The sequence below is a fragment of the Rhodanobacter sp. FW106-HT46G03 genome (genome assembly GCF_058789895.1).
On the sequence record NZ_JBYTCC010000001.1, the window covers coordinates 2,512,099 to 2,566,747 of the forward strand.

Sequence of the window (54,649 nt, forward strand, 5' to 3'; positions counted from 1 at the left end):
CGGCCACTTCGAACGAGTCGCTCGACTTCATGGTCTGCTCGGTGGTGCGCCCGGTCTTCAGGTTGCGGATGAAGATGCGGGTGAACGCCTGCCCTTTGCCGGGCTTGATGAACTCGGCCTCGGAAATGACCCACGGGTCGTTGTTGTGAAGGATCTTCATGCCCTTCTTGACGTCATTGAGACCAGCGGTGGCCATGCGGTGTGCTCCAGAATGTCGATGGGATAAGCCTGCGCCGCGACGACCCGAGTGTCGTGGCGCACCGATAAAATTGAATGGTTCACAGGGTCCGGCACGACCCGGACAGGGTCACACATGATAACTGCAAGCCCCGACGCACGCATTACGCCTGCCGCCAACCCCGTCGCCGACTGGCGCGCCTTGTGGCGCAACGCCGTCACCGACGGTCACGAACTGCTCGACCTGGTCGGGCTCTCCCACCTTGCCGACCGCCTGCCGGCCGACGACGCCGGCTTCCAGTTGCGCGTGCCGCGCGGCTTCGTGGCGCGCATGTGCCAGGGCGATCCGAATGATCCGCTGCTGCTGCAGGTGCTGCCGCAGATGGCTGAGCTGGACGACGTGCCCGGCTACACGCTCGATGCCGTGGGCGACATGGAGGTGATCGAGGCCAAGGGCGTGTTGCACAAGTACGAGCGCCGCGCGCTGCTGATCGCCAGCGGCAGCTGCGCGGTCAACTGCCGCTACTGCTTCCGCCGGCACTTTCCGTATGCCGAGGAAATGGCGGCTTCCGCCCACTGGCGCGAGGCGCTGGATTACCTGCGCAAGGACACCTCGATCAACGAGCTGATCCTTTCCGGCGGCGATCCGCTGTCGCTCACCACCAAAAAGCTCGCCGAGCTGACCGACCAGCTGCCCAACCTGCCGCACATCATCCGCCTGCGCATCCACAGCCGGCTGCCGATCGTGCTGCCCGAGCGCATCGACGCCGAGTTCATCGACTGGCTGGCCGCGCTGCCGCTGCAAAAAGTGGTGGTGATCCACGCCAACCACGCCAACGAGTTCGACGCCAGCGTGGACGATGCCTGCGCGCGCATGCAGGCGGCTGGCGCCACGTTGCTCAACCAGTCGGTGATGCTGCGCGGGGTCAACGACAGCGCCGACGCCATCGCCAACCTGTCCGAGCGCATGTTCGCCGCCGGGGTGCTGCCGTACTACCTGCACCAGCTCGACAAGGTCAAAGGCACCGCGCATTTCGAGGTGCCCGACACCCGTGCACTGGCCATCATGGAAGAGGTTCGCGGGCGGCTGTCCGGTTACCTCGTGCCCAGGCTGGTGCGCGAGATCAGCGGCGAAGCATCCAAGACGCCGGTTGTGGAATAGATGGCCGAAGCCGGGCGCATGGTAGGGCAACGTACCGCCGGCGTCGCCCGCGCCGGCGCGAACCGACTCGGGAGCATGATGCATCACCCGGGCTTCACCACCTGCGGCTGGCGGTTCGCCGGCCAATCCGTTACAACCGGTGTTCTGCCAGCGCCCATCAGGATCGATCGGTTCGCTTCACGGCACCACGTCACTTTGCGATCCCATGAAAAAAGACTTCGTCATCCGCATCCTCTTCGTCGAACACCTTGTCGATGAAGCCGAGCAGATCATCAGCTTGTTGCGCAATACCGGCATCGCGGTACGGCCGGCACGGGCCGTCGACAACGCGCAGGTGCAGGCGGCGCTGGTCGAGCTCGAACCCGATCTGGTGCTGTTCGACCCGGCCAACGGCTCCATTGCGCTGCCGGACGTGGTCAAGCTGTTGGACGCGACCGGCCGCGACTACGCGCTGCTCGGTCTCGTCGGCACGCTCGACAACCGAACCGGAGCCGAGCTCTTCGAGCAGGGCGTGCACGGCATCGGCGCGCGCAGCTTGCCGGGACAGCTCCTGTCCGTGATCAAACGCGAGTTCGACGCCCTGCAGACGCGCCGGCAGGTACGCCGGCTGGAGGCCATGCAGCACGAGCTGGAACGCCGCTGTGAGGCCCTGCTCGACTCGTCGCGCGACGCCATCGCCTACGTGCACGAAGGCGTGCATGTGCGCGCCAACCAGGCTTACCTCGACACCTTCGGCTACACGGAGTTCGACGATCTGCTCGGCCTGACGATCCTCGACATGATCGATCCGGCCGACGTCGACAGCTTCAAGGCCCTGCTGCGCGGCCAGGACAAGCAGGAGAAGCCGCCCGGCCCGGTGAGCCTGCGTGCCCGGCGCGCCGACGGCGGCACGTTTGCCGCCATGGTGGACTTCGCCTCCGCCACGTTTGAAGGCGAACCTTGCCTGCAACTCGTGTTCCGCGAGCAGGCGGTCGCCCCAGCCGTGCTCGAGCAACTGAAGCGTGACCAGGTGACCGGCCTGTACACCCGCGCGCACTTGCTTGAACGCATCGAAGACGCCGTACATGCGGCTGCAGCAGGCGCCAAGGGGCACTCCCTGCTGCTGATCGTGCCGGACAACTGGCCGGCCATCGCGGCCACCGTCGGGCTGGGCAAAGCCGACGAGCTGGTCGCCGGCCTGGCCGGTCGCGTCCGTTCCCTGCTCGGCGAACAGGACGATGCCGGCGTGCTCGCCGAACACACTTTCGGCATCCTCCTGTCGCCGCGTTCGGACGATGCCATCCGCGACTGGATGAACCAGCTGCACACCGCCGTGAACGGCGCCATCTTCGATGCCGGCAACCGCTCGATCAGCATCACCGTGAGCATCGGCGGTTGCCTGATGGGTGAAAAAAACGCCAACACCGACCTGCTGCTCGATCAAGCCAGCCACGCCTTGCGCGCCGCCGTCGACCAGGGCGGCAACACGACAGAACTGCACGACCCGTCGGCGCGCGAAAAAGCGGATGCCAAGCGCGAACTGGCGTGGCTGGAGCTGGTCAAACGGTCACTGGCCGACAACAGCCTGCTGCTCTATCACCAGCAGACCGTAAGCCTGCAGGATGCCGACGGCGACTACTCGGAAATCCTGTTGCGCATGAACGGTCCACAGGGCGAAGTGATGCCGGGCGTGTTTCTGCCGATCGCCGACAAGCACGGCCTGAGCACCGCGATCGACCGCTGGGTGCTGGGCCACGCATTCGACGCCCTGCGGCGGCGCGAACGGCAGGGCGCCCACACCACCTACTTCGTCAAGCTCACCACTGCCTCGCTGCAGGATTCAAGCCTGGTGCCGTGGCTCGCCGAACAGATCAGACAAACCGGCATGAAGCGCGGTCGGCTGGTGTTGGAGGCGACCGAAAGCAAGGTGATGACGCTGCTGCGCCCAGCCCAGGAATTCGTCACCCAGTGGAAGCGCCTGGGTGGCCTGTTTGCGCTCGAACAATTCGGCTCCGGACTCAACTCGTTCCAGCTGCTGGCCCACGTCGATGCGGATTTCCTCAAACTCGACCGCAGCTACATGGCGGATCTGCCGCACCACCCGGAAAACCAGAAAAAGATCGCCGAGTTGTGCGCCCAGGCCCACGAACTCAAGAAGCAGGTGATTACCGAGTGGGTGGAAGACGCCACCAGCACTTCGCTGCTGTTCGCCGCCGGAGTCGATTTCGTGCAAGGCCACTTCCTGCAGGTGCCGCAGCGCCTCGACTGACCTGCGTGCCTGCACCACGCGACAACAAAAAACCCGCGGAGCGATCCGCGGGTTTTCGTTGCATCCGGGATGCGCCGATTACTCGGCAGCCGCCTGCGCCGCCTTGTGGGCGGCCTTCGCCGCTGCCGCACCGGCGATGTCTTCCTTGATGCGCGCGGCCTTGCCTTCCAAGCCACGCAGGTAATACAGCTTGGCGGCGCGCACCTTGCCCTTGCGCTTCACCTGGATCGAATCGATCGCCGGGCTGTGCGCCTGGAACACGCGCTCCACACCGGTGCCGTGCGACATCTTGCGCACGGTGAAGGCCGAATGCAGCCCGCGGTTGCGCTTGGCGATGACGATGCCCTCGAACGCCTGTACGCGCTCGCGGGTGCCTTCCTTCACCTTGACGTTCACCACCACGGTGTCGCCAGCGCCGAACTCCGGCAAGGGGCGGGTGATCTGCTCGGCTTCGAACTGTTCGATGATCTTGTTCATGGCGACCTCAATGGTTTGCGGCCTTCCCTGCCGACGGGGTTCTCACGGGCGACGATCCGTCGTCGCATCAAGTCCACCCGCCGCGAGGTATTCGCGGCGGAATTCTTCCAGCAGCGCGCGGGATTCCGCATCCAACGCACGCTGCGCCAACAGATCCGGACGCCGCAGCCAGGTCCGTCCCAGCGCCTGCTTCAGGCGCCAGCGGCGGATCGCCGCGTGGTCGCCGGCCAGCAGTACCGGCGGTACCTCGCCATACGCGTCGCTCACCGGCTTCGCGTAATGCGGGCAGTCGAGCAGGCCGGTGGAAAACGAATCCTGCTCCGCGGACTGCGCGTCGTTCAACGCGCCATCCTGCAACCTGCCCACGGCGTCGATCACCACCGCGGCACCCAGCTCGCCCCCGGACAACACGTAGTCGCCGATGGAAAGCTCCTCGTCGACCTCATGCGCCAGGAAACGCGCATCCACTCCCTCGTAACGCCCGCACAGGAGGGCGATGCGCGGCCGTTTCGCCAGCGCTTCCACCCTGTCTTGCGTGAGCCGCGCTCCCTGCGGGCTCAGGTAAACCACATGCGCCGGCTCCGGTGCCGCCGCGCGCATCGCCTTGAACGCGGCGCGCAAGGGCTCGATCAGCATGACCATTCCCGGCCCGCCGCCGCAGGTGCGGCCATCGACGGTACGGTAGTGGTCAGTGGCGTAGTCGCGCGGGTTCCAGGTTTCCACCTGCAGCAGCTTGCGCCGCTGCGCGCGGCCCACCACGCCGACCTCGGCGCATGCGCGCACAAAGTCGGGAAACAGCGTGACGACATCGATCCGCACGACCCTAGAACTCCGGGTCCCAATCCACCACCATGCGCCCGGCATCGAGATCCACCGACCGCACGACACTGCCCTGGATGAACGGAATCAGCCGCTCGCGCGTGCCGTCCCGCACCACCACCACGTCGTTGGCGCCGGTCGCGAACAGGTGGCTGACCCGTCCCAGCGCAACGCCCTGCGTGGTGACGACCTCGAGTCCTTCGAGGTCGACCCAGTAAAACTCGTCCTTGCCCGCGACCGGCAACTGCTCGCGCGCGATGAAGATATCGCTGCCGACCAGCAATGCCGCCGCATCGCGATCATCCACGCCGGGCAAATGGGCCACCAGGCCCTTGCCTTGCGGATGGCCGCTTGCGCCATCGATTTCCGTCACCGCGTCCGGCGCTTTGCCAAGCAGCCAGGGGCGGTAACCAAAAATCTGCGTGCGCGGCTCGGTCCAGGACTCCAGCTTGACCCAGCCCTGCACGCCGTGCAGCCCGACGATGCGCCCCAGCGGGACGCGCCGACCGGCTGCCGCCACGATCAGGCCGCCTGCTGCTTGCCGGCTTCCTTCACCAAAGCGGCAACCTTGTCACTAAGCTGGGCGCCTTTGCCCACCCACTCCTTGACCCGCTCGACGTTCAGCTCAAGGCGCTTGTCCTTGCCGAGCGCCACCGGGTTGTAATACCCCAGGCTCTCGATATTGCGGCCATCGCGCTTGTTGCGCTGGTCGGTGACCACGACGTGGTAGAACGGGCGGCCCTTGGCGCCACCGCGCGAAAGACGAATCTTGACCATGATGATTGCTCCAGAGATGCCGGCGGTGCCGGCCACGCGCACGAGGGCATGCGCGGTAAACGCGGCATTTTAAGGGTGGAAGCAGGAAAATGGAATAGGGTCGCCCGGTGGTCGACCTTACCGCGGCGGCAGGCCACGCACGGCTCCCATGCCGCGCAGCGCCCCGCTCATCTGGCGCAACAATCCCTTGCCGCCGCCGCGCGACAGCTTGGACATCATCTTTTCCATCTGCATGTACTGCTTGAGCACGCGATTCACGTCGGCCGGCTGGGTGCCCGAACCGCGCGCAACACGGGCCCGCCGCGAGCCGTTCAGCAGATCGGGGTGACGGCGCTCCTTGGCGGTCATCGACTGGATGATCGCCACCATGTGCTTGATTTCACCGTCGTTGACCTTGGATTTGACGCTGTCGGGCAGCGCGGAAACACCGGGCAGCTTGTCCATCAGCCCGGCGAGGCCGCCCATGTTGTTCATCTGTTCGAGCTGGTCGCGCATGTCGTTCAGGTCGAAGCGCTTGCCCTTCATCACCTTCTGGGCGAGCTTTTGCGCCTTTTCCTGATCGACCTTGCGCTCGACCTCCTCGACCAGCGAGAGCACGTCGCCCATGCCGAGGATGCGCTGCGCCACACGATCGGGGTGGAACGGTTCGAGCGCGTCGGTCTTTTCGCCCGCACCGAGGAACTTGATCGGCCGCCCGGTAACGTAGCGCACCGAGAGTGCCGCGCCGCCGCGGGCATCGCCGTCGGTTTTGGTCAGTACCACGCCGGTGAGCGGCAGCGCGTCGGCAAACGCCTTGGCGGTAGTGGCCGCATCCTGGCCGGTCATCGAGTCGACCACGAACAGGGTCTCGACCGGGGTGATCGCCGCGTGCAAGGCCTTGATCTCGGCCATCATGGCCGCGTCCACGTGCAGGCGGCCGGCGGTATCGACCAGCAGCACGTCGACCACTTCCCGCCGTGCGGCAGCCAGCGCGTCCTTGGCGATGGCGACGGGATCCTGCCCGGCTTCCGACGGGAAGAACTTCACCCCGACCTGCCCGGCCAGGGTGCGCAACTGCTCGATGGCGGCCGGACGGTAGACGTCGCAGCTCACCACCATCACCTTTTTCTTGCGCCGCTCGGTGAGCAGACGCGCGAGCTTGGCCACGGTGGTGGTCTTGCCGGCGCCCTGCAGGCCCGCCATCAGCACCACCGCGGGCGGCGTCGCGGCGAGATTCAATTCGCTGTTGGCCGTGCCCATCACGGTGGTTAGCTCGTCGCTGACCACTTTCACCAGCGCCTGGCCGGGCGACAGGCTCTTCATCACGTCCTGGCCGACGGCACGCACCTTCACGCGCTGGATCAGCGCCTGCACCACCGGCAGCGCCACGTCGGCCTCGAGCAGCGCGATGCGCACCTCGCGCAGCGCTTCGCGGATGTTTTCCTCGGTCAGCCGGCCGCGACCGCGCAGGCGGTTGACGGTGGCGGACAGGCGTTGGCTGAGCGATTCGAACATGGCAGCGGCATCGATCGTGCGGAACGCACAAGTATAGCGGAGGCGCCACGCGCGGCCGCGCCGCATGCAGGCAAGGCAAGTGCTGTGCGAAACTCTCCCACCATGTCGCTTGCCTTGCCTGCCATCCTCGCCATCGTGCTCTACCTCGGCAGCGCCGGGGGGCTGGCGATCCGCCCGCCACACGCCACGCCGGGCCTGCGTCACCTCGCGTTGGCGGTAGCAACACTGGCCGTGGTGCTGCACGCCGGCGTGCTGTTCGGCGCCCATAGCGGCCGGCTCGACCTGCATTTCTTTGCTGCGCTGTCGTTGGTGGGCTGCGTGGTCGCGGCGCTGACCTTACTGGTCAACGTGTCGCGCCCGGTCGCCGCACTGGGCGTGATCGTGTTCCCGATTGCCGCCTTGCTGCTGGCGTTGGATGCGTTTCTCGCACCGCCGACGACGCCGCTCCCGCTGGATTGGCAGATCAGCCTGCACGTCGCCATCGCCCTGCTTGGCTACAGCGTGCTGTCGATCGCCGCCGTGATCGCCGTGTTGCTGGCGGTGCAGGAGCGTGCCCTGCGCACCCACCAGCCAACCCGGCCCCTGCTGGCACTGCCACCGCTGGTGCAGACCGAATCGCTGCTGTTCCGCCTGATCGGGGCGGGTTTCCTGCTGCTCACACTTACCCTGCTGAGCGGCGCGCTGTTCATCCAGAACATCCGCGCCCAGCACCTGATCCACACCACCGTGCTGAGCGTGGTCGCCTGGCTGATCTTCGGCACCCTGCTGTGGGGCCGCTGGAAACACGGCTGGCGTGGCCGCAGTGCCGTCAACCTGTGCCTCGCCGGCATGGCCGTGCTGCTGCTGGCGTTCTTCGGCAGCAAGGCGGTGCTGGAGCTGGTGCTGCACCGCGTGGTGTGAGTACCCGGGATTCGGGATATGGGATTCGGGATTCGTTAGAGCAAAAGCACGGCACGGGCTTGCAGTTCCCCCGTGGGTTGGGCTTCAGCCTGACGGCTTCACCAGCGCATGACCGATGTGCTTACGGGTTGCCGGAGGCCGGCGGCTCGGCGGCGGCTTCGCGCTGTTCCTCAAAGAAGCGCTGCACGGCCTGGCAGACGGTGAGTGTGTTGTCGCGGGCGAGGGCGGAAACCAGGAACCATGGGGCTTGCCAGTCGAGCCGGCGGACGATGTCCTCGGCAACCTTGGAGCGCTCGTCTTCCGGCAGGGCATCAGCCTTGTTCAGCACCAGCCAGCGCGGGCGTTCGAGCAGTTCGGGGTTGAACTTCGCGAGTTCCTCCTCGATCGCGCGCACCTGCGCCACCGGGTCGGTGTCGTCCACCGGGGCGATGTCGACCAGGTGCAGCAGCAGGCTGGTGCGCGAGACGTGGCGCAGGAACTGGATGCCGAGCCCGGCGCCGTCGGCCGCGCCTTCGATCAGGCCGGGAATGTCGGCAATCACGAAGCTCTGGTCGGCGCCGAGGCGCACCACGCCCAAGCTCGGGTGCAGCGTGGTGAACGGGTAATCCGCCACCCGCGGCGTCGCCGCCGACACCGCGCGGATGAACGTGCTCTTGCCGGCGTTGGGAAACCCGAGCAGGCCAACGTCCGCGAGCAGGCGCAGCTCCAGCTTCAGGTCGCGCTCCTCACCCGGCGTACCGTTGGTGAACTGGCGCGGCGCGCGGTTCACCGAACTCTTGAAATGAATATTGCCGAGACCGCCCTTGCCCCCCTGCGCCACCAGCAGGCGCTGGCCGTGCGCGGTGAGGTCGCCGATCACCTCGTCGGTATCCACGTTGGTGATGACGGTGCCGACCGGCACCCGGATCACGGTGTCCTCGCCACCCTTGCCGTACATCTGGCTGCCCATCCCGCCCTGGCCACGCTGCGCCTTGAAATGCCGTTGGTGACGGAAATCCACCAGCGTGTTCAAGCCCTCGTCCGCGGCCATCCACACCGAGCCGCCATTGCCGCCGTCGCCGCCATCCGGCCCGCCGAACGGAATGAACTTCTCGCGCCGGAAACTCGCGCAGCCATTGCCGCCGGCCCCGGCCTGCACGTGGATGATCGCTTCGTCGACGAATTTCATGGTGGAGAACCGGGATTCGGGAGGGGGATTCGAGATTCGGAAAAGCACTTTGGCGCGAACGCACGCAACACGGCAACCGGGTTGCCGGGATCCCGTCTTGGCGAATCCCGAATCCCATATCCCGAATCCCGGCAACACAAACAAAAAGCCCCGCCGAAGCGGGGCCTTTTTTGTCGGGTCCAGCCGCTTAGCCCTTGACCACGCTGACGAATCGTCGTCCGTGTTCGCCACGGATCTTGAACTCGACCTTGCCGTCGGTCAGCGCGAACAACGTGTGGTCGCGGCCGAGGCCGACGCCGTGGCCCGGGTGGAACTGGGTGCCGCGCTGGCGCACGATGATGTTGCCGCCGCTGACGGCCTGGCCGCCGTAGACCTTGACGCCGAGATATTTCGGGTTCGAATCGCGACCGTTGCGGCTGGAACCTACGCCCTTTTTATGTGCCATGACTTGTGCTCCAGTTGCTCAGGCGTTGATGCCCGTGATCTCGACTTCGGTGAAATGCTGCCGGTGACCCTGCTGCTTCTTGTGGTGCTTGCGGCGGCGGAACTTGATGATGCGCACCTTGTCGGCGCGACCGTGCTTGCGCACCGTGGCCGACACCGTCGCACCTTCGACGATCGGCGCACCGACCGTGACCGACTCGCCTTCGCCAACCAGCAACACCTGGTTGAAGGTGACCGTGGCGCCTTCTTCGGCGGGCAACAGCTCGACGCGCAGGACGTCGCCCTGCTGCACACGGAACTGCCGACCGCCAGTCTTGATGACTGCGTAACTCATGGGATGGCCCTTCTGTCGTTATTCTCTTGGGTTCCGTCACGGCCGTATCGGGTCGGACGAACGGCGAAGGATAGCGGAGCCTCCGTGTGCTGGTCAAATCATGACCACCGCCGCCGCTGCCACTCCTCAAGACAATAAGTGACCTGCGCAGTTTGGTACAGTGGTTCTTTCGCTTTGTCGTTTCACGCATGGACACCATCCGCATCCGCGGCGCGCGCACCCACAACCTCAAGAACATCGACGTCGACCTGCCGCGCAACCAGTTGATCGTCATCACCGGACTGTCCGGTTCGGGCAAGAGTTCGCTCGCGTTCGACACCATCTACGCCGAGGGCCAGCGCCGCTACGTGGAGTCGCTGTCGGCCTACGCGCGGCAGTTCCTGTCGATGATGGAAAAGCCCGACATCGACAGCATCGAGGGGCTCTCCCCCGCGATCTCGATCGAGCAGAAGTCCACCTCGCACAACCCACGCTCCACGGTGGGCACGATCACCGAGATCTACGACTACCTGCGCCTGCTCTACGCGCGCGTCGGCACCCCGCGCTGTCCGGACCACGGCATTCCGCTCCAAGCACAGACGGTGAGCCAGATGGTGGATGCGACCCTCGCGCAGGACGCGGCGAAGCGCTACATGCTGCTGGCGCCGGTGATCCGCGAGCGCAAGGGCGAGCACGTGCAGGTGTTCGAACAGTTGCGCGCGCAGGGTTTCGTGCGTGCCCGTGTCGACGGCGCGGTGTACGAGCTGGATGCGGTGCCGCCGCTCGGGCTGCGCATCAAGCACACGATCGAGGCGGTGATCGACCGCTTCCGCCCGCGCGAGGACATCAAGCAGCGGCTGGCCGAATCGTTCGAGACCGCGCTGCGCCTCGGCGACGGGCTGGCGATCGTGGCCGACATCGACGATCCGAAGGCGAAGGAGCAGCTCTACTCCTCGCGCTACGCCTGCCCGGTGTGCGACTACTCGCTGCCCGAGCTCGAACCGCGGCTGTTTTCGTTCAACTCGCCGATCGGCGCCTGCCCCACCTGCGACGGCCTCGGCGTGACCCAGGTGTTCGATCCGGCGCGCGTCGTCGCGCACCCCGAGCTGGCGCTTTCCGCCGGCGCGGTGCGTGGCTGGGATCGGCGCAACCCGCATTATTTCCAGCTCATCCTGTCGCTCGCCGCGCATTACGGTTTCGACGTGGACACGCCGTGGCGCGAGCTGCCCAAGGCCACGCGCGAGGCGATCCTGTACGGCAGCGGCAAGGAGAAGATCGCGTTCCGCTATCTCACCGAGCGCGGGGGCAAGGTCACCCGCGAGCATGCCTTTGAAGGCGTGTTGCCGAACCTCGAACGCCGCTACAAGGAGACCGATTCGCCCGCGGTGCGCGACGAGCTGGCGAAGTACATCAGCGACACGCCGTGCCGCGAGTGCGGCGGCCAGCGACTGAACCGCGCCGCGCGCAACGTGTTCGTGGCCGACACCGCGCTGCCGGCGCTGACCAACCGTTCGATCGACGACGCGCTGGCATTCTTCGCGACCCTCGCGTTGACCGGTTGGCGCGGCGAGATCGCGGCGAAGATCGTCAAGGAGATCCGCGAGCGACTCACCTTCCTGCGCGACGTGGGGCTGAACTACCTCACGCTCGACCGCCAGGCCGATTCGCTCTCCGGCGGCGAAGCGCAGCGCATCCGCCTCGCCAGCCAGATCGGCGCCGGCCTGGTCGGCGTGATGTACGTGCTCGACGAGCCTTCCATCGGCCTCCACCAGCGCGACAACGAACGCCTGCTCGGTACCCTCACCCGCCTGCGCGACCTCGGCAACACGGTGATCGTGGTGGAGCACGACGAGGATGCGATCCGCACCGCCGACTACGTGCTGGACATCGGCCCCGGCGCCGGCACCCACGGCGGCGAAGTGGTGGCACAAGGCGCGGTGAAAGACCTGGTTGCCGTGCCGCGTTCGATCACCGGCCAGTTCCTCTCCGGCGAGCGCGTGATCGAGGTGCCGAAACAGCGGCGCGCACCGGTCGCCGATGGCTGGCTGCGGATCAAGGGCGCGCACGGCAACAATCTCAAGCACGTGGACCTGGCGATCCCCGCCGGGCTCTTCACCTGCATCACCGGCGTCTCCGGCTCGGGCAAATCCACCCTGATCAACGACACGCTCTACCAGCTCGCGGCGCAGGAACTCAACGGTGCGAGTGGGCAGCCGGCGCCGTTCGAAGCGGCCGAAGGCATGGGCCTGTTCGACAAGGTGGTGGCGATCGACCAGTCGCCGATCGGGCGCACGCCGCGTTCGAACCCGGCTACGTATACCGGGCTGTTCACGCCGCTGCGCGAGCTGTTTGCGCAGGTGCCGGAGGCGCGCGCGCGCGGCTACGAGGCCGGCCGCTTCAGTTTCAACGTGCGCGGCGGCCGCTGCGAGGCGTGCGAGGGCGACGGCCTGATCAAGGTGGAGATGCACTTTCTGCCGGACGTCTACGTGCCGTGCGATTCCTGCCACGGCAAGCGCTACAACCGCGAAACGCTGGAGGTGCTGTACAAGGGCCACACCATCGCCGACGTGCTCGCGATGACGGTGGAGGAAGCCCTGACGCTGTTCGAGAACGTGCCGACGATCGCGCGCAAGCTCGACACCCTGCACGCGGTCGGGCTCGACTACATCAAGCTCGGCCAGAGCGCGACCACACTCTCCGGCGGCGAGGCGCAGCGCGTGAAGCTGTCCAAGGAGCTGTCGCGGCGCGACACCGGGCACACCCTGTACATCCTCGACGAGCCCACCACCGGGCTGCATTTCCACGACATCGACCAGTTGCTCGACGTGCTGCACCAGCTGGTTGAACAGGGCAACACGGTGGTGGTGATCGAACACAACCTCGACGTCATAAAGACCGCTGACTGGATTGTCGACCTCGGCCCGGAAGGCGGCGACGGCGGCGGTCGCATCATCGCGCAGGGCACGCCGGAAACCGTCGCCGCCACCCCTGGCTCCTACACCGGCCAGTTCCTCGCCCCACTGCTCGCCAAGGCGCACCCGGCACGCAAGCCGAAAAAGACCCGTACCACGCTGAAGCACATCGCTTCGCTCGACAAGTACAAGCCACTGCGCGCGCGCAACAAGATCCCATGACCACCGACACCACTACCCCCGACGCGAAGCCGTCAGCCCGCCGCGGCAAACGCGCCAAACCCATGCCCGAACCGCCTCCGGTCGCGCCCACCAGCCTGTTTACCGCCAGCCTCACGGTGCGCTGGCGCGACCTTGACGCGTTCAACCACGTCAACAATGCCAACTACCTCACCTTTCTTGAGGAAGCGCGCCTGCAGTGGTTGCAGCAGGTTCGCGGCGAGTGGTTCGGCGAGGGTTCGATGCCGGTGCTGGCCAGCAGCGAGGTGAACTACCGCCGGCCGATCGCGTGGCCGGCGCAACTCGCCATCGAACTGGCGTGCGAACGGCTGGGCAACAGCTCGCTCACGCTCGCGCACCGCATCGCCGACGCCGGCGATCCGGATTGCCTGTACAGCGACGGCCGCGTCGTGCTGGTGTGGATGAACCCGGCCACCGGCAAACCCGTACCCTTGCCGCAGGCCATTCGCGACGCCATCGGCTGAACCCGCCGCGCAACCTGCAGTCGGCAGTTGCACGGCGACCGACACCGCGCAAGGCTGTGTGCCTGCGCATTGCCATCATTTGGGGAAATCTCCATGCTCGACATCCTTCCGCAGGGCGACATCACCGAACTGCGCCTTGCGCGCGCGCCGGTCAACGCGCTGAACCTCGAACTGCTGCAGACGCTGCACGCCGCGTTCGACCATGCCGTTGCCGGCGGCACGCGCGGCATCGTGCTGTCGGGCCAGCCTGGCATGTTCTCGGCCGGCGTCGACGTGCCGACCCTGCTCACGCTCGACCACGCCGGCGCGCGCGCCTACTGGCACGAATTCTTCGCCACCACTGCAGCGCTGGCCTGCTCACCAGTGCCGCTGGCCGCCGCCGTTACCGGCCACAGCCCGGCGGGCGGCGCGGTGCTGGCACTGATGTGCGACCACCGCGTGATGGCCGACGGAGCCTGGAAAATCGGCCTGAACGAGGTGCAGGTCGGCCTCACGGTGCCCGGTTGCATCCAGCTCGCGCTGCGCCGCGTGATCGGTGCCCGCCGCGCCGAACGCCTGCTGATTGCCGGCACCATGCTCGACGCCCAGCAAGCCTTGGCGTGCGGCTACGTCGACGCGCTGGCCGCGCCGGAAGCCGTCGTGCCGCAGGCACTGCAATGGATGACCGACCTGCTCGCCCTGCCGCCGCGCGCGATGCTCGCCACCCGTCGCCTCGCCCGCGCCGACCTCACAGCCACCTTTGCCGACGTCGACGCCCTGCCGCTGGACGACTTCCTCGCCGACTACTTCGCAGCGGAAACCCAAGCCACGTTGCAGGCACTGGTGGCCCGGCTCAAGAGCAAGTCCACCCACTGACCCCGATCACGCCGCGCCGGTTGCCACCGGGCGCGTGCGGTCGCTGCACCAACCGCTCCACGAGGGCGCGTACAGGCGCGAGCCCGCGAGCCCGGCGTATTCCATCGCCAACAGGTTGTGGCAGGCGGTGACGCCGGAGCCACACATGTGCACCACCTCGTTGACGGGCCGGTTGCCGATCAGCGCGAGGAAATCGCGCCGCAACTCGGCAGCCGGCTTGAAGCGGCCGTCGGCCGCGAGGTTGTCCGCAAACGGGCGGTTCAACGCGCCGGGCACATGCCCGCCCACCGGGTCGAGCGGCTCGCTGTCGCCGCGGTAGCGCGGTGCCGCGCGGGCATCGACCAGCAATGGCGCGGGTGTGGCCAGCACCGCGGCGTGGTCAAGCACGACTTGCGCAGCGTCGAACTGGACGCTCACGGGGTTAGGTGTACGCCGCAGCGCGGCGGTTTCCCGCCCTTGCCCTGCCGCAAGCCAGGCGGCGTAGCCGCCATCGAGCACGGCCACCGCCGGCTGGCCGGCGTAGCGCAATAGCCACCACAGGCGCGCGGCCGCCATCGCGCCATTGCCGGCGTCATAGGCGACCACCTGCAAGCCGGGTTGCCAGCCCCAACGCGCAAGCGTCTGCGAAAAGGCGGCCGCCGACGGCAGCGGATGGCGGCCCAGGCCGAGCCCCGTTTTCGACAGGTCGGACAGCTCGCTGTCGAGATCGGCATACACGGCACCGGGGATGTGGCCAAGCGTGTAGTCGTGGCGCCCCTTGGCGGGGTCGGCGAGTTCCTTGCGGCAATCGACGATGAGTACCGCAGCGGCCGACATGGACGCGAGTTCGGCAACGCTGACGAGCGTGGTTTTCATGCGTGCCCCGTGCGCTTCAAGAAATTGAGCAGGATCGCCGCGGTGGCGCCCCAGATGCGGTGTCCACCGTGCACGAATTCAAGCATCTCGCGCTGATAGCCGTGGTAATCCATGGTGTAGCGATGCTGGTTGGCCGGGTCGAGGAAAAATGCCATGGGCACCTCGAACACCTCGGCCACTTCGGCCGGCGCCGCCTGCAACCGTGCGCTGGCAGCCACCGTGGCCACCACCGGCGTCACGCAGTAGCCGCTCACGGTTTCCAGGCAATCGAGATACCCCAGCGGCGTCACCAGCGCCGGATCAAGGCCGACTTCCTCGTGGCTTTCGCGCAATGCCGTGACCAGCGCGCCGCCGTCGTCCGGCTCACTGCGCCCACCGGGAAACGCCACCTGGCCAGCGTGCGCATGCAGGTGCCCGTTGCGTACCGTGAGAATCAACCGCGGATCGCCCTCATCGCGAATGCCGAGCAGTACCGCTGCCGGGCGCCGCTTGACGGTGCCCAGTACGCCGGTGATCTCCGCATGGTTCCAGGCCGGTGCCGCCGGCGGTTGCGAGAGCGGCAGCAAGGCCTTGGCAAAGCCGTCCATCACCGCGGCCGCTGCGGCAACACATGGCGCATGATGCGCAGGCGTTTGGACTCGTCGAGATCGCGCCAGCGGGCAATTTCATCGCCGCTGCGGCGACAACCCATGCACCAGCCGTCGGCATCCAACCAGCACACGCCGATGCATGGCGTGCTGGGTACCACGGGTGGGGAAATCGTTGCGAAATACATGTCCGACAAGTCTAGCTCTAGCAGCGCGCGCTGAGCCGGCTCACGGCGTCGCCGCTTCCGTCGTTGGCGGCTTGATCGCGAGCAGTTCGATCTCGAACACCAGGGCCTCGTTCGGCCCGATGCGCGGCAACGCGCCCTCCTTGCCGTAGGCGAGCTGCGGCGGAATCACCACTTTCCAGCGATCCCCCACGTGCATGTGCGGGATCACATCGCGCCAACCGGGGATTACCCGGTCGATGGTGAAACTCACCGGCGCACCGTGCGCCCAGGTGCTGTCGAACTCGGTACCGTCGATCAACATGCCGCGGTAGTTGACCACCACCGTGCTGGTCACGAGCGGGCTGGCCTTGCCATCGCCGCGCTTGAGCACCGAATACTGGATGCCGGACGGCAGCTGGATCACCCCCGGCTGCTTCGCATTGCGCGCCATGAACGCTGCGCTCTTGCGCGCATTGGTTGCGGCAAGCTGGTCGAACTGGTTTTGCGCATCGCTGCGCAATTGCTGGTTGAAAGCCTGCAATTGTTGCTGCATGGCCCGCATGGATACGCTAGGCGCCCGTTTGTTGTAGGCATCCAGCATGGCCCGCTGCAGGGTGGCGATGTCGATATCCGGGATGCCTGCCTGCCCCTGGCGATCGACGAACTGGCTGCCGATCTGGTAACCGATGGCGTAGGAAAGCTTGGCCTTGTCGAGCTTTGCCGGCGCGGCCGTCTTGGGCGCCTCCTGCGCAGCCAGCGGCCCCGCAAGCAGGCCGCAAACCAGCACTGCGCACCATCGTGTCAAGCCATTCGTCATCGCAACCCGCATCTCGTGCTGTCCACGCTACCGGGTTGAGAGCATATCCGGCCGCAAAGGTTCCCGCTGGTACCATGCCGTACATGACTTCGCACGAGGCTTCCCATGGCTTATCGCAATCTTGAAATCGGCAATCGCGGCGGCGTGCGCACGATCACGGTCAATCGCCCGGACAAGCTCAACGCACTGAACCGCGACACCTTGAACGAGCTGACGATTGCCTTCACGCAAGCCGCGCAGGATGACGCCGTGCGTGCCGTGGTACTGGCCGGCGCCGGCGAAAAAGCGTTCGTGGCCGGTGCCGACATTGCCGAAATGCATGGTTACACCTCGATCCAGGCACAGGGCTTCTCACGTGCCGGCCAGCATCTGATGACCACGATCGAACGGCTCGACAAGCCAGTCGTTGCGCGCATCCAGGGCTATGCGCTGGGCGGTGGGCTGGAGCTGGCCATGGCCTGCCACCTGCGCGTAGCCAGCGACAAGGCCAAGTTCGGCCAGCCGGAAATCAACCTGGGGTTGATTCCCGGCTTCGGCGGCACCCAACGGCTGCTGCGCCTCGTCGGCCGCAGCGCCACACTGGAGCTGTGCCTCACCGGCACCCCGATCAACGCCGCCCGCGCACACGCGCTGGGGCTGGTGAACCAGGTGGTCGCGCCCGATGCACTGGATGCCACCGTGAATGCGCTGGCCGACCAGCTTGCGGCCGCCGCCCCGCTGGCCGCCGCCGGCATCCTTGATGCCGTGCTGCAAGGCGGCGAGGCCGGGCTCGATCAAGGCCTAGAATTCGAGACTCAGGGCTTTGCGCTGATGTTTGCCACGCAGGACATGCGCGAGGGCACCAGCGCGTTTCTGGAGAAGCGCAAGGCGGCGTTCAAGGGGCAATGAGCCGAAAGGCCAACGCCCGCGCCTGATTTGGATCGCCGCGGGACGCAACGGCCGTCAATGCCCGCCGCGGTATTTCTTTTCGCCCGCGGTCACCGCGAGATCGAGGCGGTTCTCCGGCGGCGCCAGCGGGCAGGTGGCGAAGGGCGTGAACGCACACGGCGGGTTGTATGCGCGGTTGAAGTCGAGCACCACTTTGCCGGGGTGGTCGAGTCCGCCCGCCGGCAGCGCCGCGTACAGGAATCGCGCCGCGCCGTAGGTCTCCTTGCCCGAGGTGCGATCGGCCAGCACGAAGAACAGCTCGCCACCGGGCTCTTCCTGATACGGCAACAGCTCGAAGCGGCGCCCGTCGCGCGTAAACACCGCCTTGCCCGGCACCGTCACCTTGTCGATGGTGCCGATGGCGGTACCCATTTCGAGCGCGTGCGCCGGCGTAAACGGCACCCAGTCGGCCTCAATGCGCCAGGTTGGGTCGATCGGGAAATAGTCGATGCCGGCGAAGTGTTTGCGTGCCTGCGCGTTCGCATCCTTGACCCGCAACGCCTTGCGGCCGTCACGGTCGATCACGAAAAAGCTGGCGTCGCCAAACCGCACGGTGGTTGGCGTGGCGCCCGGAGCAGCGTGCGTGTCGTCGACCAGCGCCGCTTCGCGCACCGACTTGCCATCGACCGTCGCAGCGCTGTCCAGCGCCAGCACAATGCGCGTCGCACCACCGGCGTCAAGCGTGACCGTGCCGAGATGCGCCGGACCGGTGGTGAGCACGATGTCGTTGCCGGCCGCGCTGCCGACGCGGTTCTCGCCGGCACGCAGCCAATCCAGGCCAACCAGGCTGATCCAGCCATCCGGTGCCGTCAGCCGCGCAACCCGCGCGGCGCGCCACGCCTCGATCTCATGGGTGTAGGCGGTGGGTGTTTCAGCAGCAGACACGGTAGCGACTCCGGCAAGCAAGGCAAACAGACGGGGAACGAGGCGCAGCATGGGCATCACCGATCGCAGGGCACATGGCAGTATGGACGTCCAAACACCGAGGCGACAAGCCGGCTCAGCGCCCGCGCATGAACAGCCGGTCGAGTTCGCCCATCGACAACTGGGTCCAGGTCGGGCGGCCGTGGTTGCACTGGCCGGAGCGCTCGGTGGCTTCCATGTCGCGCAGCAAGGCGTTCATTTCCGGCAGCGTCAACCGGCGTCCCGCACGCACCGAACCATGGCAGGCCATGGTCGAGAGCAGCTCGTTTTCCAGCTCCTGCAGGCGGCGCGAGCTGCCGTGCTGGGCCAGCTCGGCAAGCACGTCGCGGGTGAGCTGCGCGGCATCGGCACCTTCGAGCAGGGCCGGGATGCGCCGCACCACCACGTTCGACGGGCCGCTGCGCGACAGCTCCAAGCCCCACGTCGCGAGGGCTTCGGCGTGTTCTTCGGCAGCCGCGGCTTCCTGCGCGCTGACGGCCAGCGCGAGTGGCACCAGCAGCAGTTGTGAGCGCAGGTTGCTGGCGGCGCGCCCGGCCTTGAAGCGTTCGTAGGTGATGCGCTCGTGCGCGGCGTGCATGTCGACCAGCACCAGTCCCTGCGCATTTTCCGCCAGGATGTAGATGCTCTTGAGCTGGGCGATGGCATAGCCGAGCGGCGGCGCTGCACCCGGCTCGTCCGCCGGCAACGGCTGCGGCGTCGCGCGCGGCGGCAGTGCCGCCCCCAGTAGCGCGGCGTATTCGGCCAACGGCGCGTCACGCACACCGAGTGCGAGGCGGCTCTGGCTGACATGGCTTGGCCATGACGCGCCATGGGCGGCGGCCGGCAACCCCGGCGGCGTGGCCACGTTGCCGGCGCCCATGCGCAACCGATCGTCGGCGACCTGCGCCTGCGACGACACCTCGCCGGCACTGGTGTGCGCCAGCGCTTCGCTCAGCGTGCGAAACAGGAAATCGTGCACCAGCCGCTGCTCGCGGAAGCGCACTTCGTGCTTGGCCGGGTGCACGTTGACGTCGACCCCTGCGGGGTCCAGTTCGAGGTACAGCACAAAGGTGGGCTGGCGGCCGTGGAACAGCACGTCGGCATAGGCCTGACGCACCGCGTGCGCCACGATGCGGTCGCGCACGAGGCGGCCATTCACGTAGAAAAACTGCTGGTCGGCCTGCGCCCGCGACGCCGTGGGCAGCCCGACCCAGCCGGCGAGATGCAGGCCGGCGGCGGTGTGATCCACGTGCAGGCACTGCGCGGGAAATTCGGCGCCGAGCACCTCGGCCACCCGGGTCAGGCGGGTCTGCTCGTCGCGCGCCGGCTTCCACACCCGTACCGGCTTGCCGTTGTGGCTGAGCCGGAATTCGACGCTGCCGCGCGCCAGGGCCAGCGACTTCAGCAGGTCGTCGATGTGCGCGAATTCGGTGCGTTCGGCGCGCAGGAACTTCTTGCGTGCCGGCACGTTGTAGAACAGGTCCCGTACTTCAACGCTGGTGCCGGGCGGATGCTGTGCCGGGCGCGCCGCACGCATCGCGCCGCCGTCGACCTCGATCCGAAACGCGCGCTCGCTGTCGCGCAGCCGCGAGGTCAGCGCAAAGCGCGACACCGACGCCATCGACGCCAGCGCCTCGCCGCGAAAACCCATGCTGGCGACGTGTTCGAGATCGTCGAAGCTGGCGATCTTGCTGGTGGCGTGTGCGGCCACCGCAAGCGGCAGTTCATCGGCAGCGATGCCACCGCCATCGTCGCGCACGCGGATCAACCGGCTGCCGCCCTGCTCGATCTCGACCTCGATCCGGCCGGCACCGGCGTCGAGACTGTTTTCAACCAGCTCCTTGACCACCGACGACGGGCGGTCAATGACTTCCCCGGCGGCAATCTGGTTGATGAGATCCAGCGGCAAGGCACGAATGACGGACATTCGCGCACTTTAACAGCACGTCGCGATCAGCTCGCGGGGATGGTGAGCACGGTGCCGGCGTGCACCGTGTTGCTGCTCAGCCGGTTGGCGTTTTTGAGCGCACCGACACTGATGCCGTAGCGGTGCGCGATGCTGCGCAAGTTTTCCCCACTGCCGACGCGATGCCGGTCATGGGCGCTGCTGACCCATGTCCCACGTGCGGCTGCGCGGCGCGCGGCAGCGCCTTCGCCTGTCGTGGCAACAGGACCAGTGCCGTGCCGCGCCGCTTGCGCCGCAAACCAGGTGCCCGGCGGCGGCGCGGACTCGAAGTAGCGTTGCACGCCGGTCATCACCGCGTTGGCCAGCGTCTTCTGGTGCCCGGGGTCCCGCAGCTTGCGCTCCTCCGCCGGATTGCTGATGAACGCCGTCTCGACCAGGATCGACGGCACGTCGGGCGAACGCAGCACCACGAAGTTCGCCCGTTCGACGTAACCGCGGTGGGTCGGGCCGATTTGCGCCAGCGCGCGCAGCACGTTGGTGGCCACCATGTCGCTGGCCTGCACCGCCCAGCCCTGCTGCATATCGAGCAGCACCTTGGCCAGGCCGTTGCTCTGGTCGCTGAGCGATACGCCGCCGATCAGGTCGGCGCTGTTTTCGCGGTCGGCGAGCATGCGCGCCGCTACCGAACTCTTGCCGCGCGAGGACAACACCCACACCGAGGAGCCGCGCGCGTCACCCGAGGCGTAGGAATCGGCATGGATTGAAATGAACAGGTCGGCATCATGCTGGCGCGCGATCTGGTAGCGCTGCGCAAGCGGAATGAAAGTGTCGCCCGTGCGCGTGAGGACCGCCTTCATGCCTGGCTGCTGGTTGATTTCTGCAGCCAGGTCATGCGCCACCGCCAGGGTGACGTTTTTCTCCATCGTGCCCCCCGGCCCGATCGCGCCCGAGTCCTTGCCGCCATGCCCGGCGTCGATCGCAATCACCACTTTGCGGGAGCCGTTGAGCAGCGCCGCAGCCTGCTGGTTCATGCGCCGGCTGTTGCCGACGGCAGCGGCGCGGCGTGGCGCAGCGCTGGCCACCTCCGTCGGCTGGCTGGGCGCTGCCGCCGGCGCGTCCGGCGTGGTGCTGGCCACCGCCACGGCAGGGTTGGCATGGTCGTCGCCGGCGGCCGACGACGGCTTCGCATCGGCCCCATGCCCCGGCAACAGGTCGACCACAAGCCGGTAATGATCGCCGCCACCATCCGGTGCCAGCACGAAGCTGCGCACGCTGCTGCCGGGCGTCATGCGGGCGGTGAGCTGCAGGCGCTCGCCGTCGCGGTCTTGCTGCATGCCGCGAAACAGGCCTTGCGCCGCCGGGTCGGCAAAACCCTTGGCGGTCTGGCCGCGCGCCAGGTCGATGACCACCTGGTCGGTGCCACGATCGAGCCGGTAATCGGGCTTGCCATCCAGGTCGAGCACCAGACGGGTATGCGTGGCATCGGCCCACACGCGCACACCGGTCACATCGGCGGCATGCGCACCCCACGCACAGCCACTCACCACCAACGCGGCGACGAATTCTTTGGCCAAGTTGTGCAGGCGGGCGTGCATGGGGCGCATTGAATCGCAGGCATCCTGCGATTGCAAGATGTTTTCCTTTGAATATCCGCAACCTGCACGTGGTTCGTCAGCTCGTGTCTAGCTGTAGCGTTGCAGCAGGTTATGTTTTCCTTGCCATCGCAAGCTGTTGATTTGTCGCGCGCGTGCCCGTTTTCAGCGCAATTCCGCCACGAGTTCGCCACCGCGCGGGGTATGTGCTTCGAGCCGCGCGCTGCGGCCATCGCCAGCATAAGCGAGGTGCAAAGTGACATCGGCCGCCGGCAACGCACCGCGGCCGCGCTCGGGCCATTCCACCAGCACCACGGCCGCAGGATCGGACAGCGCATCCAGTCCCAGCCATTCCAGCTCGCCGGGGTCCGCAATGCGGTACAGGTCGAGGTGCCACGCCGGACGCCCCTGCGCGTCGTAGCCCTCGATCAAGGTGTAGGTCGGGCTCTTGACCCGCTCGCGTACCTCCATGGCGCCAAGCAGCGCGCGCGCAAACGTGGTCTTGCCGGCACCCAGCTCGCCGTGCAGGTAGATCACCAGGCCGTTGTGACCCAGCGCGCGGGCAAAACGGGCGCCAAATGCCAGGGTGGCGGCCTCATCGGCCAGTTGCCAGGAACGCTCATTCATCATCGTCGAGTCCATTGCCCAGGGCGCGCAGCGGCGCCAGCAGATCAGAGGCCAGCAGGCCACGCTCGCCGTGGCGTGCGGCGCAATCACCGGCCCGCGCATGCAGGCCCACGCCGAGGCACGCGGCGCGCCACGCATCGCAACCTTGCGCCATCAGTGCAGCGATCACGCCGGTCAGGAGGTCGCCCATGCCGCCCGTGGCCATGCCCGGATTGCCCCACGGGCAAACAGCTACCTTGCCGTCCGGCGCGGCAATCAGGCTGCCAGCCCCTTTCAGCACCACCACGGCGCGATAACGGCGCGCCAGCGCGCGCACCGTTGCAAAACGGTCGGCTTCCACCGCGGCCGCCGTGGTGGCGAGCAGCCGTGCGGCTTCCCCGGGATGCGGTGTCAGCACGCCGGGCTGGGCAAGCGGCGCCGGGGCGCGCGCCAAGAGGTTCAAGCCATCGGCGTCGAGCACCAGCGGCTTGCCGCTGGCCAGCGCCGCCCGCCACAGCGCGCGGCTCCAATCGCCCTGCCCCAGCCCCGGTCCAAGCGCCAGCACGCTCGCCCGCGCCAGGAGTGGCGCGAGTGCGTCGCCATCGGCCACGCCATGCGCCATCAGTTCCGGCCGCGCGGCGTTCAACGCCAACAGGTGGTCGGCGCGGGTCGCCACGCTGACCAGCCCGGCGCCGGCGCGCAACGCGGCTTCCCCGCACAGGCGAATCGCTCCGGCCAGGCCATGGTCGCCGCCGATCGCCAGCACATGGCCGTTCGCGCCCTTGTGTGCGGCGCGCGGTCGTCGCGGCAGGCACTCCGGCGAGAGCAGTACGGCGTCCGGTGGCACGCCTTGCCACAGCGATTCGGGCAGATCGAGCGGCGCCAGTTCGAGCCTGCCGACCACCTCCGCGGCACGACCGGTATACAGGCCACGTTTCGCGGCAATGAAGCTGATGGTGACGTCCGCGGGCAACACGGCGCCCGGCACGTCGCCCGTGTCAGCAGCCAGCCCGGAGGGCACATCGAGCGCCAGCACCGGCTGGCCGCTGGCGGCAATCGCCGCGATCAACGCCGCCACCTCGGGTGCGGGCGGCCGATGCAAGCCGGTGCCATAGAGCGCATCGACCTGCACGTCGGCAGCGGGAAGCGCGGTGCCGGATTGCCAGAGGCGTACCGCGCCGCCGGCATCGCGCCACGCCTGCCGCGCCAGCGCGGCATCGCCAGTGGACACCGCGGTCAGTGCAATCACCTCCGCCTGCAAGCCCTGTTTGCGCGCCAGCGCCGCGAGCAAGAAACCGTCGCCGCCGTTGTTGCCGGGACCGCAGTACACAGCGAGCCGCCGCGCTTGCGGCCAATGCCGGCGCAAACTGGCAAACGCTGCCGCCGCGGCGCGCTGCATCAGCTCGATGCCGGGTATGCCGAGCCCGTCGATCGCGCGCCGGTCGAATGCACGCACCTGCGCAACGGTGTAGAGCTCATGGCGATGCGGCAACGCGGGCATGCGCCGGATTATAGGCGCGCACCGGCGTGGGTTCAGCGCGGCGGAATCTCGAAGACCTGGCGCAAATAGGCGAGGTAGGCCGGGTCGTCGCACATGTCCTTGCCCGGCGAGTCGCTGAGCTTGGCCACCGGCTGGCCGTTGCAGCGAACCATCTTGATGACGATGTTGAGCGGCTCGGGCCCGGTGTCGTTGGTGAGGTTGGTGCCGACGCCAAACGCGAGCTGGCAGCGCCCACGAAAATGTTCGTAAAGCTGCATCACCCGCGGAATGTCGAGTCCATCGCTGAACACCAGCACCTTGCTGCGCGGGTCGACACGATTGGCGCGGTAATGTGCCAGCAGGCGCTCGCCCCAGTCGAACGGATCGCCCGAATCATGCCGCGCACCGTCGAACAGCTTGCAGAAATACAGGTCGAAATCGCGCAGGAACGCGTCCAGGCCGTAGACATCGGAAAGCGCAATGCCGAGGTCACCGCGATACTCCCTGGCCCACGTCTCCAGCGCCGCCACCTGCGAATCGCGCAGGCGCGGGCCGAGCGCCTGATGCGCCTGCAGGTATTCGTGCGCCAGCGTGCCCAGCGGCGTCAGCCCGAGTTTCCATGCGTAATACACGTTGCTGGTGCCGGCCAGCTGCGCGCCCAGCCCGGCGTGCAGCGTCGCCAGCACTTCCCCATGCCAGATGCGCGAAAACCGCCGGCGCGAGCCGTAATCGGCGATCCGGCAATCGGCGTAGCCCGCGGTATCGCGCAGCAGCGCGATCTTCGCCTGCAACCGGCGCCGCCCCTCGGCAAGGTCGGGTCGCGGGCACGCCCGACGGAAATACACCTCGTTGATGATCGCCAGCAGCGGTACCTCGAACAAAATCGTGTGCAGCCACGGCCCCTTGATGCGCACCTCGATTTCGCCGTTGCCGGAGGCTGCCGGCACCAACGTCACGTACTTCGCGTTGAGCTGAAACAAGCCCAGAAAGTCCACGAAATCGCTCTTGATGAAGCGCATCGAGCGCAGGTAGTCGAGCTCTTCCGTGCGAAAACGCAGACTGCACAGGGCATCCAGCTCGGTGCGGATCTCGTCGATGCACGGCACGAGATCGATGCCCGGCGTGCGGCACTTGAAGCGATACTCCACCTGCGCCGCCGGGTAGTGATGCAGCACCACCTGCATCATCGAGAACTTGTAGAGATCGGTATCCAGCAGCGATTCGATGATCATGCCGCGCCTGCTTGCCTGCACAAACCAATGATTATCCACATCGCGCGTCGACCAGCACTGATCGTCGGCAACAAAAAAACCCCGGCTGCCAGGGGAGTAGCGGCCGGGGTTCGTCAGGTCGGTGCGTCATAAGGGGAGAGTGGGACCGACCCCTCGACGGTGCGTTGCATTGCTCCGTCTCTTTTCGCCTCACGGCGATACGGATGCTTAGTGTAGGCGGTGCGGCTGAAGTTCAAGAAAACCATACTCATTGGTTCAGTTTTCGGTCAGCCACTTGGCGTGTAGCCGCCAGCAACGCCTGCAAGCGTGCATCGCGTTGCTCTTGCGGCTCACGCGCCAGTCTGCGCACGCGCTGGTAGAACGCCGGCCACCGCTGGCCAGCCTGGGCAAACAGTGCGGCAAACGCCGGCTCCCACTGGTCATACAGGCCGAACGGCAGCAACCGGGCGTTGTTGATCGGTTTGGCCACCCAGGCGTCGTAGCGGGTGTCGCCGTGCCAGTGGCTGTCGCGCCAGTGTGCGTAGCGTACGCGGAACGCGGCGATCTCACCCTGCTTGCCGGTTTCCATCGCTTCCTCATCCACGCCGCTGGCGTACAGCACCTTGAGCCGTGCGCGCAGATCCAGCACGAGCCGCGTAAAGCCCGCCGTCATGGCTTGCGTGTCCGCGGGGGACGGCGACAGGCCGCGGTGTGCACGCCACTGGCGCAACCCCTCGCGCTGCACGAAGGTGGCAAAGGATTCATTGAACGCGGTATCGCCTTTCACGTAGAGCAGTTGGTGCGCGAGTTCGTGGAAAATCGTGCCGGCGAGCTCGTCGTCGTCCCACCGCAGCATGCTGGACAGGATCGGATCGGCAAACCAGCCCAGCGTGGAATACGCCGGGACGCCGCCAACCCACACGTCATCGCCGCGCCGACGCAACCGCGCGGCGTCGGCCTCGGCGGACGCCTCGTGAAACCACCCGCGGTACGCGACGCAACCGGCCACCGGGAAGCAATGCCGGACGGGCGCCACCGAAAAGCGCGGCGTCGCGAACACGTTCCACACCACATACGGGCGGTGCAGATCGACGTAGCGGGTATAGCTGCGGTTGTTTGGCAGATCGAGGGCATCACTGGCGAATTGCCGCGCCTGCAATGCCAGCGACAACCGCACGGCAAGCGTGGGGTCGGTCGTCGGCTCGCGCAGCAGCCTGGCCACCGGCTGGCGATGAACGACCAGCGACGCCTGTCCGCGCACAGCCTGGGTGTAGTAGCGCACGCTGGTGCAGCCGCCAAGTGCAAACACGCCGCACAACACGAGCGCGCCGCGCAACGCAATGGCGAGCCACGCGCCGCTCAGTGGTCCTGGTCCTGCCTGTCGTCGCGACGTCCGTGCCAGCGGCCACCGTCGTCCCCATGTCCATGGCCGTGCCCGTTGCCACGCCACCCGTTGCCGCGCGCACGGCCACGGTAGTCGTCGCGGTCGTAGCGATGGCCGCCGTAGCCGCGCTGCCATCCACCGCGCACCACCCCCCCGGAGGACCAGCAACAGCCGTAGTAACCGCCGTAGTACGGCGTATAGGGATAGGCGTCGTAACTGCCGCGATAGATCACCGTCGGGCCTTCGCCGTAATAGGCCGAGCCGGCATAGGTGGTGCCGCGCACATAGCTGTAGGGCGGCGCGACATAGCACCCGGACACGAGTCCGGCGAATGCGATCACCGCCAAACCACCAATAAAATGACGCATGGCGCAAGCCCCCGGGAGGGAAGACATGCTCAGCTTGCAATGCCACGTTTGAACCCCCTCAGAACGAGGGTTGCATCAGCGCCCCGAGGAAGTGCGGCAGTACCCGCGGGTTCACCAGCAGCGTGAATACCACGCCATACGCCGCGCCCCACAAATGCGCGCTGTGGTTGATGTTGCCCTGCCCGTGGCGATCCATGTAGATCGAGTAGCCGGTGTAGAGCACGGCATACACGATCGCCGGCACCGGGATCACAAACACGATGATGAGCGACCACGGCGCCAGCAGCACGAACCCGAACAGCACCGCCGACACCGCACCCGAGGCGCCCAAGCTGCGGTAATCGGGGTTGCCGCGGTTCTTGAGGTAGGTCGGCAGGATCGACACCACCAGCGCGCCCAGATAGAACAACGCAAAACCATAGGTGCCGAGCTGACCCGCGTAGAAGCCCTCCATCACCCGGCCAAAAAAGTACAACGTGATCATGTTGAACAGCAGGTGGGTGAAATCGGCATGCACCAGCCCGTAGGTCACCAGCCGGTAGTACTCGTGCTTGCGGCTGATGGCCGGCGGCCACAGGGTCAGGTCGTCCAGCAGGCGGCCGTTCTTGAACGCGAGATACGACACCACGCAGGTGATCGCGAGAATGCTGAGAGTGATCGGCATGAAACCCGGCTTGCGCAGAACGAGACGCGCCATCTTGGCAACGCGCTGCGGTGATGTCGACCGGCGCGACTCCGCTAGGATGATCCGCTTTCCACCGTCGGCCCCGCCATGTCCGCACTGCGCTTTCTCCATCTCGATGTGTTTGCCGCACGCCGCGGCGGCGGCAACCATCTGGGCGTGGTGCTGGGCGCCGACGACTGGAGCGCCGAGGCGATGCAACGCTTTGCGCACTGGACAGCACTGGTCGAGACCACGTTCCTGCTCGCGCCGGATGTCCCCACCGCCGATTACCGCGTGCGCATCTTCACGCCGCACAAGGAGATCCCTTTCGCCGGCCACCCAAGCATCGGCAGCGCGCACGCGGCGCTCGCCACCGGGTTTGCCACCGCAAGCGCCCACCTGCTCCATCAGCAATGCGGCGCCGGCGTGTTGCCGATCCGCGTTGAAGGCACTGGCGAGACGCAACGCCTGCTGCTGCGCGCCCCCGCGGCGAAGGTGCTCGGGCGCGGCATCGAAGCACATCCGCTGCTGACCCCGGCCACGCACGGCATCCGCCTGGGCGCCCTGCCGCCGGCGCTGGTCGACGGCGGGCGCCGCTGGTGGCTGGTCGAAATCGACGACGAAGCCGCGCTGCGCGCGTGGCAGCCCGACCACGTCGCGATTGCCGCGCTGGCGCAAGCCACCGCAAGCATGGGCATCTGCGCGTTCGCCCGCAGCCATTCGGGCGCGTACCAGCTCACGGTGCGCGCGTTTGCCGATGGCGCCGGCATTGCCGAAGACCCGGCTTCCGGCGCCGCCAACGGCCTGCTCGCCGCCTGGATCGCGCACGCCGAACCCGCCGGCCCGCTGGCGCGCGGCTACCGCGTGAGCCAGGGGCGCGAGATCGGCTTCGACGCCGCGCTGGTCGCCCGCATCGAGGCGGGCGCGGTGTGGATCGGCGGGCGCACCCACACCATCATCGACGGCACGCTCGACTGGCCCGGCGCATGATCGCCGACCCGCAAATCCTGGTGGATGCCGACGCCTGCCCGGTGGCGATCAAGGAGATCCTGTTTCGCGCCGCCGAACGCGAACGCATCGCGGTGACCCTGGTGGCCAATGCCTACCTGCGCACGCCGCCGTCGCGTTTCGTGCATGCCGTGCAAGTGGCACACGGCTTCGATGTGGCCGATCACGAGATCGTGCGCCGGGTGTGCGCCAGCGACCTGGTGGTCACCCAGGACATCCCGCTCGCCGCAGCGGTGATCGAAAAAGGCGCGCTCGCGCTCGACCCGCACGGCGAGCTGCATACACGCGAGACCATCGCGCAACGGCTCACCCTGCGCAACTTCATGGACGAGTTGCGCAGCAGCGGCGTCGACACCGGTGGCCACACGCCGTTTCATGCGCGCGACAAGCAGGCGTTCGCCAACCAGCTCGACCAATGGCTGCAGCGTCGCCGCCCGCGCGCCGACTGACCCGCCGCATTGCGTCGCCCGCCGCGCATCGCCCACACTGGCGGCCTGTCCACCGCCGGGTACCGCCATGCCTTCTTTCGATGTGATTTCCGAAGTCGACCAGCACGAACTGACCAATGCCGTCGACCAGGCCAACCGCGAACTGGCGAACCGCTTCGACTTCAAGGGCATCGACGCCAGCTTTGCGCTCGACGACGCCGAGATTGCGCTATCCGCCCCGAGCGAATTCCAGTTGCAGCAGATGCTGGACATCCTGCGTGGCCGGCTCAGCGCGCGCAAGATCGATCTGCGTGCGCTCGACATCGGCACACCGGAAACCAGCCTCGCCCGCGCGCGCCAGACGGTCACCGTGAAGCAGGGCATCAGCCAGGTCATCGCCAAAAAACTCGTGGCCGACCTCAAGACGGCCAAGCTCAAGGTCGAGGCGCAGATCAACGGCGAGAAGCTGCGCGTCACCGGCAAAAAGCGCGACGACCTGCAAGCGGCGATGGCCGTGCTGCGCAAGGCCGACGTCGAATTGCCGCTGCAGTTCGACAATCTGCGCGATTGACGGGGTCGGGATTGGAGATTCGGAAAAGCGCGCCGCGAGCGCCCGGTAGGTCGCCGTAGAGAAACTCGACCCGCATTCAACCCGCGAGTCCGCCCACCACGCTCACGCTGATGGCGAGGATGAACACGTTGAAGAAAAACGCGACCACGCTGTGCAGCAGCGCGAGGTGGCGCATGTGCCGACCGTTGATGGTGATGTCGGAAGTCTGGAAGCACATGCCGATCACGAACGAAAAATAGAGGAAATCCCAGTAGTCCGGCTGCGGCGCATCCGGAAACTGCAAGCCGCCGTGCAGGCGCCCGTCGTCGCCGTAGTAACCATGCGCGTAGTGCAGCGCGAAACTGGTGTTCACGAACAACCACGTGAGCACCACGCTGAGCGCTGCTACCACCACCGGCAGCACGCCGCCCTGCTTTGCCCCGTGCAGCTCGGTCACCAGCGCCAGCAACACCACCAGCGAAACAATGACCGCCACCGCCAGCGTCGTGCGCCGGCCGGTGTCCTGCACCCGTGCCTGTTGCGCCACTGCCGCCCCCGACGCGCGGCGGAACAGTTGCGACAGCGCGACCAGATAGATCAGTGCACCAAGATCAAAACCCAGCAGCAAGGCAGAAGCCGGCGGCGCGCCGGCGAGCGCCAGCAGCACGACTGCCGCCACGAACACCATCGTGCAGGTACTGAGCCACGGCCGCGAACGCACAAAGTGCAGCGGCCGTATGTGCCTGCCGTGGCTCATGCCACCAGATCCTGATACGCCGGGTGCCGTTCCACCCACACTTCCGCATACGAGCACGCCAGCTCGACGCGCCAGCCGCGCGAGCGCGCGTAGTCCAGCGCGGTGCGCACCAGCTCGCCGGCAATGCCGCGCCCGCCGACGGCAGCCGGTACCCCGGTGTGCGTGATGCGCATGGTCGTTTCGAACAAGAGGTAATCAAGCACACAGGTCACGCCATCGACCACTACCTTGAACTGCTGGGTCCCGCGTGCGTGTTGAATGTCGAGCGCCATGTCCGGCTCCGTCTTGAATGCGGTGAAGGATACGCGGCCAAACGGTCAGGCCGCGATCTCGTCGCGCGCCACGGCACGCCGCCGACGCACGGCCGCGGCCAGGCGCTCCAGCACCGGCACCGAATCCTCCCAGCCCAGGCAGCCATCGGTGATGCTCTGGCCGTAGGTCAACGGGCGCCCCGCGGCAAGCTCCTGCCGCCCGCCGACCAGGTGGCTTTCGATCATCACGCCGACGATGCGCGACTCCCCGGCTTCCAGTTGCGCCGCAATCTCGCCCACGACGCGCGGCTGGTTTTCCGGGCGCTTGCCGCTGTTGGCGTGGCTGGCGTCGATCATCACGTGCGGCGGCAGCCCGGCCTTGCCGATCGCGGTGCAGGCCGCGTCGACGCTGGCGGCGTCGTAGTTCGGCGCCTTGCCGCCGCGCAGGATCACGTGGCAATCGTGGTTGCCGCTGGTTGCCGCAATCGCGGCCTGGCCGTGCTTGGTCACGGCAAGGAAATGATGCGCGTGCGACGCCGCCTGCACCGCATCCACTGCCACTTTCACGTTGCCGTCGGTGCCGTTCTTGAAGCCGACCGGACACGACAGCCCGGACGCCAGCTCGCGATGCACCTGGCTCTCGGTCGTGCGCGCGCCGATCGCGCCCCAGGAAACCAGGTCGGCGAGGTACTGCGGCGAGATCATGTCGAGAAATTCGCTGCCGGCCGGCACGCCGAGCGCGTTGATGTCGACCAGCAGCTGGCGCGCGATGCGCAGCCCCTTGTTGATGCGGAAACTGTCGTCCAGGTCGGGATCGTTGATGAGCCCCTTCCAGCCAATCGTGGTGCGCGGCTTCTCGAAATACACGCGCATGACGATCTCCAGCTCATCGGCCAACCGCTCGCGCTGCGCGGCGAGCCGCGTGGCGTATTCGAGCGCGGCGCGCGGGTCGTGGATCGAACACGGACCGATCACCACCGCGAGGCGGTCGTCGCTGCCGTTGATGATGCGATGCAAGGCGCTGCGCGCGGTGCCGACGGTGGCCAGCGCGGCGGGCGACGCCGGGCATTCGGCCAGCACCTCGAGCGGGGTGGCGAGCGGCGTGAGCTCGCGGATGCGTAGATCATCGGTAACGGGTTGGGACATGGCAGCGGCTTCCTCGGTGGATTTGCCAGCGGCGGCCATGAAAAAAGCCGCCTTGGTTGCTGGCGGCTTTTCAGGATGGGGTTTCAAACTTGCAGCAAGATCACACCCACGCCTCCGCCAGCGGTAGCGAGTAGCCATAAAACCAAAAGTACTGGCGGGCGGAGTGATTCATCGCCGCTAGGAATAACACCAAGTTTTGTGCAGTGCAAATGATTCGTTTTGATGAAGCGGGGAACCGGAATCACGAGCTGCGGCGAGCACACCGTTGCGCAAGCTCCTCCCAGCGGGGTTCCCGCACCCTCGCGGTGACCCCGGCTGGTGGCTGTCCAGCCGCATGGCACCGTTGACAGCCGGGGCCGATCGGCTAATTTCCGGATGGCATCCACGGAATGACGCGATGGCGACCCTGATCCCGACCCGCAACAGTTGTCTGTCGCGCATGACCAGCGGCGAAAAGCGGGTCTCCGAGCGGCTCGAACAAAAGCTCGAGAACGATTACCTCCTGTGGTACGACGTGCCGATCGGGCTCAGGCAGCGGCGGCCCGACTTTGTCGTGGTGCATCCGCGCCGTGGCCTGCTGGTGCTGGAAGTGAAGGACTGGAAAGCGGAGACCATCCGCCAGGCAGACAAGACCCAGTTCACCCTGGTCACCGACCGCGGGGCGGTGAAGGAGGTGAACCCGCTGCTGCAGGCACGCACGTATGCGCTGGAAATCGGCGTGGTGCTGGAACGCGACCCGGCGCTGCGCCACCCGCCCGGCCATCGCTACGCCGGGAAACTCCTGATGCCATGGGCCTACGGCGTGGTGCTCGCCAACCTCACCCGCAAGCAGTTCAGCGACGGCGGGCTGGCCGCGGTGCTTCCCGCCCACCTCGTGATCTGCCGCGACGAAATGTTCGAGACGGTCGATGCCGAAGCCTTCCAGGAGCGGCTGTGGGCGATGTTTCCGCAGGTGTATCCGGTGGCACTGACACTGCCGCAGCTCGACCGCGTGCGCTGGCACCTGTTTCCCGAAATCCGGCTGGAACCGGGCAGCGGCCAGTTCGGCCTGTTCGCGGAAAGCAGCCACGACGTGCACACGTTGGAAGTCCCCGACCTGGTGCAGGTGATGGACGCCCAGCAGGAGCAGCTGGCGCGCTCGCTCGGCGACGAACACCGCGTCATCCACGGTGTCGCCGGCTCGGGCAAGACGATGATCCTCGGCTTTCGCGCGATGCAGCTGGCGCGCGCGATGAACCGGCCGATCCTGGTGCTCTGCTACAACAAGACGCTCGCCGCGCGGCTGGAACAACTGCTTGGCGAGCGCGGGCTGGCGGACAAGGTGCAGGTGTACAACTTCCATCGCTGGTGCCGGCGCATGCTTGCCAGCTACCACGTCGAGTTGCCGCCCAAGGGCGAGCATTTCTTCGCCGGCATGGTCGAACGCGTGATCGCCGGCGTGGACCAGGGGCAGATTCCGCGCTTCCAGTACGGTGCGGTGCTGATTGACGAAGGCCATGATTTCGACCCCGAGTGGTACAAGCTGATCGTGCAGATGATCGACCCGGCGACGAACTCCCTGCTGGTGTTGTACGACGACGCGCAAAACATCTATGGCAAGCCGAATCGGCGCAAGATCAGCTGGAAAAGCCTCGGCGTACAGGCGCAAGGGCGTACCACGATCCTCAAGCTCAACTATCGCAATACGCTGGAAACGCTCGCGGTGGCGCGTGCCTTCGCCAGCGAGCTCCTGGCGCCGCGCGCGGACGACGATGACGGCGTGCCGCTGATCGCGCCGGAAAGCGCCGGCCGCCGTGGGGCCCTGCCCGAGTTGATTCGCACCGACAGCGCCCCGGCACAGCTCGACGCACTGGTGGCGCAACTGCGCGACGAACATGCGCACGGCCGCGACTGGGGCGCGATGGCGGTGATCTACCGCGCCAACTGGGAGGGCGAAAAACTGCACGAGGCGCTTGGCCGGCTGGACATCCCGTCGAGCCTGGCCGACGAGCGCGGCAAGCAGGCGCTGTTCGTGGTGAAGGACAGCGTGAAACTGCTGACGATGCACTCATGCAAGGGGCTCGAGTTCCCATTCGTCATCATCCCCGGCCTCGGCTCGTTGCCGCGCGACGGACAGACCGAGGCGGACGAGGCACGCCTGCTGTACGTGGCGATGACGCGCGCCACCGAGCGGTTGGTGTTGATCCACCATCTGGATTCGGTATTTTCACGGCGCATCCGCGAGTCGATCAACGAGGTGCAGGCGCAACTGGCGTCGGCGTGACCTGCGAAGGAAACCCCGCAGCAGGCGTCCCGGATGTTTCCTGCCGTGCGAGCCCTTAGACTGCGCGCTTTCCGCCTCGGACCCCCGCCATGCGCCACCTGCTGTTTGCCGCCGCCCTCGCCCTTGCCTTGCTTGCGCCGCCGGCGTGGTCGGCGGACGACGTGTCAAACCTGCAGAAGACCGACACCGTCGTTGGCCACGGCGCCCTCGCGCGCAGCGGCGACACCGTGGCGGTGAAATACACCGGCTGGCTGTACGCCGCCACGGCCGCCAACCATCGCGGCGCCAAGTTCGACAGTTCGGCCGATGGCGGCGAACCGATCCGCTTCGTGCTTGGCGCGGGCCAAGTGATCGACGGCTGGGATCAGGGCATCGCCGGCATGCACGTCGGCGGCAAACGCACGCTGGTGATCCCGGCACGGCTCGCCTACGGCGAACGCGGCGCCGGCGCCGACATTCCGCCCGGCGCCGCGCTGGTGTTCACGGTGGAACTGGTCGGCGTCGACTGAGCCAGCTCAAGGCCGCGCCGGGTATGCGCGCTGCATCCATGCGTACAGCGCCGGCATCACCAGCAGCACCAGCGGCACCGCGGCCAGCATGCCGGCAATGATCGCCACCGCCAGCGGCTGCTGCATCTGCGAACCCTGGCCGATCGCCAGCGCCAGTGGCAGCAGGGTGAGGATCGCCGCGATGGTGGACATCAGGATCGGTCGCATGCGGTGATGACCGGCGTAGCGCAGCGCCTCATCCAGCGGCATGCGCGCCACCGCATCCTGCGCTTCGGTGAAATAGAAGATCGCCAGTTCGGTGACGATGCCCACGATCATCGTCATGCCCATCATCGCCGAGATGTTGAGCTCGATGCCGGTCACCCACAGGCCGATGAACACGGCCGCCATCGCGAGCAGCGGTGCCGCCATGATCGCCAGCGCCACACGGAAGCTCTCGTAGAGAAACAGCAGCAGGGTGAACACCAGCGCGATCGCCGCCAGCATCACGATGGAAAGGTCGTGGAAGGCGATCTGCTGTTGCGCGTACAGGCCACCCAGCTCGTGGTACATGCCCGGCGGCAACAGGCCGGGCTGGGCCAGCACCTGCTTCACGTCGGCCACGGTGGAGCCGAGGTCGCGGCCAACGATGCGCGCGGTCACCGCCACCATGCGCTTGAGGTTAACGCGGCTGATCTGCGGCTGGCCCTGCACCGCCTGGATCGTGGCCAGTTCGGACAGCGGCACCACGCGGCCGTCGGCGGCGCGGATCGGCAGCGCCTGCAGCTGCTCCAACTGCGCCCGCGCGTGCGGCGGCAGCCACACGCGCACACCGATCATCTTCGGCCCCTGCGGCAGCTGCGCCGCCACGCTGCCGGCCACCGCGTCGGAAACCTGCTGCGCGACCGCTACCGGGTCGAGCCCGTAGAGGCCGGCCTTCACCGGGTCGACGCGCACGTCCAGCGCATCGCCGGCGGGGTTGATGCCGTCGCGCACCTCGGCCACGCCGTTGACCTTGGCAATCGCCGCAGCCACCTTCTTCGCAGTCGCCGTCAGTTGCGCCTCGTTGTCGCTGTACAGCTTGATCTCGATCGGCTGTGGCACCTCGGTGAGGTCGCCGATCAGGTCCTCCATCAGCTGCGAGACATCCACGTCCAGCCCCGGCACCGTGGCCACGATCTGCTGGCGGATCTGCTCCATCACCGTGCTGGTGGGCGGCCGCGAGCCGTTCTTCAGGCGCACGAAGATGTCGCCGGTGTTCGCCTCGGTGAGGCCGCCGCCCAGCTGCAGTCCGGTGCGCCGCGAATAGGTGTCCACGTAAGGATTGGCGCGGATGACCCGTTCGAGCTGCTGCAGCAGGCGATCGGTCTCGTTCAGCGACGTGCCCGGCAGCGAGCGGTAGTCCAGCGTGAAGCCGCCCTCGTCCATCTTCGGCATGAAGCCGCTGCCCACCTGGCGATAGGCCAGCACGCCTACCAGCAGCAACGGCAGCACGCCGATGAGCACCAGCGCCGGGCGTTCGAGCACGCGCCCCAGCGTGCTCTCGTAGGCGGCCAGCAACCCTTGCGAAAAGCGCCCGGGTGGACGCTCTTCAGCCTGGCGCTCGTCAAGCAGCCGCTCGGCGAGCAGCGGCACCACCACCCAGGTCAACAGGTAGGAGATCACCAGCGCGCTGGCCATGGTGAGCGACAGCGCCTTGAAGAAGGCGCCGGTGACGCCGGTCAGGAACGCCAGGGGCAGGAAGATCACCACTGTGGCCGCGCTGGAGCCGGTCAGCGGGCGGGTGAATTCCCAGGCCGCGCCGGCAATGCGCTCGCGCACCGGGCCGGAACCATCGCGCAGGCGCCGCATGATGTGCTCAAGCATCACGATCACGTCGTCGATCAGGAGTCCGACTGCGGCCGCCATGCCGCCGAGCGTCATCATGTTGAAACTCATGTGCAAGGCGGTGAGCAGCAGCACCGTGATCGCCAGCGTGGCCGGCACCACGATCATCGACACCAGGATCACCCGCGCGTTGCGCAGGAACGCGAACAGCACCAGTCCCGCCAGCACGATGCCGATCAGGATCGCGTCGCGCACGCTGCCCGCGGCGCCCAGCACCAGCTGGGTCTGGTCGTACCAGTTGGCGATGTGCAGGCCCTTTGGTGCCTGCTTTTTGTAACTGGCGAGGCGCTGCTTCACGTCGCGCGCGATCTGCACGCTGTTGCCGCTGGGCTGCTGGTACACCTGCACCAGCACCGCGTCATGGCCGTCGGCAGTGGTGCGCACCCATTGCGGTACGTGGCTCATGCCCACCGTGGCCACGTCCCTGAGATGCAGCACGCCATGCGCGCCAGCGCGCAGCACGATGTCGCCCAGCGCCGCCGCGGTGGCCGGCTGGTTGTTCGCCAGCAGCAGGTAGAGCTTGTAGTGGTCCTGCAGGCGGCCCATGGCCTGGATGGTGGCGGCACTGGTCACCGCACGGCTGATGTCGGCGAGCGTGAGGCCCTGCGCGCGCAGCTTCGCCGCGTCCACGTCCACGTGGAACTCGGCCACGTCGCCGCCCTGCACGTCCACCTGGGCCACGCCGGTGACACCGGACAACAGTGGGCGTAGCTGGAACTCGGCAATGTCATGCAGCTGCGCAGGCGTGAGCCGGTCGGAGCTCAGGCTGTAGGCGAGGATCGGAAACACCGTGGGATCGAGCCGGATCGCTCCCACGTCGACGCCGGGCGGCAGGCGCGGCAGCACCTCGCCGATCTCGGCATTCACGTCGAGCAGCGCGCGCCCCATGTCTGCGCCCCAGTCGAAGCCGACGTTGATCTCGGCGCTGCCGCGGCTGGTGGTGGAGCGCACCTCGCGCACGCCGCGCACACGGCGAATCGCCTCCTCCACCGGCCGGGTGACGCTCACCACCATCTGGTCGGCGGGCTGGTCCCCGGCGTCCAGCGACACCCGCACGCGCGGAAAGGAGACGTTGGGGAACAGCGACACCGGCAGGCTGAACGCGCTGACGATGCCGCCGATGGCAAGGATGAGGGCGAGAAACAGCAGTGAACGCCGGTGGCCGTGCATCCACTGGGTGATCGTCAGCGGTATTGCACTCACGGCTTGGGCTCGCTGGCGGCACCGGTCTTCCCTTGGCGCACGGCCGCGCCCTCATCCACCTCATAGGCGCCCTGCACGATCACCGGAAGCTGCGCGTCGAGCTTGCCTTCCACCCCCACGGTGTCGCCGGCGGGATGGCGCAACTCGACGTTCACGCGATGCGCCTTGCCATGGTTGACCTGGTACAGGTAATCACCTTGCCCGTCGTGCAATACGGCGGCGCGCGGCACCGCCCACGCAGTGTAGGCGTCACTCTGGATGCTTGCCTCCAGCGGACTGCCGGCGACCAGTGCCGCACCGGCCGCGGCCGGCAGATCGGCCTGTACCGGCAGCAGGCGGGTTTGCGGATCGATCGCACGCCCCGCCATGACCAGCTTGCCGGCGTAGACCTTGGCGTCGCCGTACACGCCGTGCACAGACACCGGCATGCCGGTGCGCAGCTGCGCGCCGGCATCGGGTTGCACGCCGAGCGCGGCGATCAGTGCATGCGCAGGCATGAAGGCGAGCAGTGGCGCGTTCGCGGCAAAGCGGTCGCCGAGCTGCACCGACACCACGGTGACCACGCCGTCGTCCGGCGCGGTGACGCTCTCTTCAGTCGTGCCACCGCCGAGCGCCTGCTGCGCCGCCAGCGTCGCCTGCGCATCGGCCAGCGCCTTGCGCGCGGTGGCGAGCTGCGATTGCGTGGCCAAATGTTGCGCCGCCATTTGCTCGACCCGCTGCAGCTCGCCGGTGGCGAGCGTGGCGGCGCTCTGCGCCTGCTGGTACGCGCTGCGCGCCGCCGGATCGGGTGCGACGCGAAGCAGTGGCTGGCCACGCTTCACGGTCTGCCCCGCGCTGACCTGCAGCGCGATCACCTGTCCGCCGTGCGCGAGGCTGATTGCCCGCGCGTGGTGCGGATCGGCCGCCGCGCTGCCCCAGGCCGCCACGTCGTCATGGAAGCTGCGCTGCACCGGCATCGCCGTGGTGACCAGCGCCACGCCATTGGCGTCGGCGGTGCTGCCGTCGTCCTCGCCGCCGCTGCCGCAGGCGGCCAGCAGCAGGGTCGCCATGGCCAGCGCGGCCCCGCGCGCGAACAAGCCTGGTTTCATCGTTTGGACATCCGTGGGTGGACGAAGTCGGTGCGACCGAGCAAAGCTTCCAGCGCGATCGCGGCAGTGGAGCGCGCCTGCCTCAGCGCGATCAGGTCGGAATCGGCGGTCAGCGCGTTGGCGCGGATCACGAGATAGGTCGGCCAGTCCAGCAGGCCATTCCGCCAAGCCTGCTCCGCGGCCGCACGCGCCGCATCGAGCTGCTTTGCATGCGCGACCTGCGCCGTCTGCTGGGCGCCCAGCGTCCGCAGATCGGCGGCGAGGCGCTGCATGTCGCTGCGGGTGGCCAGCAGGCGCGCGGCGTAGTCGTCCTTCAGCTGCTGACGGGTGGCCGTCTCGATCGCGATGTTGCCGCGGTTGCGGTTGAACAGCGGCAGGGTGATGCCGACGCTGAAGCCGTTGGTGGTGATATTGCTGGTGTCGCGCGCGTGGGTGACGCCCAGCGTGATCGCGGGGAACTGGGCGAGGATCGCGCCGCGCAGCTGTGCTTCCTGCGCCCGGTAGCCCGCCTGCAGCGCCAGCAGGTCCGGACGCCGCCGTGGCAGGTCGGCCAGCGCGGCCGCAAGTTGCGCGGCATCGGGATCGACCTCGTACGGCGCGCCCACCAGATCCAGCGGCGCCGTGGGCGCAAGGCCCAGCAACTGGCGCAGGTCGCTTTCGGCCTGGTGCACGGCCACGGCATTGTCGGCCACGCGCTTGCGCACGTCGGCCATGGCGTTGAGTCCTGCGCTGGCGCTGTCGTAGTTGAGGTTGCCGGCGGCAAGCGCCGCCTGCACCGACTGGTCCACCGGCGCCAGCGCGCGCTGCTCGGCGTCGAGTTCGATCTGCTGCGCGCGCAGGCTCTGCACCTGGTCGAACAGCAGCCGTGCCTGCGCGATGGTCTGCCACTCGGCCCACAACAAATCCAGGTTCACCTGCTCGGTCTGCGCGTTCGCCACGCGCTTGCGCGAGGAACGCAGCAGCAACGCGCTGACGTCCTCGCTGAGGCCGAGGTTGTAGGCCTTGATGAGGCCGCCGCCCGAGTTCTGCGGAAAGTCTGCGCCGAAGCCGAGTTGCGGGTCGGGCAGCAGACCAGCGGCAAACGCCTGCGCCTGGGCAATGCCCAGCGCGTCGCGTTGCAGCTTGAGCGCCGGGCTGTTCACCACCGCCAGCATCGCGACTTCGGTGACGTCCAGGCCATCGGCCGGGTCGAAGCGACGCGCCGCCAGCTCCGGCACCGGCATCGCACTCGCCGGCACCTGCAGTTGCGCGGCGCGCGTCGCGTAGTGGCCATCGCCGAGCGGCAGCGGGCGGTAATTGGCGCATGCGGCCAACAACGCCATCAGCCCGGCAACCAGCACCGCGCGACACGCATGGCAAACCGCCGCAGCCGGCGGCACACGCACAATGGGCAAGCAGACAAATGAAACCATCGTCTGCACTGTGCCTGCAGCGGCTTACGGCTTGCTTACCGGGACTGGGTGGCCGTCAGGCTGGAGCCCGACCCACCCGCGACAAACTCGGTGATCGGACTGAAGCCAGCCAGGGCGCAGCGTACCCGTGGGTCGGTTCAGCCCCACGACGCTTTCGCCGGCCAAGCCGTGCGGGACCCATCAGAGGCCCGACAAGCCCGGATCCACCGCCTCGACGAACACCCGGTTGCGGCCGCCGCGCTTGGCCTTGTACAGCGCATGGTCCGCGGCGCGAAACAGCTGCTGCAGGTCGTAGCCGCTGGTGTCGGTAAACGCGAGGCCGGCACTGGCCGACACCGGGATGGTGACGCCGTCGAAATCGACGCCGGTCACTTCGATCGCGCCGCGGATGCGGTCGGCGATGGTGCTGCCCTGTTCGCGCGTGCAACCCACCAGCAGGATGCCGAATTCCTCGCCGCCAAGGCGACCGAACAAGTCCTCCGCCCGCAGTTGCGTGCGCCCGGCTTCCACCGCATAGCGCAGCACTTCGTCGCCGGCCGCGTGGCCATAGGTGTCGTTGATGCGCTTGAAGTAGTCGAGGTCGATGAACACCAGGCACCCCATCACCTGCTGACGTTCAAGTTCGCGCAGGGCCTGCTCGGCCTCGGCCACGAAATGCTGACGGTTGAGCAGGTTGGTCAGGCCATCCAGCCGCGACAACCGCTTGAACTGCAATTGCGAGCGCTTCAGGCGAACCATCGCCACCGTGCCGAACGCCAGCACGGCAAGCAGCAGCAATACGTACAGGCGGTCGGTCTCGGCCTTTTTCGCATCCAGCGCGCGCTGCATGCGCAACGTGGTGTTTTGCTGGGCAAGCTGCGCAGTTTCCAACCTTTGCGATAGCACCTGCTGCTGCACGGTTTCGTACGCCACCGCGCGCGCGTTCACGTCGTCCAGATAAGCCTTGTCGAGCGCGGCAAACTTCTCGTAATAGCCCAGCGCGCCCGCGGCATCACCCTGCTTTTTTTCGATGCGATAAAGCAGCTGGTACACATCCTTGAGCCAGGTGCCGAACATCTCTTCCGGGTGTGCCGCAATGAGGTCCAACGCAAGCTTGTGTGCCGCCGCATCCTGGTCGAGCGCGGCCAGGGCCAGCGCCCGATTCGCCTGCACCGTGAGCCGGTACGGCGCATAGCCGGTAGCGTGCAGCATGGGCTCGATGCGATCCATGATCGCGAGCGCCTCGCGCGGCTGCCCCCCGTGCAACAGAAGATCGGCCAGCGTGAGCTGCAGATTGACGTAGTACACCGGCTGCTCCGCCGCCGGGCAGGCATCGAATGCCTGCCGCAACTCGGGACTGTCCGGCTTGAGCTGTTTACCGTTGTAGAGTGCCTCGACGAGAAACGCCGCGGGGTGACACGCGCTGCCACCGCGCGGCACCTCCTCCAGCGCCATGTGCGCGTAACCGAGGCTAATGCTGGTTTGGCCCGCCAGCCCCGATGTCTGCGACAGGTTCATCAACACCACGGAACGCACGTCGGCATCGACGATCCGCGGCAAACGGGTGGTGAGTTCGTTGGCCAACTGGAAGGCTTCGACGTAGCGTCGGGTGAGTCCGAACTGGGACATCAACAACGCCGAGGCGCGATCAACCAGCAGCGTGTCACCGGAATGCGCAATCACGTCCTTGAACAGCGCTTCGGAGGTGGCATAGCGACTCTGGTACATGGCCTCCCAGCCATTCGCATAACGCAGAGACCAGCGCTCGGCCGGCGTCAACCGCGCCTCTTCCGCGTTCAACTGGGCCAGCACCCGCAGCGACTCGGCGTGATCCGTCGTTTGCAAGGCGCGGACACGCTCCAGCATCGCGCTGGCATCGGTCGATGGCGATGGCGATTCGACCGCTGCGCCCCCCTGCCACGCGGCGCCAGCAATCAGCAGCAGCCACGCTATCAGGCATCGCGATTTGCGGGTCAGCTCCACGCCGTCACGACCCGTCACGCGTGGTCGGGGCGATCCGGCGGCAGCGGCCTTGGCGGCGCGGGCGGTACAGGTGGCGCGGGCGACGGCGCGGGGGCACGTTTCTTGTCGCCGTCGCCCAAGCCCGGAGATTGGGTCTGCGGCGCATGCACCGCACGCCGTATGCCCAGCTTCACCCGCAGCGGCGCGCCGTTGCCGGTGGCTACCGCCGCGATCAGCTCGGCGCTGGCGTGTGCGCGTTCGAGCACGGCTTGCAGCTCGGTAGCGGTGGCGCAACGCAGCGACGCGTCGCTGCCGATGGTTTCCAGCCAGTCGATGGTGTGGCTCATACCGATCCCCTGTCGTTTGTTGCCCACCCCAATCACGCCGCCGCTGGCGCCCGCACCGCCGCATCCAGCGCCTGCAGGCGCTCAAGCATCGCACGATTGGGCTGCAAGTCCGTTGTCGGCGGCACTACCACGGTGTCCTCCGCGGTCAAGGCCACGGTGGCCAGTCCACGCAGCGGCAGGCGGCGGATGCGCGGCTCCTCGATCGGCAAGGTGGCGCCGCGGTAGACGATCACCTCGTGCTCGGCCGGGTAATCGGCCAGCAGCCGTTCCACCAGCAGTGCGCGGTACGCCGAACCGTGGTCGAAGCGTCCCACCGAGCGGTTGCCGACCACGCCCACCTGCCACAGCACGAGGTAACCGGCGGAGTCAATGCGCCGCTCGCAATACAGGAGCTGGCTGGCCTCGAAGTGCTGGCAGCCACGGCTGCCGGGGTCGATGCCGAGATCGGCGTAGAGACAATCCTCGGCGGAAATGTCCGGCTCCATGTACGCCGGGTAGCCTTCGGCGCGCGCCTGCGCAATCGCCTGGTGCGGTGACCAGGCAAAGACGCCGGGGTGGCCGTAGAACACGCCGCACACGCGCCGGCCGGCACGTACCTCGTCCAGCATCAGGTCCCCCCATTCGCGGTAGGTGCGCATGAGCGGTTTGCCTTCGGCATAGCCCGACTGCAGGCTGCGCACATCCGGGCGCAGGCGCTTCAGCCACTCCTCGACAACGGCGTCGGACAGGGCGGCAAACACCACGTCGGCCTGCGCGATATGGCTGCGCGCCAGCGGCGTCAGGTGCGAACCGAGCGTCATGCCCAACCCCACGCAGGCGAGGCGCCCGTGGCACCGTGATGCATCCGTCATCACCGTCTCCCCATTGGCTTTGGCGGATCATAGCCACCCGCAAGCACGCCGTCGCCTCGTCAACGCTGCCGCGATGCTCACGCAATATCCAAGCTGCGCGCTGTGAAAGCGCGTTGCCGCGCGCCATAACGCGCGGCATTCACACCGCGTGAGGTTCGGCTGCGGCAGCATCCAGGTACCGCCCCGCACGGAGATGCCGCCATGAAGCCGTTGATGGTTGCCGGTTTGAGTGTATTGGCGCTGACGCTGGCTGCCGGCGCCAACGCACAGACGAAGGCATCGCATGCTGCCTATCACCCGCTGCGCCCGGTATCGCAATGCCTGCGCACCGACCGCATCAACGAGTGGCACGTGGTCGATGCGCGCACGCTTACGGTGCGCACCGGTCCCGACCGTTACCTGGTGAAGCTCGCCGCTCAATGCCAGCGGCTCAGCTATGGCCCGCCGACGCTGCGCTTCCACACCAGCCCGGCCGGCAAGGCCGTTGCGCCGTTCAGCATCTGCGGCGAGGTGGGCGAAACCGTGAGTTCACCCAACCAGCCGCCGTGCGCCATCCAGTCCGTGCGCCAGATCGACCGAGCGCAGTTCGACCGGCTCAGCGCCAAGGCACGCCGCAGCGGCAGCGCGGCAGGGTTGCCGCCCCGTGACCTCGAAAAGCCGTAAACAAAGAGGAGCCCGGCATGGCCGGGCTCCTCCACAACCGCAATCAGCCTTCAACGCGACGATCAATCGCCGTCGTCGTCACCGATGTACCGCGTCGGGTAGCCGTTGTCGTAGATCACGGTACGGGTCACCACGCGACGCGTTACCACCGGCGCGTCTTCGTACACCACCGTCTGCGGCGGCGCGTACACCACGGTGCGCGGCGCCAGGGCATCGCTGACCAGGCCAGCAACCGCGCCGGTCACGATGGCACCGGCAATCCAGCGGCCGCCACTCCAGTGACCACCGCGATAGTAGCCGTGACCACCGTAATACGGCGCGCCGGCCCAATGGCCGCCGCCGTGCCAACCGCCACCCCGGCCCCAGCCGTGTGCGGAAGCCGCGAGCGGCATCGCCGCCGCAGCAGCCACGGCCAGGCTGATGGCGAGAACCTTGCCGATCTTGCGTTTGGTCATGATCGCACCTCCGTTTGAACAAAGCCGATGCTCGGCTTGCGCGACTTAATCCGCACTGAAGCCGTCAGATTTTGGGACGTGCGTCACGCCATGGATTCGGCGCGCTTTCAGCCGCTTTTTTGCGCAACAGCCAGCAGCCGTGAATGCCGGGGTTGCGCGCGAAATCGAACGGGATGCTGGGCGCGCTCCAGTCCTCGATGGCGAAGGTTTCGGCCAGCGCTTCCGCATCCAGCTTGAAGCGCCGGAAATTGTTGGAAAACACGATCACGCCGTCGTCGTTCAGGCGCTCGGCGCAGGCCGTGAGCAGCGCCACGTGATCACGCTGCACGTCGAAATCCTCGGCGCGCTTGGAGTTGGAAAACGTCGGTGGGTCGACGTAGATCACGCCGTAGTGCGCGTGGTCGCTGCGCAGGAAAGCCAGTGCGTCGGACTGCACCAGCCGGTGGTGCACGCCGATGAAGTCGTTCAGCGCAAGATTGCGCGAAGCCCAATCCAGGTACGTCGCCGACAGATCCACGCTCACCGTGTCGCGCGCGCCGCCAGCCGCGGCGTACACGCTGGCCGTAGCGGTGTACGCAAAGAGGTTCAGGAAGCGCTGACCGCGCGCCAGCTCGCGCAGCTTCGCGCGCACCAGCCGGTGATCGAGAAACAGGCCGGTATCCAGGTAATCGACGAGGTTGACGAGAAAGCGCAGCCCGCCCTCATCCACTTCGATGAATTCGCCGCGCTGGTCGAAGCGGCCGTATTTGGCGCCACCCTTGCCGCGCTCGCGGGTCTTCACCGCAATGCGTTCGCGCGGCACGCCGAAGAGCTCGCCCGCCACGCGCACGATCTCGCGCAGGCGCTGCTGCGCGGTGGCCACCGGCACCTCGGCCGGCGCGCGGTATTCCTGCACGTGCAGCCACGGTTCGCCGCCCTCGCTGCCATAGACGTCGATCGCCGCGGCGTATTCGGGAAGATCCTGGTCGTAGGCACGCCAGCAGTGGATGCCTTCGCGCACAAGGCGCTTGTGCAGGCGCTTCAGGTCTTTCTCCAGCCGGTTGCGCAGCATCTGCGCGCCGGCGGAAAGCGGCCTGGGTTCGCGCGGCGCAACGTCCTCGCCGCGGATCGCGCCCACCAGCAGCTGCACTTCGAGCGCGCCGTTGTAGAGCGCGTACTTTTTCTCGGCATGCAGACGCATGGCGCGGCCCAGCTCGGCGTCGCCGGCCAGCACGGCGAACTGCCAGCCGCGGAACTGCGTGCGCAGGCGGTCGCCCAGCGCGTGGTACAGCGCCGGCATCTGCGCGTGCTCGCCCAGGCGTTCGCCATACGGCGGGTTGGTGACGACCAGCCCGGTGGCGCTGCCCGGCGGCGGCGTGATCAGCGCGGCATCGCGCTTTTCCAGCGTGAAGAACCCGGCGACGCCGGCGTCCTGCGCGTTCCGCTTGGCGACCTGCACCATGCGCGGGTCGAGGTCGCTGCCGAAAAAGCACGCGCGCAAGGTTTTCAGGCCGGCTTCCGCACGCTGCCTTGCCGCGTCCAGCACGTGCTGCCACAGCGCCACGTCGTGCTGCTGCCAACCGAGAAAGCCGTAGTAATCGCGGTGCAAACCCGGCGCCGCATCGGCCGCCATCAGCGCGGCCTCGATCAGCAGCGTGCCGGAACCGCACATCGGATCGAGCACGGCACCGCCGGCGGCGTAGATTTCCGGCCAGCGCGCGCGCAGGAGAATCGCGGCGGCAAGATTCTCCTTGAGCGGCGCCTCGCCCTGCTGCTTGCGCCAGCCGCGGCGGTGCAACGGCGTGCCGGCAAGGTCAAGCGAGAGCGTGGCGCGATTACGCTTCAGATACAGATTCAGGCGCACGTCGGGCTCGTCGGTGTCCACGTCCGGGCGCGTGCCGACGCGCTGGCGGAACTGGTCGACCACGGCGTCCTTCACCCGCTGCGCGATGAACTGGCTGTGCGTGAGCTGGCTTTGCGCGGTGTGCGCATCCACCGCCAGCGTGGCGTGCGCCGCAAGGTGCGCCGACCAGTCGATGGCACCGACGCCGGCGTACAGGGCCTCATCGTCCGCCGCGTCGAACTCCGCCAGCGGCAGCAGCACGCGGCTCGCGAGGCGCGACCACAAACAGGCACGGTAGGCGGTTTCCAGCGGCCCCTCGAAATGCACGCCGGCCAGCGCCTCGTGCACGCCCTGCGCGCCCAGCGCGGCCAGCTCGTCGCGCAGCAGGTATTCCAGCCCCTTGGGGCAACTGGCGAACCACTGGCTCATGCGAGGCGGCCCAGGAACGCGACGAACTGCGCGGTGATCATGTCCAGACTTCCGGCCAGCCGGTGGTCGTCGTCGACCAGCAGCAGCGGCAGATGGCGCGCCGCCGCGAACGCCTGCACCGCCGCTACCGGGCACAACTCGTCGCGCCAGCCATGCACCAGCACCGCCGGCACGCCGGCGCGTACGTCGAACGCACGCTCCGCGCCGGGGATCATCGGCGGCGTCGCCATCAGGAACAGGGCGGCCACGGGCGCGTCGACCGAAGCCAGCGCCGAGGCGAACGCCCCCATGCTGGACCCCACCAGCACCGGCGGGGTGTCGCAGGCGGCGATCAGCGTAACGAGCTGCGCCACGCGCGGCGCGACGGCAGCCGCGTAGCCGTGCGCGTCGTGGACGCGGAAATCCGGCCGCTGCGTGCGCCAGCCGAGTGCCTCGGCGCGCGCCGCCAGCGCGCTGGTCTTGACCGCATCCGGACCGGAGCCCGAGCCATGCGAAAGGATGATCTGGCCGCGCACGGCGTGCTCCGGTGGATGAACCAAGGCCGCCATGATAACGGTCGCCGCGTGCGACACTGACCGCATGCCTGCCCTGACCATCCACGACCAGCCGCTGCCCTACGTCGCGCAACTCGCGGAACGCCCGGCGAGCGCGGTGACGCTGGTGGTAATCCACTGCACCGAGCTGCCCGACCTCGCCACCGCGCGCGAGTACGGCGAGAGGGTGCTGTACCCCAGCGGCACCGGCAACAGCGGGCACTACTACATCGACCGCGACGGGCAGGTTTACCGCTACGTGCCGGCCACCCGGGTCGCCAACCACGTGCGCGGCTGGAACGACGTGTCGGTCGGCATCGAGCTGGTCAACCGCGGGCGCTACCCGGACTGGTTCGATACCCGTCATCAGGCGATGACCGAGCCCTACACCGCCGCGCAGATCGCCGCGCTGCGCGCCCTGCTTGCGCAACTGCGAAGCGAGCTGCCGAACCTCACGGCGATCGCCGGCCACGAAGACCTGGACACCACCCGTGTGCCGGCCAGCAACGATCCTGCGCAAACCGTGCCGCGCAAGCGCGACCCCGGCCCGCGGTTTCCGTGGCAGGAAGTCCTCGCCGGCAGCGGGCTGACGCGCGCGCCCTGACGCCGGAGCCAGCAGGCGGCGCCGGCTATAATTGCCGCTTTCGGGCCTCCAACCGGCAGCCATGCACCAGGAACACGTCAAGGAACTCATCGCGCTGCTGCAACTGGAGCGGCTCGAGGACAACCTGTTTCGCGGGCAGAGCCGCGACATCGGCACCAAGTTCGTGTTCGGCGGGCAGGTGCTGGGCCAGGCGCTGTCCGCCGCGCAGCAGACCGTCGACCCGGTGCGCGAGGCGCATTCGCTGCACGCGTATTTCCTGCGCGCCGGCGACGTCAACGCGCCGATCATCTACAACGTGGAGCGCACGCGCGACGGCGGCACGTTCTCCTCGCGGCGGGTGGTGGCGATCCAGCACGGCGCGCCGATCCTGAACGGCTCGGTGTCGTTCCAGATTCCGGAAAAAGGCTTCGAGCACCAGACCGCGATGCCGGAGGTCCCGGCGCCGGAAGACGTCGAGCCGATGCGCCCGATGCCGCTGGAAGAAATCGCCAAGCTGCCGGCGAAATTGCAGCGCTGGATGGGCATCGACGGCCCGTTTGAGTTCCGCCTGGTATGGCCGCGCAACGAGCTGCACCCGGTCAAGCGCCCGCCGGTGCAGCACATCTGGTTTCGGCTTACCGCCAAAATCGACGACGCCGCGGTGTTGCACCGTGCCCTGCTGGCCTATGCGTCGGATTTCCACCTGATCGGTACCGCCACGCTGCCGCACGGCATTTCCTACCTCACGCCAGGCATCCAAATGGCCAGCCTCGACCACGCGCTGTGGTTCCATCGCCCGTTCCGGGTGGACGAGTGGCTGCTGTATTCGTTCGACAGCCCGACCGCCCAGGGCGGCCGCGGCCTTGCACGCGGGCAAATCTTCACCCGCGACGGCGTGCTCGCGGCATCCACCACGCAGGAAGGTTTGATCCGCCTGCACGGCAGCCAGCGGTAGGCCGCCATGCGCCAGATCTACAGCTCGCCCCGCCCGGAAAACATCGACCGTCTGGTGGCCTTGATGGCCGAGCACGGCATCGAAACCATCATCCACAACCGCTCCAACTATGACCGCCCCGGCCACCGCCGCTTCAGCTACCTGGAGCCCGACACCGCGCGCACCAACTGGGAGCAGGTCTGGGTAAGCCGCCCCGACGACTACACCCGCGCGCGCGAAGTGATGCGCGACATGGGGCTGGAACCCTCGGTGAAGTTCGAGGCCGACCTCACCGCCTGGCGCAACCGCACCCCGGCCGAAAAGCGCAAGCGCACCGTGGCCTGGACGCGCCACCTCGTGCTGCTCGCCGTGCTGATCGTTGCCACCTTCGTCGCCCTGCGCAATCTCGGGTGGATGTGACGACCGCCGGGATCGGGGCTACGGGATTCGGGATTCGAAAAAGCGGCGGACTGTCGTGAGTCGCGCTTGATCGGGCCGACAGTAGCTGCAAGGAAGTCTCGTCGCTTGCCGTAATTCGCCCTGCCGAATCCCCCATCTCCAATCCCGGCTCCTAGAATCAGGGCATGCGTTCCGAAACCGTCCGCCTGTTCCAGACCCTGCCGCACGCGTGCGGTTACTTCGCGGATCGCACGGCACAAAATCTGGTGATCGATCCCGCGGCACCGAACCTGCGCGAGTTGTACGGGCCGGCGCTCACGCACGGTTTCCGCCGCGCTGGCGGACAGCTCTACTTGCCGCGTTGCGGCGCCTGCCATGCCTGCACACCATGCCGCATTCCGGTGGAACGCTTCGTGCCGGACCGTTCGCAGCGACGTTGCCGCAAGCGCAACCGCGATCTTGCCGTGCGCGAATGCACGGCCGAATACACCGCCGAGCGCCATGCGCTGTATCGCCGCTATCTGCAGACGCGCCATCGCGGCGGCGGCATGGACGAGGCCAGCGCCGAGGATTTCCAGCGCTTCCTGACCGCACCGTGGAGCCCCACGGTATTCCTCGAATTCCGCGAGCACGAGCGCCTCGTCGCCGTCGCCGTCACCGACCTGTGCGCGGAGGGCGTGTCGGCGGTGTACACGTTTTTCGACCCCGACGAACACGCCCGCGGGCTTGGCACCTTCGCCATCCTCACCCAGATCGACTACGCCCTGAGCCACGGTCTGCCGCAGGTCTATCTCGGGTTCTGGATCAACGGCCATCCAAAAATGGATTACAAGCGGCGCTTCCGGCCGCTGGAAATCCGTACCGCAGCCGGTTGGACGACGCTTGCGTAAAGGCCATCAGGCATGCGTTGGCCGGTAGCCGGCCGGGTACGGAAACAGCTTTCCCAGCGGCACTGAAATGCCGTCGTCGCCCATCACGCGGCAATGCGTGCGGTCAAGCTGGCGCGGGTCGTCCACGCCACAGCTGTGCGCAATGATGCCCACCTCGTGCATCACGTTCTTGGCGTAGTGCGCCACCTTCTCGCATTTGTCGCTCACCACCAGCCCGCGCTGCAGCTTCGGGTTTTGCGTGGTGATGCCGGTCGGGCAGGTGTTCTTGTTGCATTGCAGGGCCTGGATGCAGCCGAGCGACAGCATGAAACCGCGCGCCGAGTTGACGAAATCCGCGCCCATCGACAGCGCCCACGCCACGTCGTAGGCAGTGATGCACTTGCCCGAGCAGATCACCTTGATGCGCTCACGCAGGCCGCGCTCGATTAGCGTGTTGACCAGCATCGGCAAGGCCTCGTGCAGCGGCAGGCCAACGCCTTCCATCAGCGTCTGCGGCGCCGCGCCGGTGCCGCCTTCGGAGCCATCGACGATGATGAAATCCGGGGCGCTCTCGATGCCGCGCGCCTGCACTTCGTCGCACAGGGTCTCGATCATGCCCATGCTGCCGAACACCGCCTTGAAGCCGGTCGGCTTGCCGGTCAGCTCGCGCACGTGGTGGATGAAATCCAGCAGCTCGCGCTCGTTGGCAATATCCAGGTGGCGGTTCGGGCTCTGCGAATCCTGCCCCGCCGGAATGCCGCGGATCGCGGCAATTTCCGGCGTCACCTTGGCCCCCGGCAGGAGGCCGCCCATGCCCGGCTTGGCGCCCTGCCCCAGCTTGACCGACACCATTTTCACCTGCGGGTGCGCACACACTGCCTTGAGCTTCTCGTCGTCCAGCTTGCCGTCCGGCGTGCGCACGCCGTATTTCGCGGTGCCGATCTCGAAAATGATGTCGCAGCCGCCTTCGAGGTGATACGGCGCCAGCCCGCCCTCGCCGGTGTCCATCCAGATGCCGGCCTTGGCTGCGCCGATCGACAGCGCGCGCACCGCAGGCGCGGAAAGCGCGCCAAAGCTCATCGCCGAAATGTTGAAGAACGCGGCGTGGTCGTACGGCTCGCGTGCGTACGGCCCGAGGCGCACGGGTTTGGGTTCCACGTGCGTGTTGCCCAGCGAAGGAAACGCGGCATTGACGAAGAACGGCATGCCCTCGGTGCGCAGGTCGCGGGTGGAACCAAAGGCGCGGGTGTTGTCGGCATCCTTTGCCGCGCGATAAACCCACACCCGCTGCGCACGGTTGAACGGCAGCTCCTCGCGGTCGTTCGAATACAGGTACTGGCGGAAAAACTCGCCCAAATGCAGGAACCAGTAACGGAAGTGACCGATCAAGGGAAAGTTGCGCAACACCGCGTTGCCGGTCTGGTTGCGGTCCACCACCCACACGGTTGCCAGCACCACCACGGCAAGCAGCAGCAACAACACGAACAATGCCGTGAACGTTTCCACCAGCACGATCAACCAGTGGGAAAAACCCGTGGTCTGCATGGGGCGCCTCCTCTCGATGCGGAACTCGCCCAAGGGTATGCGCTGGGCGCGCGGAAATGAACCGCTGCGGCCGCCGCCCCACAGGGGCTTCGGTGCTTGCATGTGATATCCATTTGATATCTACCTGTCGCACATCCAACGAGGACCAGCCAGGCACGAACACAAGGGCTTTTCGCTTGCCGGCATTCCCATGGTCGGGCTCGCCCTGCTGTTGCTGGTCTTTGCCGGCTGGCAGCTCTTTGCTGCCGTCGGACAGGTCGAGACCACCACCGGCGCGGGCGTCGGCATCGGCCTGGTCGTGCTCGTCGCCATCCTTGCCGGCGGTTTTTTCAGGTCGCGCCGAACGAAGCGCGCGTGCTGCAGCTCTTCGGCAAGTACGCCGGCAGCGTGCGCGAGGAAGGGCTGCGCTGGACCAACCCGCTGTGCACGAAGCGGAAGCTCTCGCTGCGCGTGCGCAACTTCGAGAGCGGCAAGCTCAAGGTGAACGATCTCAACGGCAACCCGATCGAGATTGCCGCGATCGTCGTCTGGCAGGTGGTGGACAGCGCGGAAGCCGTGTTCTGCGTGGACGACTACGAGAACTTCGTGCACATCCAGAGCAAATCGGCGCTGCGCCAGATGGCGCAAAGCTACCCCTACGACGCGCATGCCGACGGCCAGCCGGCACTGCGCAGCCACGGCGAGGAGATCACCGCGCACCTGCGCGACCAGATCCAGGAGCGCCTCGGCAAGGCCGGCGTGGAAGTGACCGCAGCACGCATCAGCCATCTCGCCTACGCGCAGGAAATCACCCAAGCTATGCTGCAGCGCCAGCAGGCCGGCGCGTCGTGCTGTGCGGCGAACGTGGCAGCCAGCCGGTCTGAGCACCGGGTCGCTGTACTGAGTGCGCCGTGGCAGGCGGGAAAAAAGCCTACCCGCTGCGCATCAGCGCCGCCGTGCTCGCTGCCATGCAGCGCTGGGCCGACGACGACCTGCGCAGCGTCAACGCACAGATCGAGTACGTGCTGCGCGACGCCCTGCGCAAGGCCGGGCGGCTGAAGCCCGGCAAGTCCAAACCCATCGACGACGAAACCGAATCATGAGCCCGCAATGGGAATACCAGGTGCTGACCGTGCGGCGCGGGGGGATGCTCAAGCTGAGCAACACGCCGCAGGACGCCGAGCTCACCGCCATCCTTAACCGCGAAGGCGCGCAGGGCTGGGAGCTGGTCAACGCGATCACCCCGGACGACCCGATGCCGACCACGCCGTACCTCAAGCGGCCGCGCTGAACCGCGTACGCCGAACGCTTCAACCTGTTGGTCGCAAGGAGCAACCCATGTCCGCAATCATCGTCGTCCTCATCGTCATTGCCGTGCTCGCCGGCACCGCCTACCAGCCACGCCGCCGCAAGCCATGACGCGGCCACCCGAACGTTGCGCGGCGCGTGCCGTATGCTGTGCGGCATGTCGTCTCGAGGTTTGCCGATGAAGCCGTCTGGATTGCTGCGTGCCGCGCTGGTCGCTCTGCTGGTTGGCACGGGCTTGCTGTTGGGAAGCTGCTCGCGCGGCGGCCCGGCGTTCAAGCTCACCAACATCACCGGGCACATGCCCGACCTCAAGTTCCAGCTGACCAATGATCAGGGCAAGGCGGTGACCGCCGCCGATTACCGCGGCAACGTGGTGTTGCTGTATTTCGGCTACACCCACTGCCCCGACGTGTGCCCGCTGACGCTGGCGCATATCCACGCCGCGCTGAACAAGCTGGGGGCGGAAGCCGATGGTGCGCGCATCCTGTTCGTCACCGTCGACCCGACGCGCGACACGCCGAGCGTGCTGCACGCCTATGTCAATGCGTTCGACCAGCGCGCCGTGGGACTCACCGGCACGCCGGCCGCGATCGAGGCGCTGAGCAAACGCTACCGCTCGGCGTTTTCGCGCGAGCCGGGCGATGGCCACGGCAATTACGAAGTAAGCCACAGCTCCGGCATCTACGTATTCGATCGCAAGGGCCATCCGCGCGTGCTCTCCACGCCGGGCACACCGCAGGCCGATCTGGTGCACGATCTTGATCTGCTGCTCAACGAAAAGGTGGCCACATGACCCGCATGCTCGCCGCGTTATTGCTCAGCCTCGCCGCAACTGCGACATGCGCCAGCGAGGCCGCCAACATTCGCGCCAGCGCCGCATGGATTCGCGTGCTGCCGGGCGACCTGCCCGCCGGCGGCTACGTCACTTTGCAGAACCCCAGCACCCAGCCCGCCACACTGGTCGGTGCCAGCTCACCCAGCTACGGCATGGCGATGCTGCACGAAAGCTCGCGCGCCGGCGGCATGAACCGCATGCGCATGGTGGAGAAGCTGGTCATCCCCGCGCACGGTAGCCAGATGCTGGCGCCGGGCGGCTACCACCTGATGCTGATGCACGCGAAAACGCCGGTGGCGCCCGGCGCCACGGTACGCATCACGCTCACCTTTGCCGACGGCAGCGCGTTGCCGGTGGACTTCGCCGCGCGTCCGGCGGGCGCGCTCGGCCCCCACGACTGACGCTCAGGCGCGGCGCGGCAGCGCCTTGCCCCAGCGCTTGCCGGGGATGCGCCCGTTGCGCGACAGCCGCATCCACTGGCGCAGCGCGAACAGCGCGCCCACCGATTCGAGCAGCGCCGCCGGCACCCAGGTGATCAGCCCGCCGACCATCTGCCCGGTCAGCACGTTGAAGGTGAACGCACGGCCGCAGATTTCGAAGATCGGGTACAGGTCGGTGCGCGAAAACGCGACGATTGCGCCGGCAAGGATCTGCGGCGCCATGGTGATGCCGGGCGACAGCACGCGCAGGCCGGCCGCCATGCGCCCCGGCGGATGCGGGCGGTGGTCGAGGATCAGCGACCAGTAGGCGAACCCGGA

At 67.4% G+C, this 54,649-nt stretch carries 57 protein-coding genes and 1 pseudogene (2 of these 58 running past the window's edge); 22 read left to right on the plus strand and 36 right to left on the minus strand.

What is annotated here, in order from left to right; translation table 11 throughout:
• A protein-coding gene (efp, locus tag AC3WP6_RS11105; RefSeq protein ID WP_492627768.1) for an elongation factor P crosses the window boundary here: on the minus strand, window positions 1-196 show its start. It extends 374 nt beyond the left edge of the window; the window shows 196 of its 570 coding nt (coding positions 1-196); it begins with the start codon at window positions 194-196; its stop codon lies beyond the left edge, outside the window.
• Between the two features lie 117 nt (window positions 197-313).
• Between efp and epmB the strand changes: the two genes are divergently transcribed.
• Both epmB and AC3WP6_RS11115 read left to right on the plus strand, forming a co-directional pair.
• Window positions 314-1,339: an EF-P beta-lysylation protein EpmB gene (gene epmB, locus AC3WP6_RS11110; RefSeq protein ID WP_492627769.1), complete on the plus strand. Its 1,026-nt coding sequence runs from the start codon at window positions 314-316 to the stop codon at window positions 1,337-1,339.
• A gap of 205 nt (window positions 1,340-1,544) precedes the next feature.
• The gene (locus AC3WP6_RS11115) at window positions 1,545-3,587 is read left to right on the plus strand and encodes an EAL domain-containing response regulator (protein ID WP_492627770.1); all 2,043 of its coding nucleotides are present in this window, start codon (window positions 1,545-1,547) and stop codon (window positions 3,585-3,587) included.
• A gap of 78 nt (window positions 3,588-3,665) precedes the next feature.
• Here the strand turns inward: AC3WP6_RS11115 and rplS are convergent, their stop codons facing one another.
• The 5 genes from rplS to ffh form a co-directional block, all read right to left on the minus strand.
• Complete coding sequence (gene rplS, locus AC3WP6_RS11120) at window positions 3,666-4,064, minus strand: 50S ribosomal protein L19 (protein ID WP_492627771.1); 399 nt, start codon at window positions 4,062-4,064, stop codon at window positions 3,666-3,668.
• A gap of 42 nt (window positions 4,065-4,106) precedes the next feature.
• Window positions 4,107-4,883 carry a tRNA (guanosine(37)-N1)-methyltransferase TrmD gene (gene trmD / locus AC3WP6_RS11125; RefSeq protein WP_492627772.1) on the minus strand — a complete coding sequence of 259 codons (777 nt, stop codon included), beginning with the start codon at window positions 4,881-4,883 and terminating at the stop codon, window positions 4,107-4,109.
• A 4-nt stretch (window positions 4,884-4,887) separates the two neighbouring features.
• Window positions 4,888-5,403 (minus strand): ribosome maturation factor RimM, encoded by a 516-nt coding sequence (gene rimM, locus AC3WP6_RS11130; RefSeq protein ID WP_492627773.1) that lies wholly within the window; start codon window positions 5,401-5,403, stop codon window positions 4,888-4,890.
• A 2-nt stretch (window positions 5,404-5,405) separates the two neighbouring features.
• On the minus strand, window positions 5,406-5,660 hold the full coding sequence (rpsP, locus tag AC3WP6_RS11135) for a 30S ribosomal protein S16 (protein ID WP_492627774.1): 255 nt from the start codon (window positions 5,658-5,660) through the stop codon (window positions 5,406-5,408).
• Window positions 5,661-5,777: 117 nt separating this feature from the next.
• Window positions 5,778-7,154, minus strand: coding sequence for a signal recognition particle protein (gene ffh, locus AC3WP6_RS11140; protein WP_492627775.1), 1,377 nt, complete (start codon window positions 7,152-7,154; stop codon window positions 5,778-5,780).
• 102 nt (window positions 7,155-7,256) lie between these two features.
• Here ffh and AC3WP6_RS11145 point away from each other — a divergent pair, with 102 nt between their 5' ends.
• Window positions 7,257-8,054: a cytochrome C assembly family protein gene (locus AC3WP6_RS11145; protein ID WP_492627776.1), complete on the plus strand. Its 798-nt coding sequence runs from the start codon at window positions 7,257-7,259 to the stop codon at window positions 8,052-8,054.
• Between the two features lie 121 nt (window positions 8,055-8,175).
• Here AC3WP6_RS11145 and cgtA read toward each other — a convergent pair whose 3' ends face one another.
• The 3 genes from cgtA to rplU all read right to left on the minus strand — a co-directional run bounded on the left by cgtA (window position 8,176) and on the right by rplU (window position 10,000).
• On the minus strand, window positions 8,176-9,222 hold the full coding sequence (gene cgtA / locus AC3WP6_RS11150; protein ID WP_492627777.1) for an Obg family GTPase CgtA: 1,047 nt from the start codon (window positions 9,220-9,222) through the stop codon (window positions 8,176-8,178).
• Window positions 9,223-9,409: 187 nt separating this feature from the next.
• Window positions 9,410-9,667, minus strand: coding sequence for a 50S ribosomal protein L27 (rpmA, locus tag AC3WP6_RS11155; RefSeq protein ID WP_492627778.1), 258 nt, complete (start codon window positions 9,665-9,667; stop codon window positions 9,410-9,412).
• 18 nt (window positions 9,668-9,685) lie between these two features.
• Window positions 9,686-10,000: a 50S ribosomal protein L21 gene (rplU, locus tag AC3WP6_RS11160; RefSeq protein WP_492627779.1), complete on the minus strand. Its 315-nt coding sequence runs from the start codon at window positions 9,998-10,000 to the stop codon at window positions 9,686-9,688.
• A 188-nt stretch (window positions 10,001-10,188) separates the two neighbouring features.
• On the opposite strand from rplU, the gene uvrA reads away from it, so the two are divergent.
• The 3 genes from uvrA (at window position 10,189) to AC3WP6_RS11175 (ending at window position 14,450) form a co-directional block, all read left to right on the plus strand.
• On the plus strand, window positions 10,189-13,113 hold the full coding sequence (gene uvrA / locus AC3WP6_RS11165; protein WP_492627780.1) for an excinuclease ABC subunit UvrA: 2,925 nt from the start codon (window positions 10,189-10,191) through the stop codon (window positions 13,111-13,113).
• A 62-nt stretch (window positions 13,114-13,175) separates the two neighbouring features.
• A complete protein-coding gene (locus tag AC3WP6_RS11170) occupies window positions 13,176-13,595 on the plus strand; it encodes an acyl-CoA thioesterase (protein ID WP_492628688.1) in 420 nt (139 codons plus the stop codon).
• Window positions 13,596-13,688: 93 nt separating this feature from the next.
• Window positions 13,689-14,450: an enoyl-CoA hydratase/isomerase family protein gene (locus tag AC3WP6_RS11175; protein ID WP_492627781.1), complete on the plus strand. Its 762-nt coding sequence runs from the start codon at window positions 13,689-13,691 to the stop codon at window positions 14,448-14,450.
• 6 nt (window positions 14,451-14,456) lie between these two features.
• Here AC3WP6_RS11175 and AC3WP6_RS11180 read toward each other — a convergent pair whose 3' ends face one another.
• The 4 genes from AC3WP6_RS11180 to bamJ are packed head-to-tail and all read right to left on the minus strand — an operon-like array spanning window position 14,457 to window position 16,876.
• Window positions 14,457-15,305, minus strand: coding sequence for a sulfurtransferase (locus AC3WP6_RS11180; RefSeq protein WP_492627782.1), 849 nt, complete (start codon window positions 15,303-15,305; stop codon window positions 14,457-14,459).
• On the minus strand, window positions 15,302-15,892 hold the full coding sequence (locus tag AC3WP6_RS11185; RefSeq protein WP_492627783.1) for a CoA pyrophosphatase: 591 nt from the start codon (window positions 15,890-15,892) through the stop codon (window positions 15,302-15,304). Before AC3WP6_RS11185 ends, AC3WP6_RS11180 begins: the two co-directional genes overlap by 4 nt.
• Window positions 15,892-16,080 carry a DUF1289 domain-containing protein gene (locus AC3WP6_RS11190; RefSeq protein WP_492627784.1) on the minus strand — a complete coding sequence of 63 codons (189 nt, stop codon included), beginning with the start codon at window positions 16,078-16,080 and terminating at the stop codon, window positions 15,892-15,894. The genes AC3WP6_RS11185 and AC3WP6_RS11190 overlap by 1 nt, the downstream gene beginning before the upstream one ends.
• A gap of 40 nt (window positions 16,081-16,120) precedes the next feature.
• On the minus strand, window positions 16,121-16,876 hold the full coding sequence (bamJ, locus tag AC3WP6_RS11195; RefSeq protein WP_492627785.1) for a BamJ family beta-barrel-assembly machinery protein: 756 nt from the start codon (window positions 16,874-16,876) through the stop codon (window positions 16,121-16,123).
• A 105-nt stretch (window positions 16,877-16,981) separates the two neighbouring features.
• On the opposite strand from bamJ, the gene AC3WP6_RS11200 reads away from it, so the two are divergent.
• On the plus strand, window positions 16,982-17,764 hold the full coding sequence (locus tag AC3WP6_RS11200; protein WP_492627786.1) for an enoyl-CoA hydratase/isomerase family protein: 783 nt from the start codon (window positions 16,982-16,984) through the stop codon (window positions 17,762-17,764).
• Between the two features lie 54 nt (window positions 17,765-17,818).
• On the opposite strand, the gene AC3WP6_RS11205 is transcribed toward AC3WP6_RS11200, so the two are convergent.
• The 9 genes from AC3WP6_RS11205 to AC3WP6_RS11245 form a co-directional block, all read right to left on the minus strand.
• Window positions 17,819-18,739, minus strand: a complete 921-nt coding sequence (locus tag AC3WP6_RS11205) for a DUF1684 domain-containing protein (RefSeq protein WP_492627787.1) — start codon at window positions 18,737-18,739, stop codon at window positions 17,819-17,821.
• A 64-nt stretch (window positions 18,740-18,803) separates the two neighbouring features.
• Window positions 18,804-20,633: a DNA mismatch repair endonuclease MutL gene (gene mutL, locus AC3WP6_RS11210; protein WP_492627788.1), complete on the minus strand. Its 1,830-nt coding sequence runs from the start codon at window positions 20,631-20,633 to the stop codon at window positions 18,804-18,806.
• 26 nt (window positions 20,634-20,659) lie between these two features.
• Window positions 20,660-22,216, minus strand: a complete 1,557-nt coding sequence (locus AC3WP6_RS11215) for an N-acetylmuramoyl-L-alanine amidase (RefSeq protein ID WP_492627789.1) — start codon at window positions 22,214-22,216, stop codon at window positions 20,660-20,662.
• 153 nt (window positions 22,217-22,369) lie between these two features.
• Window positions 22,370-22,831 carry a tRNA (adenosine(37)-N6)-threonylcarbamoyltransferase complex ATPase subunit type 1 TsaE gene (tsaE, locus tag AC3WP6_RS11220; protein ID WP_492627790.1) on the minus strand — a complete coding sequence of 154 codons (462 nt, stop codon included), beginning with the start codon at window positions 22,829-22,831 and terminating at the stop codon, window positions 22,370-22,372.
• Window positions 22,824-24,311, minus strand: a complete 1,488-nt coding sequence (locus tag AC3WP6_RS11225) for an NAD(P)H-hydrate dehydratase (protein ID WP_492627791.1) — start codon at window positions 24,309-24,311, stop codon at window positions 22,824-22,826. Before AC3WP6_RS11225 ends, tsaE begins: the two co-directional genes overlap by 8 nt.
• Window positions 24,312-24,343: 32 nt before the next feature.
• Window positions 24,344-25,522, minus strand: coding sequence for a nicotinate phosphoribosyltransferase (gene pncB, locus AC3WP6_RS11230; RefSeq protein ID WP_492627792.1), 1,179 nt, complete (start codon window positions 25,520-25,522; stop codon window positions 24,344-24,346).
• Window positions 25,523-25,769: 247 nt separating this feature from the next.
• Window positions 25,770-26,819 carry an aminopeptidase gene (locus AC3WP6_RS11235; RefSeq protein WP_492628689.1) on the minus strand — a complete coding sequence of 350 codons (1,050 nt, stop codon included), beginning with the start codon at window positions 26,817-26,819 and terminating at the stop codon, window positions 25,770-25,772.
• A 41-nt stretch (window positions 26,820-26,860) separates the two neighbouring features.
• Window positions 26,861-27,253 carry a hypothetical protein gene (locus AC3WP6_RS11240; RefSeq protein WP_492627793.1) on the minus strand — a complete coding sequence of 131 codons (393 nt, stop codon included), beginning with the start codon at window positions 27,251-27,253 and terminating at the stop codon, window positions 26,861-26,863.
• 58 nt (window positions 27,254-27,311) lie between these two features.
• Entirely contained in the window at window positions 27,312-27,917 is a 606-nt protein-coding gene (locus AC3WP6_RS11245) for a rhomboid family intramembrane serine protease (RefSeq protein WP_492628690.1), read from the minus strand.
• A gap of 108 nt (window positions 27,918-28,025) precedes the next feature.
• Between AC3WP6_RS11245 and AC3WP6_RS11250 the strand changes: the two genes are divergently transcribed.
• The 3 genes from AC3WP6_RS11250 (at window position 28,026) to AC3WP6_RS11260 (ending at window position 29,924) form a co-directional block, all read left to right on the plus strand.
• A complete protein-coding gene (locus AC3WP6_RS11250) occupies window positions 28,026-28,907 on the plus strand; it encodes a PhzF family phenazine biosynthesis protein (RefSeq protein ID WP_492627794.1) in 882 nt (293 codons plus the stop codon).
• Window positions 28,904-29,374: a YaiI/YqxD family protein gene (locus AC3WP6_RS11255; protein ID WP_492627795.1), complete on the plus strand. Its 471-nt coding sequence runs from the start codon at window positions 28,904-28,906 to the stop codon at window positions 29,372-29,374. Before AC3WP6_RS11250 ends, AC3WP6_RS11255 begins: the two co-directional genes overlap by 4 nt.
• A 67-nt stretch (window positions 29,375-29,441) precedes the next feature.
• Window positions 29,442-29,924: a YajQ family cyclic di-GMP-binding protein gene (locus AC3WP6_RS11260; protein ID WP_492627796.1), complete on the plus strand. Its 483-nt coding sequence runs from the start codon at window positions 29,442-29,444 to the stop codon at window positions 29,922-29,924.
• 76 nt (window positions 29,925-30,000) lie between these two features.
• On the opposite strand, the gene AC3WP6_RS11265 is transcribed toward AC3WP6_RS11260, so the two are convergent.
• From AC3WP6_RS11265 to AC3WP6_RS11275, 3 genes are read right to left on the minus strand one after another with little or no spacing between them, the layout of a single operon-like run.
• The gene (locus tag AC3WP6_RS11265; protein ID WP_492627797.1) at window positions 30,001-30,660 is read right to left on the minus strand and encodes a DUF1345 domain-containing protein; all 660 of its coding nucleotides are present in this window, start codon (window positions 30,658-30,660) and stop codon (window positions 30,001-30,003) included.
• A complete protein-coding gene (locus AC3WP6_RS11270; protein WP_492627798.1) occupies window positions 30,657-30,932 on the minus strand; it encodes a GNAT family N-acetyltransferase in 276 nt (91 codons plus the stop codon). Before AC3WP6_RS11270 ends, AC3WP6_RS11265 begins: the two co-directional genes overlap by 4 nt.
• A gap of 45 nt (window positions 30,933-30,977) precedes the next feature.
• Window positions 30,978-32,057, minus strand: a complete 1,080-nt coding sequence (locus AC3WP6_RS11275; RefSeq protein WP_492627799.1) for a 3-deoxy-7-phosphoheptulonate synthase — start codon at window positions 32,055-32,057, stop codon at window positions 30,978-30,980.
• Window positions 32,058-32,454: 397 nt separating this feature from the next.
• Here AC3WP6_RS11275 and AC3WP6_RS11280 point away from each other — a divergent pair, with 397 nt between their 5' ends.
• Complete coding sequence (locus tag AC3WP6_RS11280) at window positions 32,455-34,320, plus strand: 3'-5' exonuclease (protein WP_492627800.1); 1,866 nt, start codon at window positions 32,455-32,457, stop codon at window positions 34,318-34,320.
• Between the two features lie 89 nt (window positions 34,321-34,409).
• Window positions 34,410-34,829, plus strand: a complete 420-nt coding sequence (locus AC3WP6_RS11285; RefSeq protein ID WP_492627801.1) for an FKBP-type peptidyl-prolyl cis-trans isomerase — start codon at window positions 34,410-34,412, stop codon at window positions 34,827-34,829.
• A gap of 6 nt (window positions 34,830-34,835) precedes the next feature.
• On the opposite strand, the gene AC3WP6_RS11290 is transcribed toward AC3WP6_RS11285, so the two are convergent.
• The 6 genes from AC3WP6_RS11290 to AC3WP6_RS11315 form a co-directional block, all read right to left on the minus strand.
• Entirely contained in the window at window positions 34,836-37,883 is a 3,048-nt protein-coding gene (locus tag AC3WP6_RS11290; protein WP_492628691.1) for an efflux RND transporter permease subunit, read from the minus strand.
• Window positions 37,884-37,894: 11 nt separating this feature from the next.
• Window positions 37,895-38,986, minus strand: coding sequence for an efflux RND transporter periplasmic adaptor subunit (locus AC3WP6_RS11295; RefSeq protein ID WP_492627802.1), 1,092 nt, complete (start codon window positions 38,984-38,986; stop codon window positions 37,895-37,897).
• Window positions 38,983-40,308, minus strand: coding sequence for a TolC family protein (locus tag AC3WP6_RS11300; RefSeq protein WP_492628692.1), 1,326 nt, complete (start codon window positions 40,306-40,308; stop codon window positions 38,983-38,985). The genes AC3WP6_RS11295 and AC3WP6_RS11300 overlap by 4 nt, the downstream gene beginning before the upstream one ends.
• A gap of 270 nt (window positions 40,309-40,578) precedes the next feature.
• Window positions 40,579-42,378, minus strand: coding sequence for a sensor domain-containing diguanylate cyclase (locus AC3WP6_RS11305; RefSeq protein WP_492627803.1), 1,800 nt, complete (start codon window positions 42,376-42,378; stop codon window positions 40,579-40,581).
• Complete coding sequence (locus AC3WP6_RS11310) at window positions 42,375-42,686, minus strand: hypothetical protein (RefSeq protein ID WP_492627804.1); 312 nt, start codon at window positions 42,684-42,686, stop codon at window positions 42,375-42,377. The genes AC3WP6_RS11305 and AC3WP6_RS11310 overlap by 4 nt, the downstream gene beginning before the upstream one ends.
• Before the next feature lie 32 nt (window positions 42,687-42,718).
• Window positions 42,719-43,537, minus strand: coding sequence for an SAM-dependent methyltransferase (locus AC3WP6_RS11315; RefSeq protein ID WP_492627805.1), 819 nt, complete (start codon window positions 43,535-43,537; stop codon window positions 42,719-42,721).
• 201 nt (window positions 43,538-43,738) lie between these two features.
• Between AC3WP6_RS11315 and AC3WP6_RS11320 the strand changes: the two genes are divergently transcribed.
• A complete protein-coding gene (locus tag AC3WP6_RS11320; protein ID WP_492627806.1) occupies window positions 43,739-44,200 on the plus strand; it encodes a DUF6491 family protein in 462 nt (153 codons plus the stop codon).
• Window positions 44,201-44,262: 62 nt separating this feature from the next.
• Here the strand turns inward: AC3WP6_RS11320 and AC3WP6_RS11325 are convergent, their stop codons facing one another.
• The 3 genes from AC3WP6_RS11325 to AC3WP6_RS11335 all read right to left on the minus strand — a co-directional run bounded on the left by AC3WP6_RS11325 (window position 44,263) and on the right by AC3WP6_RS11335 (window position 47,454).
• A complete protein-coding gene (locus AC3WP6_RS11325; RefSeq protein WP_492627807.1) occupies window positions 44,263-44,655 on the minus strand; it encodes a hypothetical protein in 393 nt (130 codons plus the stop codon).
• A gap of 64 nt (window positions 44,656-44,719) precedes the next feature.
• A complete protein-coding gene (gene rlmKL, locus AC3WP6_RS11330; protein ID WP_492627808.1) occupies window positions 44,720-46,906 on the minus strand; it encodes a bifunctional 23S rRNA (guanine(2069)-N(7))-methyltransferase RlmK/23S rRNA (guanine(2445)-N(2))-methyltransferase RlmL in 2,187 nt (728 codons plus the stop codon).
• Window positions 46,903-47,454 (minus strand): alpha/beta family hydrolase, encoded by a 552-nt coding sequence (locus tag AC3WP6_RS11335; protein ID WP_492627809.1) that lies wholly within the window; start codon window positions 47,452-47,454, stop codon window positions 46,903-46,905. Before AC3WP6_RS11335 ends, rlmKL begins: the two co-directional genes overlap by 4 nt.
• A 31-nt stretch (window positions 47,455-47,485) precedes the next feature.
• Here AC3WP6_RS11335 and AC3WP6_RS11340 point away from each other — a divergent pair, with 31 nt between their 5' ends.
• The 4 genes from AC3WP6_RS11340 to AC3WP6_RS11355 all read left to right on the plus strand — a co-directional run bounded on the left by AC3WP6_RS11340 (window position 47,486) and on the right by AC3WP6_RS11355 (window position 50,245).
• On the plus strand, window positions 47,486-48,043 hold the full coding sequence (locus AC3WP6_RS11340; protein ID WP_492627810.1) for an N-acetylmuramoyl-L-alanine amidase: 558 nt from the start codon (window positions 47,486-47,488) through the stop codon (window positions 48,041-48,043).
• Between the two features lie 61 nt (window positions 48,044-48,104).
• Window positions 48,105-48,977, plus strand: coding sequence for an acyl-CoA thioesterase II (gene tesB / locus AC3WP6_RS11345; RefSeq protein WP_492627811.1), 873 nt, complete (start codon window positions 48,105-48,107; stop codon window positions 48,975-48,977).
• 6 nt (window positions 48,978-48,983) lie between these two features.
• Entirely contained in the window at window positions 48,984-49,376 is a 393-nt protein-coding gene (locus AC3WP6_RS11350) for a putative signal transducing protein (protein ID WP_492627812.1), read from the plus strand.
• A gap of 164 nt (window positions 49,377-49,540) precedes the next feature.
• Complete coding sequence (locus tag AC3WP6_RS11355; RefSeq protein ID WP_492627813.1) at window positions 49,541-50,245, plus strand: arginyltransferase; 705 nt, start codon at window positions 49,541-49,543, stop codon at window positions 50,243-50,245.
• A gap of 6 nt (window positions 50,246-50,251) precedes the next feature.
• On the opposite strand, the gene AC3WP6_RS11360 is transcribed toward AC3WP6_RS11355, so the two are convergent.
• The gene (locus AC3WP6_RS11360) at window positions 50,252-51,769 is read right to left on the minus strand and encodes an FMN-binding glutamate synthase family protein (RefSeq protein WP_492627814.1); all 1,518 of its coding nucleotides are present in this window, start codon (window positions 51,767-51,769) and stop codon (window positions 50,252-50,254) included.
• A 190-nt stretch (window positions 51,770-51,959) separates the two neighbouring features.
• Here AC3WP6_RS11360 and AC3WP6_RS11365 point away from each other — a divergent pair.
• The 5 genes and pseudogenes from AC3WP6_RS11365 to AC3WP6_RS11385 all read left to right on the plus strand — a co-directional run.
• Window positions 51,960-52,606: pseudogene (locus tag AC3WP6_RS11365) on the plus strand (SPFH domain-containing protein); the annotation flags it as partial.
• A gap of 53 nt (window positions 52,607-52,659) precedes the next feature.
• Window positions 52,660-52,851 (plus strand): type II toxin-antitoxin system antitoxin, encoded by a 192-nt coding sequence (locus tag AC3WP6_RS11370; protein WP_492627815.1) that lies wholly within the window; start codon window positions 52,660-52,662, stop codon window positions 52,849-52,851.
• Window positions 52,848-53,039 (plus strand): DUF4177 domain-containing protein, encoded by a 192-nt coding sequence (locus AC3WP6_RS11375; RefSeq protein WP_492627816.1) that lies wholly within the window; start codon window positions 52,848-52,850, stop codon window positions 53,037-53,039. The genes AC3WP6_RS11370 and AC3WP6_RS11375 overlap by 4 nt, the downstream gene beginning before the upstream one ends.
• A 195-nt stretch (window positions 53,040-53,234) precedes the next feature.
• Window positions 53,235-53,849, plus strand: coding sequence for an SCO family protein (locus tag AC3WP6_RS11380; protein ID WP_492627817.1), 615 nt, complete (start codon window positions 53,235-53,237; stop codon window positions 53,847-53,849).
• Window positions 53,846-54,292 carry a copper chaperone PCu(A)C gene (locus tag AC3WP6_RS11385; RefSeq protein WP_492627818.1) on the plus strand — a complete coding sequence of 149 codons (447 nt, stop codon included), beginning with the start codon at window positions 53,846-53,848 and terminating at the stop codon, window positions 54,290-54,292. The genes AC3WP6_RS11380 and AC3WP6_RS11385 overlap by 4 nt, the downstream gene beginning before the upstream one ends.
• Before the next feature lie 3 nt (window positions 54,293-54,295).
• Here the strand turns inward: AC3WP6_RS11385 and AC3WP6_RS11390 are convergent, their stop codons facing one another.
• Window positions 54,296-54,649, minus strand: the 3' end of a protein-coding gene (locus tag AC3WP6_RS11390) for a cytochrome c oxidase assembly protein (RefSeq protein WP_492627819.1). 501 nt of this gene lie beyond the right edge of the window; only the last 354 of its 855 coding nucleotides appear in the window; the start codon falls outside the window, past its right edge — the gene reads right to left on this strand; the stop codon is at window positions 54,296-54,298.

Coding starts and splice junctions, on each gene's coding strand:
- epmB (WP_492627769.1), top strand. CDS start 314: ATGATAACTGCAAGCCCCGACGCACGCATTACGCCTGCCGCCAACCCC.
- AC3WP6_RS11115 (WP_492627770.1), top strand. CDS start 1,545: ATGAAAAAAGACTTCGTCATCCGCATCCTCTTCGTCGAACACCTTGTC.
- rplS (WP_492627771.1), bottom strand. CDS start 4,064: ATGAACAAGATCATCGAACAGTTCGAAGCCGAGCAGATCACCCGCCCC.
- rpsP (WP_492627774.1), bottom strand. CDS start 5,660: ATGGTCAAGATTCGTCTTTCGCGCGGTGGCGCCAAGGGCCGCCCGTTC.
- ffh (WP_492627775.1), bottom strand. CDS start 7,154: ATGTTCGAATCGCTCAGCCAACGCCTGTCCGCCACCGTCAACCGCCTG.
- AC3WP6_RS11145 (WP_492627776.1), top strand. CDS start 7,257: ATGTCGCTTGCCTTGCCTGCCATCCTCGCCATCGTGCTCTACCTCGGC.
- cgtA (WP_492627777.1), bottom strand. CDS start 9,222: ATGAAATTCGTCGACGAAGCGATCATCCACGTGCAGGCCGGGGCCGGC.
- rpmA (WP_492627778.1), bottom strand. CDS start 9,667: ATGGCACATAAAAAGGGCGTAGGTTCCAGCCGCAACGGTCGCGATTCG.
- rplU (WP_492627779.1), bottom strand. CDS start 10,000: ATGAGTTACGCAGTCATCAAGACTGGCGGTCGGCAGTTCCGTGTGCAG.
- uvrA (WP_492627780.1), top strand. CDS start 10,189: ATGGACACCATCCGCATCCGCGGCGCGCGCACCCACAACCTCAAGAAC.
- AC3WP6_RS11170 (WP_492628688.1), top strand. CDS start 13,176: ATGCCCGAACCGCCTCCGGTCGCGCCCACCAGCCTGTTTACCGCCAGC.
- AC3WP6_RS11175 (WP_492627781.1), top strand. CDS start 13,689: ATGCTCGACATCCTTCCGCAGGGCGACATCACCGAACTGCGCCTTGCG.
- AC3WP6_RS11180 (WP_492627782.1), bottom strand. CDS start 15,305: ATGAAAACCACGCTCGTCAGCGTTGCCGAACTCGCGTCCATGTCGGCC.
- AC3WP6_RS11185 (WP_492627783.1), bottom strand. CDS start 15,892: ATGGACGGCTTTGCCAAGGCCTTGCTGCCGCTCTCGCAACCGCCGGCG.
- AC3WP6_RS11190 (WP_492627784.1), bottom strand. CDS start 16,080: ATGTATTTCGCAACGATTTCCCCACCCGTGGTACCCAGCACGCCATGC.
- bamJ (WP_492627785.1), bottom strand. CDS start 16,876: ATGACGAATGGCTTGACACGATGGTGCGCAGTGCTGGTTTGCGGCCTG.
- AC3WP6_RS11200 (WP_492627786.1), top strand. CDS start 16,982: ATGGCTTATCGCAATCTTGAAATCGGCAATCGCGGCGGCGTGCGCACG.
- AC3WP6_RS11205 (WP_492627787.1), bottom strand. CDS start 18,739: ATGCTGCGCCTCGTTCCCCGTCTGTTTGCCTTGCTTGCCGGAGTCGCT.
- mutL (WP_492627788.1), bottom strand. CDS start 20,633: ATGTCCGTCATTCGTGCCTTGCCGCTGGATCTCATCAACCAGATTGCC.
- AC3WP6_RS11215 (WP_492627789.1), bottom strand. CDS start 22,216: ATGCGCCCCATGCACGCCCGCCTGCACAACTTGGCCAAAGAATTCGTC.
- tsaE (WP_492627790.1), bottom strand. CDS start 22,831: ATGAATGAGCGTTCCTGGCAACTGGCCGATGAGGCCGCCACCCTGGCA.
- AC3WP6_RS11225 (WP_492627791.1), bottom strand. CDS start 24,311: ATGCCCGCGTTGCCGCATCGCCATGAGCTCTACACCGTTGCGCAGGTG.
- pncB (WP_492627792.1), bottom strand. CDS start 25,522: ATGATCATCGAATCGCTGCTGGATACCGATCTCTACAAGTTCTCGATG.
- AC3WP6_RS11240 (WP_492627793.1), bottom strand. CDS start 27,253: ATGCGTCATTTTATTGGTGGTTTGGCGGTGATCGCATTCGCCGGACTC.
- AC3WP6_RS11245 (WP_492628690.1), bottom strand. CDS start 27,917: ATGCCGATCACTCTCAGCATTCTCGCGATCACCTGCGTGGTGTCGTAT.
- AC3WP6_RS11250 (WP_492627794.1), top strand. CDS start 28,026: ATGTCCGCACTGCGCTTTCTCCATCTCGATGTGTTTGCCGCACGCCGC.
- AC3WP6_RS11255 (WP_492627795.1), top strand. CDS start 28,904: ATGATCGCCGACCCGCAAATCCTGGTGGATGCCGACGCCTGCCCGGTG.
- AC3WP6_RS11260 (WP_492627796.1), top strand. CDS start 29,442: ATGCCTTCTTTCGATGTGATTTCCGAAGTCGACCAGCACGAACTGACC.
- AC3WP6_RS11265 (WP_492627797.1), bottom strand. CDS start 30,660: ATGAGCCACGGCAGGCACATACGGCCGCTGCACTTTGTGCGTTCGCGG.
- AC3WP6_RS11270 (WP_492627798.1), bottom strand. CDS start 30,932: ATGGCGCTCGACATTCAACACGCACGCGGGACCCAGCAGTTCAAGGTA.
- AC3WP6_RS11275 (WP_492627799.1), bottom strand. CDS start 32,057: ATGTCCCAACCCGTTACCGATGATCTACGCATCCGCGAGCTCACGCCG.
- AC3WP6_RS11280 (WP_492627800.1), top strand. CDS start 32,455: ATGGCGACCCTGATCCCGACCCGCAACAGTTGTCTGTCGCGCATGACC.
- AC3WP6_RS11285 (WP_492627801.1), top strand. CDS start 34,410: ATGCGCCACCTGCTGTTTGCCGCCGCCCTCGCCCTTGCCTTGCTTGCG.
- AC3WP6_RS11295 (WP_492627802.1), bottom strand. CDS start 38,986: ATGAAACCAGGCTTGTTCGCGCGCGGGGCCGCGCTGGCCATGGCGACC.
- AC3WP6_RS11300 (WP_492628692.1), bottom strand. CDS start 40,308: ATGGCGTTGTTGGCCGCATGCGCCAATTACCGCCCGCTGCCGCTCGGC.
- AC3WP6_RS11310 (WP_492627804.1), bottom strand. CDS start 42,686: ATGAGCCACACCATCGACTGGCTGGAAACCATCGGCAGCGACGCGTCG.
- AC3WP6_RS11315 (WP_492627805.1), bottom strand. CDS start 43,537: ATGACGGATGCATCACGGTGCCACGGGCGCCTCGCCTGCGTGGGGTTG.
- AC3WP6_RS11320 (WP_492627806.1), top strand. CDS start 43,739: ATGAAGCCGTTGATGGTTGCCGGTTTGAGTGTATTGGCGCTGACGCTG.
- AC3WP6_RS11325 (WP_492627807.1), bottom strand. CDS start 44,655: ATGACCAAACGCAAGATCGGCAAGGTTCTCGCCATCAGCCTGGCCGTG.
- rlmKL (WP_492627808.1), bottom strand. CDS start 46,906: ATGAGCCAGTGGTTCGCCAGTTGCCCCAAGGGGCTGGAATACCTGCTG.
- AC3WP6_RS11335 (WP_492627809.1), bottom strand. CDS start 47,454: ATGGCGGCCTTGGTTCATCCACCGGAGCACGCCGTGCGCGGCCAGATC.
- AC3WP6_RS11340 (WP_492627810.1), top strand. CDS start 47,486: ATGCCTGCCCTGACCATCCACGACCAGCCGCTGCCCTACGTCGCGCAA.
- tesB (WP_492627811.1), top strand. CDS start 48,105: ATGCACCAGGAACACGTCAAGGAACTCATCGCGCTGCTGCAACTGGAG.
- AC3WP6_RS11350 (WP_492627812.1), top strand. CDS start 48,984: ATGCGCCAGATCTACAGCTCGCCCCGCCCGGAAAACATCGACCGTCTG.
- AC3WP6_RS11355 (WP_492627813.1), top strand. CDS start 49,541: ATGCGTTCCGAAACCGTCCGCCTGTTCCAGACCCTGCCGCACGCGTGC.
- AC3WP6_RS11360 (WP_492627814.1), bottom strand. CDS start 51,769: ATGCAGACCACGGGTTTTTCCCACTGGTTGATCGTGCTGGTGGAAACG.
- AC3WP6_RS11375 (WP_492627816.1), top strand. CDS start 52,848: ATGAGCCCGCAATGGGAATACCAGGTGCTGACCGTGCGGCGCGGGGGG.
- AC3WP6_RS11380 (WP_492627817.1), top strand. CDS start 53,235: ATGAAGCCGTCTGGATTGCTGCGTGCCGCGCTGGTCGCTCTGCTGGTT.
- AC3WP6_RS11385 (WP_492627818.1), top strand. CDS start 53,846: ATGACCCGCATGCTCGCCGCGTTATTGCTCAGCCTCGCCGCAACTGCG.